52 protein-coding genes (2 of these 52 cut by a window edge) are annotated in these 57671 nt (G+C 68.6%); 23 read left to right on the top strand and 29 right to left on the bottom strand.

Annotated features, from left to right (window positions below):
• The 6 genes from secA to D5S18_RS01465 form a co-directional block, all read left to right on the top strand.
• Window positions 1-1774, top strand: the 3' portion of a protein-coding gene (gene secA, locus D5S18_RS01440) for a preprotein translocase subunit SecA (RefSeq protein WP_120037103.1). The gene continues 1049 nt to the left of window position 1, outside the view; only the last 1774 of its 2823 coding nucleotides appear in the window; its start codon lies beyond the left edge, outside the window; its stop codon occupies window positions 1772-1774.
• A 95-nt stretch (window positions 1775-1869) separates the two neighbouring features.
• Window positions 1870-2148: a type II toxin-antitoxin system Phd/YefM family antitoxin gene (locus D5S18_RS01445; protein WP_147403809.1), complete on the top strand. Its 279-nt coding sequence runs from the start codon at window positions 1870-1872 to the stop codon at window positions 2146-2148.
• Entirely contained in the window at window positions 2145-2417 is a 273-nt protein-coding gene (locus tag D5S18_RS01450; protein WP_120037107.1) for a type II toxin-antitoxin system RelE family toxin, read from the top strand. Before D5S18_RS01445 ends, D5S18_RS01450 begins: the two co-directional genes overlap by 4 nt.
• Before the next feature lie 202 nt (window positions 2418-2619).
• Window positions 2620-3306: a helix-turn-helix domain-containing protein gene (locus D5S18_RS01455; RefSeq protein WP_120037109.1), complete on the top strand. Its 687-nt coding sequence runs from the start codon at window positions 2620-2622 to the stop codon at window positions 3304-3306.
• A gap of 52 nt (window positions 3307-3358) precedes the next feature.
• A complete protein-coding gene (locus tag D5S18_RS01460; protein ID WP_120037111.1) occupies window positions 3359-3775 on the top strand; it encodes a hypothetical protein in 417 nt (138 codons plus the stop codon).
• Between the two features lie 35 nt (window positions 3776-3810).
• Complete coding sequence (locus tag D5S18_RS01465) at window positions 3811-4335, top strand: hypothetical protein (RefSeq protein ID WP_120037113.1); 525 nt, start codon at window positions 3811-3813, stop codon at window positions 4333-4335.
• A 20-nt stretch (window positions 4336-4355) separates the two neighbouring features.
• Here the strand turns inward: D5S18_RS01465 and hpf are convergent, their stop codons facing one another.
• The 15 genes from hpf to cofD form a co-directional block, all read right to left on the bottom strand.
• A complete protein-coding gene (gene hpf / locus D5S18_RS01470; RefSeq protein ID WP_120037351.1) occupies window positions 4356-5009 on the bottom strand; it encodes a ribosome hibernation-promoting factor, HPF/YfiA family in 654 nt (217 codons plus the stop codon).
• A 249-nt stretch (window positions 5010-5258) separates the two neighbouring features.
• Window positions 5259-5903, bottom strand: coding sequence for a ComF family protein (locus D5S18_RS01475; protein WP_120037115.1), 645 nt, complete (start codon window positions 5901-5903; stop codon window positions 5259-5261).
• Between the two features lie 203 nt (window positions 5904-6106).
• Complete coding sequence (gene lpqB / locus D5S18_RS01480) at window positions 6107-7915, bottom strand: MtrAB system accessory lipoprotein LpqB (protein WP_120037117.1); 1809 nt, start codon at window positions 7913-7915, stop codon at window positions 6107-6109.
• The gene (mtrB, locus tag D5S18_RS01485; protein WP_439651065.1) at window positions 7912-9987 is read right to left on the bottom strand and encodes an MtrAB system histidine kinase MtrB; all 2076 of its coding nucleotides are present in this window, start codon (window positions 9985-9987) and stop codon (window positions 7912-7914) included. Before mtrB ends, lpqB begins: the two co-directional genes overlap by 4 nt.
• Window positions 9988-10087: 100 nt before the next feature.
• Window positions 10088-10765, bottom strand: a complete 678-nt coding sequence (gene mtrA, locus D5S18_RS01490) for an MtrAB system response regulator MtrA (RefSeq protein WP_062984230.1) — start codon at window positions 10763-10765, stop codon at window positions 10088-10090.
• A gap of 78 nt (window positions 10766-10843) precedes the next feature.
• On the bottom strand, window positions 10844-11491 hold the full coding sequence (locus D5S18_RS01495) for a dTMP kinase (RefSeq protein ID WP_120037353.1): 648 nt from the start codon (window positions 11489-11491) through the stop codon (window positions 10844-10846).
• Between the two features lie 104 nt (window positions 11492-11595).
• The gene (ahcY, locus tag D5S18_RS01500) at window positions 11596-13074 is read right to left on the bottom strand and encodes an adenosylhomocysteinase (protein ID WP_120037119.1); all 1479 of its coding nucleotides are present in this window, start codon (window positions 13072-13074) and stop codon (window positions 11596-11598) included.
• A gap of 102 nt (window positions 13075-13176) precedes the next feature.
• Entirely contained in the window at window positions 13177-14286 is a 1110-nt protein-coding gene (locus D5S18_RS01505) for an alkane 1-monooxygenase (protein ID WP_239003474.1), read from the bottom strand.
• A gap of 272 nt (window positions 14287-14558) precedes the next feature.
• A complete protein-coding gene (locus tag D5S18_RS01510; protein ID WP_120037121.1) occupies window positions 14559-15182 on the bottom strand; it encodes a TetR/AcrR family transcriptional regulator in 624 nt (207 codons plus the stop codon).
• 66 nt (window positions 15183-15248) lie between these two features.
• The gene (locus D5S18_RS01515; protein WP_120037123.1) at window positions 15249-15431 is read right to left on the bottom strand and encodes a rubredoxin; all 183 of its coding nucleotides are present in this window, start codon (window positions 15429-15431) and stop codon (window positions 15249-15251) included.
• Window positions 15428-15601 carry a rubredoxin gene (locus tag D5S18_RS01520; protein ID WP_120037125.1) on the bottom strand — a complete coding sequence of 58 codons (174 nt, stop codon included), beginning with the start codon at window positions 15599-15601 and terminating at the stop codon, window positions 15428-15430. The genes D5S18_RS01515 and D5S18_RS01520 overlap by 4 nt, the downstream gene beginning before the upstream one ends.
• 148 nt (window positions 15602-15749) lie before the next feature.
• Window positions 15750-16982: an alkane 1-monooxygenase gene (locus D5S18_RS01525; RefSeq protein WP_239003460.1), complete on the bottom strand. Its 1233-nt coding sequence runs from the start codon at window positions 16980-16982 to the stop codon at window positions 15750-15752.
• 196 nt (window positions 16983-17178) lie between these two features.
• Window positions 17179-17697 (bottom strand): NUDIX hydrolase, encoded by a 519-nt coding sequence (locus D5S18_RS01530; RefSeq protein WP_120037131.1) that lies wholly within the window; start codon window positions 17695-17697, stop codon window positions 17179-17181.
• Window positions 17694-19031, bottom strand: a complete 1338-nt coding sequence (locus tag D5S18_RS01535; RefSeq protein ID WP_120037357.1) for a coenzyme F420-0:L-glutamate ligase — start codon at window positions 19029-19031, stop codon at window positions 17694-17696. Before D5S18_RS01535 ends, D5S18_RS01530 begins: the two co-directional genes overlap by 4 nt.
• A gap of 83 nt (window positions 19032-19114) precedes the next feature.
• On the bottom strand, window positions 19115-20113 hold the full coding sequence (gene cofD, locus D5S18_RS01540) for a 2-phospho-L-lactate transferase (protein WP_239003462.1): 999 nt from the start codon (window positions 20111-20113) through the stop codon (window positions 19115-19117).
• A 490-nt stretch (window positions 20114-20603) separates the two neighbouring features.
• Here cofD and D5S18_RS01545 point away from each other — a divergent pair, with 490 nt between their 5' ends.
• The 6 genes from D5S18_RS01545 (at window position 20604) to manA (ending at window position 26068) form a co-directional block, all read left to right on the top strand.
• Window positions 20604-20837 (top strand): WhiB family transcriptional regulator, encoded by a 234-nt coding sequence (locus tag D5S18_RS01545; protein ID WP_120037135.1) that lies wholly within the window; start codon window positions 20604-20606, stop codon window positions 20835-20837.
• A gap of 64 nt (window positions 20838-20901) precedes the next feature.
• Window positions 20902-21381 (top strand): metallopeptidase family protein, encoded by a 480-nt coding sequence (locus D5S18_RS01550; protein WP_203236530.1) that lies wholly within the window; start codon window positions 20902-20904, stop codon window positions 21379-21381.
• Between the two features lie 208 nt (window positions 21382-21589).
• Window positions 21590-21979 (top strand): DUF3499 domain-containing protein, encoded by a 390-nt coding sequence (locus tag D5S18_RS01555; protein WP_439651069.1) that lies wholly within the window; start codon window positions 21590-21592, stop codon window positions 21977-21979.
• Between the two features lie 141 nt (window positions 21980-22120).
• Window positions 22121-23497, top strand: coding sequence for a phosphomannomutase/phosphoglucomutase (locus D5S18_RS01560; protein ID WP_120037139.1), 1377 nt, complete (start codon window positions 22121-22123; stop codon window positions 23495-23497).
• 160 nt (window positions 23498-23657) lie between these two features.
• Window positions 23658-24845, top strand: a complete 1188-nt coding sequence (locus tag D5S18_RS01565; RefSeq protein ID WP_120037141.1) for a tobH protein — start codon at window positions 23658-23660, stop codon at window positions 24843-24845.
• Entirely contained in the window at window positions 24845-26068 is a 1224-nt protein-coding gene (gene manA / locus D5S18_RS01570; RefSeq protein ID WP_120037143.1) for a mannose-6-phosphate isomerase, class I, read from the top strand. The genes D5S18_RS01565 and manA overlap by 1 nt, the downstream gene beginning before the upstream one ends.
• On the opposite strand, the gene D5S18_RS01575 is transcribed toward manA, so the two are convergent.
• Complete coding sequence (locus tag D5S18_RS01575; protein ID WP_120037145.1) at window positions 26061-27521, bottom strand: phytoene desaturase family protein; 1461 nt, start codon at window positions 27519-27521, stop codon at window positions 26061-26063. The genes manA and D5S18_RS01575 overlap by 8 nt on opposite strands.
• A gap of 193 nt (window positions 27522-27714) precedes the next feature.
• Complete coding sequence (locus D5S18_RS01580) at window positions 27715-29058, bottom strand: cation:dicarboxylate symporter family transporter (protein ID WP_120037147.1); 1344 nt, start codon at window positions 29056-29058, stop codon at window positions 27715-27717.
• A gap of 125 nt (window positions 29059-29183) precedes the next feature.
• On the opposite strand from D5S18_RS01580, the gene D5S18_RS01585 reads away from it, so the two are divergent.
• From D5S18_RS01585 to D5S18_RS01600, 4 genes are all read left to right on the top strand, one after another.
• The gene (locus D5S18_RS01585) at window positions 29184-30734 is read left to right on the top strand and encodes a sensor histidine kinase (RefSeq protein WP_120037149.1); all 1551 of its coding nucleotides are present in this window, start codon (window positions 29184-29186) and stop codon (window positions 30732-30734) included.
• Window positions 30731-31441: a response regulator gene (locus tag D5S18_RS01590; RefSeq protein WP_120037152.1), complete on the top strand. Its 711-nt coding sequence runs from the start codon at window positions 30731-30733 to the stop codon at window positions 31439-31441. Before D5S18_RS01585 ends, D5S18_RS01590 begins: the two co-directional genes overlap by 4 nt.
• Window positions 31442-31502: 61 nt before the next feature.
• Entirely contained in the window at window positions 31503-31823 is a 321-nt protein-coding gene (locus D5S18_RS01595) for an antitoxin VbhA family protein (protein ID WP_147403810.1), read from the top strand.
• Window positions 31820-32395, top strand: coding sequence for a Fic/DOC family protein (locus tag D5S18_RS01600; protein ID WP_120037156.1), 576 nt, complete (start codon window positions 31820-31822; stop codon window positions 32393-32395). The genes D5S18_RS01595 and D5S18_RS01600 overlap by 4 nt, the downstream gene beginning before the upstream one ends.
• Before the next feature lie 7 nt (window positions 32396-32402).
• Here D5S18_RS01600 and D5S18_RS01605 read toward each other — a convergent pair whose 3' ends face one another.
• The 3 genes from D5S18_RS01605 to D5S18_RS01615 form a co-directional block, all read right to left on the bottom strand.
• Complete coding sequence (locus tag D5S18_RS01605; protein WP_120037158.1) at window positions 32403-33704, bottom strand: cytochrome P450; 1302 nt, start codon at window positions 33702-33704, stop codon at window positions 32403-32405.
• A gap of 78 nt (window positions 33705-33782) precedes the next feature.
• The gene (locus tag D5S18_RS01610) at window positions 33783-34502 is read right to left on the bottom strand and encodes a TIGR03089 family protein (protein ID WP_120037160.1); all 720 of its coding nucleotides are present in this window, start codon (window positions 34500-34502) and stop codon (window positions 33783-33785) included.
• A 20-nt stretch (window positions 34503-34522) separates the two neighbouring features.
• Window positions 34523-36016, bottom strand: coding sequence for an LCP family protein (locus D5S18_RS01615; RefSeq protein ID WP_439651066.1), 1494 nt, complete (start codon window positions 36014-36016; stop codon window positions 34523-34525).
• 154 nt (window positions 36017-36170) lie between these two features.
• On the opposite strand from D5S18_RS01615, the gene rfbD reads away from it, so the two are divergent.
• The 3 genes from rfbD to manB all read left to right on the top strand — a co-directional run bounded on the left by rfbD (window position 36171) and on the right by manB (window position 39117).
• The gene (rfbD, locus tag D5S18_RS01620; RefSeq protein ID WP_439651070.1) at window positions 36171-37049 is read left to right on the top strand and encodes a dTDP-4-dehydrorhamnose reductase; all 879 of its coding nucleotides are present in this window, start codon (window positions 36171-36173) and stop codon (window positions 37047-37049) included.
• 11 nt (window positions 37050-37060) lie between these two features.
• Window positions 37061-37948: a glycosyltransferase family 2 protein gene (locus tag D5S18_RS01625; protein ID WP_239003463.1), complete on the top strand. Its 888-nt coding sequence runs from the start codon at window positions 37061-37063 to the stop codon at window positions 37946-37948.
• Between the two features lie 89 nt (window positions 37949-38037).
• Entirely contained in the window at window positions 38038-39117 is a 1080-nt protein-coding gene (manB, locus tag D5S18_RS01630; RefSeq protein WP_120037164.1) for a mannose-1-phosphate guanylyltransferase, read from the top strand.
• A 72-nt stretch (window positions 39118-39189) separates the two neighbouring features.
• Here the strand turns inward: manB and D5S18_RS01635 are convergent, their stop codons facing one another.
• From D5S18_RS01635 to D5S18_RS01655, 5 genes are all read right to left on the bottom strand, one after another.
• Entirely contained in the window at window positions 39190-40764 is a 1575-nt protein-coding gene (locus tag D5S18_RS01635; RefSeq protein ID WP_120037166.1) for a carboxylesterase/lipase family protein, read from the bottom strand.
• Between the two features lie 225 nt (window positions 40765-40989).
• Window positions 40990-41283, bottom strand: coding sequence for an Rdx family protein (locus tag D5S18_RS01640; protein WP_120037363.1), 294 nt, complete (start codon window positions 41281-41283; stop codon window positions 40990-40992).
• An 11-nt stretch (window positions 41284-41294) separates the two neighbouring features.
• A complete protein-coding gene (locus tag D5S18_RS01645) occupies window positions 41295-41684 on the bottom strand; it encodes a YchJ family protein (RefSeq protein WP_439651067.1) in 390 nt (129 codons plus the stop codon).
• Window positions 41685-41870: 186 nt separating this feature from the next.
• Window positions 41871-42347, bottom strand: a complete 477-nt coding sequence (locus D5S18_RS01650) for a hypothetical protein (protein WP_239003464.1) — start codon at window positions 42345-42347, stop codon at window positions 41871-41873.
• A complete protein-coding gene (locus D5S18_RS01655) occupies window positions 42347-44785 on the bottom strand; it encodes an AAA family ATPase (RefSeq protein ID WP_120037168.1) in 2439 nt (812 codons plus the stop codon). The genes D5S18_RS01650 and D5S18_RS01655 overlap by 1 nt, the downstream gene beginning before the upstream one ends.
• A gap of 414 nt (window positions 44786-45199) precedes the next feature.
• On the opposite strand from D5S18_RS01655, the gene D5S18_RS01660 reads away from it, so the two are divergent.
• From D5S18_RS01660 to D5S18_RS01675, 4 genes are all read left to right on the top strand, one after another.
• Complete coding sequence (locus D5S18_RS01660) at window positions 45200-47797, top strand: DUF5691 domain-containing protein (protein WP_120037170.1); 2598 nt, start codon at window positions 45200-45202, stop codon at window positions 47795-47797.
• Window positions 47794-48879, top strand: a complete 1086-nt coding sequence (locus tag D5S18_RS01665; protein WP_120037173.1) for an ATP-binding protein — start codon at window positions 47794-47796, stop codon at window positions 48877-48879. The genes D5S18_RS01660 and D5S18_RS01665 overlap by 4 nt, the downstream gene beginning before the upstream one ends.
• Before the next feature lie 108 nt (window positions 48880-48987).
• Complete coding sequence (locus D5S18_RS01670; protein ID WP_120037369.1) at window positions 48988-51411, top strand: DUF5682 family protein; 2424 nt, start codon at window positions 48988-48990, stop codon at window positions 51409-51411.
• 117 nt (window positions 51412-51528) lie between these two features.
• Window positions 51529-52695, top strand: a complete 1167-nt coding sequence (locus D5S18_RS01675) for a VWA domain-containing protein (protein ID WP_120037174.1) — start codon at window positions 51529-51531, stop codon at window positions 52693-52695.
• Between the two features lie 3 nt (window positions 52696-52698).
• Here D5S18_RS01675 and D5S18_RS01680 read toward each other — a convergent pair whose 3' ends face one another.
• The 4 genes from D5S18_RS01680 to D5S18_RS01695 form a co-directional block, all read right to left on the bottom strand.
• Window positions 52699-54135, bottom strand: a complete 1437-nt coding sequence (locus tag D5S18_RS01680; protein WP_120037176.1) for an SPFH domain-containing protein — start codon at window positions 54133-54135, stop codon at window positions 52699-52701.
• Between the two features lie 14 nt (window positions 54136-54149).
• The gene (locus tag D5S18_RS01685; RefSeq protein ID WP_239003465.1) at window positions 54150-54353 is read right to left on the bottom strand and encodes an NfeD C-terminal domain-containing protein; all 204 of its coding nucleotides are present in this window, start codon (window positions 54351-54353) and stop codon (window positions 54150-54152) included.
• 122 nt (window positions 54354-54475) lie between these two features.
• On the bottom strand, window positions 54476-57004 hold the full coding sequence (locus D5S18_RS01690; protein ID WP_239003466.1) for an ABC transporter permease: 2529 nt from the start codon (window positions 57002-57004) through the stop codon (window positions 54476-54478).
• Window positions 57004-57671, bottom strand: the 3' portion of a protein-coding gene (locus D5S18_RS01695) for an ABC transporter ATP-binding protein (protein ID WP_120037178.1). It continues 109 nt past the right edge of the window; 668 of the gene's 777 nt are visible here — the last part of the coding sequence; its start codon lies off the right edge, out of view; its stop codon occupies window positions 57004-57006. Before D5S18_RS01695 ends, D5S18_RS01690 begins: the two co-directional genes overlap by 1 nt.

Genomic DNA, 57671 nt, shown 5'->3' on the forward strand with positions numbered 1-57671 from the left:
GAATCAGACCCTGGCCACCATCACGCTGCAGAACTACTTCCGCCTCTACGACAAGCTGTCCGGGATGACCGGCACCGCCGAGACCGAGGCCGCCGAACTGCACCAGATCTACGCGCTCGGCGTGGTGCCGATCCCCACCAACAAGCCGATGGTCCGCCAGGACCAGTCGGACCTGATCTACAAGACCGAAGAGGCCAAGTTCTCCGCCGTCGTCGACGATGTCACCGAGCGGCACGAGAAGGGTCAGCCGGTGCTGATCGGCACCACCAGCGTGGAGCGCTCGGAGTATCTGTCCAAGCAGTTCACCAAGCGCGGTATCCCGCACAACGTGCTCAACGCCAAATTCCACGAGCAGGAGGCGGAGATCATCGCCGAGGCCGGGCGGCCCGGCGCGGTCACCGTCGCCACCAATATGGCCGGGCGCGGCACCGATATCGTGCTCGGCGGCAACCCGGACATCATCGCCGACATCCTGCTGCGCAAGCAGGGCCTGGACCCGGTGTTCACCCCCGAGGACTACCAGGGCGCCTGGTTGCCCACCCTCGAGCAGGTCAAGGCGCAGACCGAGGCGGATGCCGACGCGGTGCGCGACGCGGGCGGACTCTACGTGCTCGGCACCGAGCGCCACGAGTCGCGACGCATCGACAACCAGTTGCGCGGCCGCTCCGGACGCCAGGGCGACCCTGGCGAATCCCGCTTCTACCTGTCGCTGGGTGACGAGTTGATGCGCCGCTTCAACGGCGCGGCGCTCGAGGCCATCATGACCAGGCTGAATCTGCCCGATGACGTGCCGATCGAGGCCAAGATGGTGTCCAAGGCGATCAAGAGCGCCCAGACCCAGGTCGAGCAGCAGAACTTCGAGATCCGCAAGAACGTCCTCAAGTACGACGAGGTGATGAATCAGCAGCGCACCGTCATCTACGGCGAGCGCAATCGGATTCTGCGCGGCGAGGATATGGAGGGCCAGGTCCAGGAGATGATCACCGATGTGATCACCGCCTACGTCGATGGCGCGACCGGCGAGGGTTACGTCGAGGACTGGGATCTGGACAAGCTCTGGACCGCGTTGAAGACGCTGTACCCGGTGCAGGTCGACTATCACAACCTGGTCGGCGACGAGGGCGCCAACGACCTGACGCGCGAGGAGCTGACCGAGGCGCTGCTCGATGATTCGCACGACGCCTACGAGCAGCGCGAGCAGAATATCGACGGTATGGCGGGCGAGGGTTCGATGCGCACGCTGGAACGCCAGGTGCTGCTGTCGGTGCTGGATCGCAAGTGGCGCGAACATCTCTACGAGATGGACTACCTCAAGGAGGGTATCGGCCTGCGCGCGATGGCCCAGCGCGATCCGCTGGTCGAGTATCAGCGCGAGGGTTTCGATATGTTCGCCGCGATGCTCGAGGGGTTGAAAGAGGAGTCGGTCGGCTTCCTGTTCAACCTTCAGGTCGAGGTGCAGCAGCCCCAGCCCGAGGGTGTCGCGATCGATCCCGGCCTGCGCTCCCCCGTCGGCGCCATGCCGAGCCGCCCGGCGCTCCCCACCGACGCCATCCCCAACGGCAGCGCGGCCCCCGCCGCGCTGCGCGCCAGGGGTATCGACGAGACGGACCCGCACGGCCTGCGCTACTCCGGCCCCGACGAGGGCGGCCACGCCGCCGTCCACGATGACGCCGACGAATACGGCGACGGCACCACCCGCCGCGAACGCCGCGAGGCCGCCCGAGCCCAAACCCGCACCCCCCGCCAACCCAAAACCCCCCGCCGCCACCGCTGACCTCGAACACCGAAGGCACCCACGGTTTTCCGTGGGTGCCTTCGGCGTTCAATGCCGACATCCCCTGTGTACACATCAGCGTGTACACTTCCTTCATGGACGACACACTCACCATTCGCGAATTCCGCGCGAGCCTAGCCAGGGTCGTCGACGCGGCGGTCGAGGACGGACACGTCACCGTGGTAACCAGGGGCGGTATACCGGTCGGCGCATTCGTACCGACCTACATGCTGGACAAACTCGAGGATTGGGAAGATGAGCAGCTCGGCCGCATCGCGGCGCAGGCCATCGCCGACGACAGGACCGACCCCGGCAAGAGCCTGACCGACATGTACGCCGAGATCCTCCAGGAGCCCACCTCGGGTGCCGCATGAAGTATGCCTTCGAATTTCGCCCTGCCGCCCAACGCAGCCTGCGCGCGATTCCCCAGGCCGATGCGATCGCACTGCTCAATGCCCTGACCTCCCTCGGCAATGACCCGTACGCGCCGAACGCCGCGGTCAAGCCGCTGACCGGCCAATCGGGGCTCTACCGACTGCGCTGCGGCAACTTTCGAGCGGTGTACCGCATCGATGACGGCCGACTGGTGATCCTGGTGATCGATGTGGGCCACCGCCGGGAGATCTACCGCAAACTGGACTGATAGCCCCAAACCGAAGGCACCCACGGTTTTCCGTGGGTGCCTTCGGTGTTTTGCGGGCCGGGCGGCTCAGCGATCCCCTCCTGATCCGTTGAGCCGGGGTGGTTGGGCGCGCTACTCGACAGTAGCAATATTTCTGAGAAGTTCCCAAAAATTTTCTATCAAGTTGTCTGATATGCGCGCATGACAGTAGGATTCGGGCACTATGCAGCGCACTTCCGAGCCGGAGCGGCAGCGGCGTTTCGGACGCATGCTCCGGGAACGACGCGATGAACTCGGGCTCACCCAACTCCAGATCGGCGAACTCGGCGGGCCGTCCGCGCCGACGATTCGCAAGATCGAGGACGGGATCGCCGTCATCAGCGCGGGCACTCTGAACAAACTCGACGCGCCGCTGCGCTGGCGGGCGGGCAGCGCGGCGCGCACCTACGCGGGCGGGGATCCCACACCCGAGGAGCCGGTCGCGCACGAGCGGCCGGGCGAATCGGTGGTCGCCGGACCGGACTCCATCCGCTTCGATATCGCCGACCTGACCGGGCTGCTCGCCGCCTCGGGCAGGCTCAATGATGCGGTGGAACGCGGCGCCACCGCCGAACCCGCCGTGATGTCGGCGATCGCGGAACTCAACCGGGTGGTGTCGCGCCTGTCCGCCCGCTACGCCACCACCATACTGGAACGCAATGGCGGCCCCGGCCGCCCACTGCATCCACTGGTCGAAATGGCCTTCGCCCACCTGCTCGAACGACCCGTCGACACCGAATCCGATGCCGCCACCGAGATCGAGGAACGCCGCTACCGGCGCTGGTTGGCCGGACGCGCCGAGGATGCGGACGCCGCGACCGAGACCCGCTTCCGACTGCGCTGGCAAACGGCCAATGGCGGGCAGCGTTGACACGCGACCGCCGGCCTGCTGTGTTGACAGGCGACCAAGGACAGAGGATCGCATGAGCGAGGCACCGCTGCCGCTGAGCAGCAAGGTCAATCGCCTCTTCGCGGTGCTGCACCCGCGCTCGGCTCCGGAACGCGACAACGCGGCGGTCGCCGAACAGGTCAGTGCCCTATTGGCGCGCACTGGGGCGCCGATATATCTCGAGCGGCTGCGCCGCGGCGAGCGCGACACCGAAACCCATTGGTCCACAGCGGATGTCGAAATCCTCGCGGCCATCGCCACCGCGTTCGGCGTGGCGCCGGACTACCTGAGGACCTCGGGCGCGGCGGCCGCCGCGATCGATCGCGAACTCGAACTGCTCGCCACCATGCGCGATGCGAATATCGCCAGCGTCGCACTGCGCGGGTCGGCCGTCGATCGCGCGGCACTGGCCCGCATCCTCGACGAGGTGATCGATCCGCCCACTGGGTAGCATCGTCTCCCGACGCGGACTAGGGAGATGGGCGCATGGCCGGTATCGAGGAACGCTTCGCCGCCCTCGCGCACACCGTGTCGATTCCGCACCCGTGGCGGCTGAGCGACTATGTCGAGCGGGTCGCCGCCCATCGCGGCAGGCCGATCACCCTGCATCCGGTCGACGCGGGCCTGCTCGCCGGCGACGGCTGCGGCACCGGCAGCGGGTTGTGGATCGCCCGGCGCGACGCCGATCTGATCGTCTACGGCGCGGACACCACCCAGTGGCACGCCGAACACATTGTCGTGCACGAACTGGGGCATATGCTGCTCGGTCACGGCGCGGAGCCGGAACCGTCGGCGCCCGCGGTACCCGAGCAGACCTTGGCCGCGGTCGCCGAACTACTGCCATCGATCTCGCTGGAGTCGATCGCGCAGGTGCTCGGCCGCACCGATTACGGCACCGCCCGCGAACGTGACGCGGAGAGTTTCGCGGATCTGGTGATGCTGCGGGCTTTGCGCCCACCGCGGCGAAATTCCTTGTTGCACAAGACCTTTTTCCGCGATGGGCGATCCTAGGAACCTACGGCGGGAACTCGCTACGCGAGCCGGATGAGGCCGTAGTCGAAGGCGTGCCGCCGATAGACAACCGACGGTCGGTCGGTGGCCTGATCGTGGAAGAGGAAGAAATCGTGTCCAACGAGCTCCATCTGGTAGAGGGCGTCGTCGACGGACATCGGACTCGCGGAGTGGATCTTGGTGCGCACGATATGGCCGGGGCCTTCCTGCGCGCCATGCTCGCCGTGCTCGTGGGCGGCGGCGGAATCCGGCCGCTCGAACAGTGCGTCGTCGATCAGTTCCGCGGTGGCCTCGGCGACCGAGACCGGAGTCTTCTCGCCGTAGTGCACCCGCCGCCTATCTTTGGTGCGGCGCAGGCGGCTCTCCAGCTTGGCCGTCACCGACTCCAGGGCGGCGTAGAAGCTGTCGGCGCACGCCTCGGCGCGCACGACCGGCCCCTTACCGCGCGCGGTGATCTCCACACGCTGACATGCCTTGCGCTGGCGGCGATTTCGCTCGTGGAACAGTTCGACGTCGAACAGGAAGATCGACGGATCGAAGCGCTCGAGCCTGGACAATTTCTCCGCGACATAGATTCGGAAATGATCGGGAACCTCGACGTTGCGTCCTTTGACGACGACGTCGGCGCGCGGTGCGCGCATCTGTTCCGCTACGGGTATCTCTGCCGCGTCCATCGGGCTGACATCCAGCACCGAGGTTTCGGCGTCTTTCACTGAAGGTCGTGAAGAAGTCGTCACGCGCGTACCTCCCGAATATGGCCGCACAGACCGATTCGCGTGCGGCGGGGCTTGCCGTGCCGAGAGACGGAATTCGCCCGGCACTCAGAGTCCGGGGCACCACCTCCAAACTTCCCGTTCGGTGTGTGATCGCGACGCTAGTACGCCATCGAGCGGACCGCCAGTGTTCACGGGAATTTCTCGACGTTAGGCTCCGCACACCACCAGCACCGCGCGGGTGCGCAGGCCCACTCGACTCAGCGCGCGCACGGTCTCCGTGGCGGTCGCGCCGGTGGTCAGCACGTCGTCGACCAGCACGACCTCGACATTTTCGGGAATCTGGGCGGAGTTCACAGCGGCGGGGGCGACAATAATTCGCCCGTGTAGGTTGTGATGGCGTTCACGTGTTGTCAACCCCACAGAATCACGCACATACCATCGGGTTCGCGCAAGCGGGACCACCTGGCAATCGTGCAGCCAACCGGTGGCGGCGCGGGCCGCGCGCAGGACCGGATCGCCGCCGCGCCGCCGGGCGGCGGCCCGCCTGCTCGGCGCCGGAACCACCATCAGTGGACGATCTTTCGCGCGCAGCGTGGATAGCGCACGGGCCAGCGCTACGCCCAGCGGTGCGGCCAGATCCCGGCGACCGCGCTCCTTGGCGGCGAGCACCGCGCGCCGGGCCGCGCCGCGATACGGGCCGAGCGCCCAGCACGGGACGCCGGGATCCGAGCGCGGACGCAACCGGATCGGGTCGCGGCTCAGTTCCGCCGCGCAGTCCGTGCACCAGTCGACGCCTGGCGTGTCGCAGCCGCCGCAGGATGCAGGCAGCACCAGGTCCAGAAGCGTTCGCATCCGGCGAGTTTAGGCGTACCTCCGCCTTCGCTCCGGCCATGCGCAAGTCTAAAGACGGCTACGCCGACAGCGTCCATTGGCGTACCCCGCATTCGCCTCCGGCCGTGCGCGGGTCTTCGCCTGCAGCGCCGATCAGGCGCGAGAGAGGCTCAGCGCACAACCGACAGCAACAATCCACAGCGCACCGCCGAAGGCGACAATCCTCAACCGGGCAGCACCGGAATCGCGTTCTCCCCCAACCCCGGTTCCTCACGCCAGTATGGTTCGCCGCCGTCCGGATTGCTGGTCAACTGGAGCACCGCGCGGAAGTCGGCGACGTATTCGCGGTCGGAGGACGCACTGATCGCGCGGACCGGCGCGGTCAGATTGCGCGTGGTCTGCGGCATCGGTTGCGAACCGTCGATGGACACCGTGGACACCGGATCGACATTGCCCTCCCTGGCGATGGCGATGGTGTCCGCCCCGAGCCAGCTCAGCGAGATGGCGCGGGTGCTCAGCGTGATCCCGATGGGCAGCGGGGCGGTCAGCGCGTAGCCGCCGTCGGCGTGCCGCTCGATGACCGCGACGTAGACCTTGCCGTCGGCGATGACCGCCGCGCGCACCCCGGTGCGCGAGACCCGGATCTCGGTGATCGGCAGGCGGGCGCCGGAATTGGCGGCGATCAGCGCCGAGATGTCCACCTCCTGCCTGGAGACGGTGCCGGTGGCGCGGTCGTTGACCACCCGGATGATGTGTTCGCCGTCGATCACCGCCCAGGCGGCGGCGCCATCCGCATTCCAGGACGGCCTGCTGATGGTGGCGCCCTCGGCGACGGGGAAGGCATTGCCGCCGTAGCTGCCGATCATCAGTGTCTGTGCCGGATCGGGTGCGGGCCGCCCGGTGGCGGCGACGGCGGCGACCAGTTGACCGTCGGGTGAGATGGCCGCCGACTGCAGGTTGTTGACCGCGCCGAAGTAGCCGGGGGTGGCGGTGACGCCCGCGCTGTCCACCTGCACCAGGCCGCCGCCGCGCAGGGCGTGCAGACCGACGCGGTTCTGCGCGTAGGCGTTCGGGCTGAACGCCTCCACGTCGGCCACCGACCAGCCGCCGGCGGCGTAGCGGTCGTCGAGGGGTTTGCCCTCGGCCAGTAGCTGGTACGGGCCGAGGATATCCGCGCCGGACAGGGTCAATACCACCTGCGCGGCGAGCAGTTCCCGGTCGCGGGCGGCGAGGGGGGACACGCCGGAGAAGTCGATGTGCACGCCGCCGAGGCCGATGCCGACATCCTCGGGATCGCCATTGGCCTTGGTGATGGGGCCGCGCAGCGCGACCGGCGCGGCGAGTTCATTGCGCAGCACGGGTGCGAGCGCGGGCTGCGGACCCTGGTTCAGCAGGCCGAGCAGCCGCTGGGTGAGTTGCACTTTGGGTGCGGCGATCCAGCGCAGATCGGGGACCAGAGCGGTGCCGGTGGGGTCGATGAAGTAGAGCACGTAGCGGCGGTAGGACTTGCCGAAGGCGATGGAGTCCATGATCACGCCGTCGGGCAGGTCGTCGATGCGCCATTCCCCGTCGACCTTGCTCATCTCGATCTTGTCTTCGCGCGGATCGTTGGGCAGCGCCTTGTACGCGCCGTCGGCGGAGAGTTCGCCGACTTTGCGCGCGCGGATCACATAGGTGGCCTTGTCGCCGGAGCGGGATTCGCGCAGGGTGTCGGGGCGCTCCACGATGACGGTGCCCGCGGTGTCGTCCCAGTGGGTGGCGGCCTGCGGTGTCATGTATTGGCGGGCGGCCAGGTGCCGATTGGCGGGATCGGCGGTGGCTTGCAGGAAGTCGCGCAGCAGCAGATCCGGGTCGCGGCCGGACAGGGGCAGCGGCGGGCCGTCGGAGGTGGGCTGACGGTTGAGGGTGCCCAGCGCCTGCGGGGCGGAGGATTCCGGCAGGCTCGCGCAGCCGCCGAGCAGCAGCAGCGACAACAGCGCCGCGCCGAGCGCGGACGCCCGGCGCGGACCCGCGAGTCGGTGGCGCACGGTCATGACTGTACGTCCCCGCGATCAGCGGATCGGGGCGCACCCGACGGCGGGTGGGCCGTGTCACCGGCGGCGGTATCGCCGCCCGAGTCGGCTCCGCTTGCTGTCGATGAATCCTGTTGCGATTCGGTCGAATTCGACCCCGAAGTCGAATCGTTCGCGGCCCCTGTCGAATTCGGTTTCGGAGCCGAATTCGCTTCACCGCCAATAGAATCGGACCATACGGACGAATCATGGAGTGCCGACGTGGATTCCGCTGCCGCCGACCCCGAGTCCGCATCGGATTCGGTTCGATCCGACCGACCTGCCCCCTGCTTGGATTCGGCTCCCGCCGAATCGGATTCGGTTTCGGTTCGATCGAATTCGGCTCCCGAAGGATCGCCCGGCGTGCCCGCCGGATCCACCAGCACCACCGTGTCGCCGCCGGGCGATTCGGCACCGCCCGCACCGGGTTCGTCCGCCTCGGTCTGCTTGCGCAGCGGCGGTTCCAGCGACAGCGGGCTGGCGCCGAGCTTCTTCCCGCGCACCAGCGGCAGCGTCAGCCGGAAACTCGCGCCGAGACCGACCTCGCCCCACGCCTCGAGCCTGCCCTCGTGCAGATTGGCGTCCTCGACGCTGATGGACAACCCGAGTCCGGTGCCGCCGGAACGCCGCATCCGGGACGGATCCGAACGCCAGAACCGGTTGAAGACCAGCTTCTCCTCCCCCGGTCGCAGTCCGACACCCTGATCGCGCACCACCACCGCGACCGCGTTGGCCTCGATATCCCCGCGCATCCGGATGAGGACGGGTTTGCCCTCGCTGTGGTCGATGGCATTGGCGAGCAGATTGCGCAGCACCCGTTCGACGCGGCGCGGATCCACCTCGGCGACCAAGGGATCCTCTGGCAGGTCGGCGATCACCTCGACGCCCGCGTCCTTGGCCAGATGCCGCACGGTGGAGATGGCCGCCCGCGCACACATGCGCACATCCAGCGATTCCACCTGCAATTCGGCCACACCCGCGTCGTGGCGGCTGATCTCGAGCAGATCGTTGAGCAGACCCTCGAATCGGTCCAGCTCGTTGACGAGCAGTTCGGCGCTGCGCGCGAGGGCGGGTTCGAGATCGTCGCTGCTGCCGTGGATCAGGTCGGCGGCCATGCGCACCGTGGTGAGCGGGGTCCGCAGTTCGTGGCTGACATCGGAGGTGAAGCGGCGCTGGAGATTTCCGAATTCCTCCAACTGGCTGATCTGTTTGGACAGGCTCTCGGCCATCTCGTTGAACGCCTGCGCCAGCCGCGCCATATCGTCCTCGCCGCGCACCAGCATGCGCTCTTTGAGGCGACCGTCGGCGAAGCGGCCCGCGATGCGGGCGGCCGAGCGGATGGGCAGCACCACCTGTCGGGTGACCAGGGCGGTGATGGCGGCCAGCAGGATCAGCAGGACACCACCGCCGACCAGCATGGTGGAGCGCATGAGCGAGAGGCTGCGCTCCTCATTGGCCAGCGGGAAGATCAGGTAGATCTCCAGGGTCGGGATCTCGGCGCTCGGGCTGCCGATGATCAGCGCCCGCCCGTGGTAGCCGTCCGGGTCCGAGACCGTGGCGAACTGATAGCTGACCTGGTTGCGCTGGACGAACCGGCGCAGCTCGTCGGGCACCTCCTGCACCTGGCCCTTGGAGATCTCCTGCTGCGGATTGCCGCCGACAATACTGAGCGCGGAATCGAAACTGCCTGCCGCGCCGGTGGATTGGCCGGTGCCGCCGCGGTTGGACAGCGCGTTGCGGGCATCGGCGAGCCGGGACTGCTGGGTGCCGATATCGTGCACGCCCGCCAGTTGGCTCTGCACCGTATTGCGGGCGCGATCCATCTCCTCGACCGCGGCGTTGATCTTCGCGTCGAGCAGCCGATCGGTGATCTGGCTGGTGAGCACGACACCGAGAATCGTGATGACGATCAGCGAGAGGGTGACCGTCGAGACGATCACCCTCAGCTGCAACGATCGTCGCCACAGGTGCCCCAGGGCGATACCGACCGCCTGGAACCAGGCCGTGACCGGTGCCAGCGCCCGCTCGGATTTGAGCAGCACCTCACCGGTCACAGCCGCGCCTCAGCGGCGATCGAGCCGCTCGGCGACACAGCGGCGATCGAGCCGCTCGGCGACTCAGCGGCGATGAAGCCGCTCGGCGAAAAGCTGCCGATCACGGGGGTCCGGCCTTGTAACCGACTCCGCGTACGGTCAAGACGATCTCCGGATTCTCGGGATCCTTCTCCACCTTGGCGCGCAGCCGCTGCACGTGCACATTCACCAGGCGGGTATCGGCGGCGTGCCGGTAGCCCCACACCTGCTCGAGCAGCACCTCGCGGGTGAATACCTGACGCGGTTTGCGGGCCAGCGCGACCAGCAGGTCGAACTCCAGCGGGGTGAGCGAGATCTGCGCACCGCCGCGAGTCACCTTGTGCGCGGGCACATCGATGACGATATCGGCGATGGACAGCAGCTCCGCCGGCTCCTCCTCGGTGCGGCGCAGGCGGGCGCGCACCCTGGCGACGAGTTCCTTGGGCTTGAACGGTTTGACGATGTAATCGTCCGCGCCGGATTCGAGTCCGAGCACGACGTCGACGGTATCCGTCTTCGCCGTGAGCATGACGATCGGAACACCGGAATCGGCCCGCAGCACGCGGCATACGTCGATGCCGTTCATGCCGGGCAGCATCAGGTCCAGCAACACCAGATCGGGGCGGATCTCGCGGACCGCCGCCAGTGCCTGCGTGCCGTCGCCGACCACATGCGGGTCGAACCCTTCCCCGCGCAAGACGATCGTCAGCATCTCCGCGAGTGCCATATCGTCGTCGACGACCAGAATCTTCGGCTTCATAAGTACTATGTTGTCATCTCCCAGGCCAGGATCGGGCCGCCACGCCTACACTGGTGCGAACCCGCCGCACATCTAACCCTATCGGGTAATCAATTCCCGCAAACGGTGGGTCAGCGTGGCCGGATCGTCACCGGATCGGAATATCCACCACGGCCCGTACCAGTTTCGTTGAGCCAGCTCACGGTACACCGCCAGGGTGCGCCGCTGCAGACCGCCATCGCGTTCGTAGGCGTCCAATGCGCGCGCCTCGTCGAGTTCGCCGCGCCGCCAGGCCCGTTCGGCCGCCACCTCCGGCGCCACATCCAGCAGCACCTGCAGTGCGGGCACCGGCAGGTCGAACCGATCGAACTCCAAATTCCCCACCCAGCCGACGATTTCGCCGTCGATGGACTGGGCGAGCCGGGCCGCGCTGTAGGCCGCGTTGGAGGCCACGTAGCGATCGAGCAGCACAATATCGTTGTCCGCCAAGAGCTTCGCCAGCTCCGAGGCGCCCTCGGCGCGGTCGAGCGCGAACATCAGCGCCATCGCGTGCACCGAATCCACCAGATCCCCGTGGCCGCCGCGCAGCGCCTCGGCCGCCAGATCCGCGTGCACCGAGCGCCCGTAGCGCGGAAACGCCAAGGTTCCCACGCGAATCCCGTTCGCGCGCAGCTGCGCGGTCACCGCGTCGGTGAGCGTCCGCTTGCCCGCGCCGTCGAGGCCCTCGACCGCTATCAGCACTCCCATGACCAGGCAGAATACCCGCCTCGGTCGCAGCGCGGCCGAGGCGGCGGGAAAAGCGGAGGCCGCCCGCACCTTTCGATGCGGGCGGCCTCCCGGAGATCGGCGACTCAGTAGCGGTAGTGCTCGGGCTTGTAGGGACCTTCGACATCGACGCCGATGTATTCGGCCTGGTCCTTGGTGAGCTTGGTCAGCTCGCCGCCGAGGGCCTCGACGTGGATGCGGGCCACCTTCTCGTCGAGGTACTTGGGCAGGCGGTAGACCTCGTTGTCGTACTCCTGCGGCTTGGTCCACAGCTCGATCTGCGCGATGACCTGGTTGGAGAAGCTGTTGGACATGACGAAGGACGGGTGGCCGGTGGCATTGCCCAGGTTGAGCAGGCGGCCCTCGGACAGCACGATGATCGACCGGCCCGTCTCCGGGAAGGTCCACTGGTCGACCTGCGGCTTGATATTCAAACGCGTCGCGCTGGAGCGCTCGAGCGCCGCCATATCGATCTCGTTGTCGAAGTGGCCGATATTGCCGAGGATGGCCTGGTCCTTCATGGCCTTCATGTGGTCGAGGCCGATGAGGTCCTTGTTGCCGGTGGCGGTGATGACGATATCGGCCGCGCCGATGGCCTTCTCGACGGTGACCACGTCGTAGCCGTCCATCAGCGCCTGCAGCGCGTTGATGGGGTCGATCTCGGTGACCTGCACCCGAGCGCCCTGTCCGGCAAGCGATTCCGCGCAGCCCTTGCCGACATCGCCGTAGCCGCAGATGAGCACCTTCTTGCCGCCGATGAGCACATCGGTGCCGCGGTTGATGCCGTCGATGAGCGAGTGGCGGGTGCCGTACTTGTTGTCGAACTTGGACTTGGTGACCGAGTCGTTGACATTGATGGCCGGGAAGACCAGCTCACCCGCGGCGGCGAACTGGTAGAGCCGCAGCACGCCGGTGGTGGTCTCCTCGGTGACGCCCCGGACCGATTCGGCGATCCGGCCCCACTTGCCCTTGTCGGTCTCGAAGCGCTGACGGAGCAGGTTCAGGAATACCTTGTACTCGGCCGAGTGGTCGTCGTCCTCCGGCGGGACGACACCGGCCTTCTCGAACTGCGCGCCGCGCAGCACCAGCATGGTGGCGTCGCCGCCGTCGTCGAGGATCATATTGGCGGGTTCGCCCGGCCAGGTGAGCATCTGCTCGGCCGCCCACCAGTACTCCTCCAGCGTCTCGCCCTTCCAGGCGAAGACCGAAACGCCGCTGGGCTCATCGACGGTGCCGTGCGGGCCGACGACGACCGCGGCGGCCGCGTGGTCCTGGGTGGAGAAGATATTGCAGGAGGCCCAGCGCACCTGCGCCCCGAGGGCGACCAGGGTCTCGATGAGCACCGCGGTCTGCACCGTCATGTGCAGCGAGCCGGAGATGCGCGCACCCTTCAGCGGCAGCACCTCCGCGTACTCGCGACGCAGCGACATCAGGCCGGGCATCTCGTGCTCGGCCAGGCGAATCTCCTTGCGGCCGAAGTCGGCCAGCGCCAGGTCGGCCACCTTGAAGTCGATGCCGTTGCGGGTGTCTGCGGTGGTGGGCGCGGAAACTGCTGAGGTCGTCATATGCCTCTCCTGGTTTCGTCAGTATCGGAGCAAGGCTAGTCGCCGACCGGCGGCAGCATCGCAGCCGGCACCCCCCGCGGGCGCGGCAGTGACCCGGTGAGTTCAGGCAGTGACCCCGTGCGCCGCGAGGATGCGACGTCGCTTGCGCGGCAGGATATTGGCCATGGTGACATCGCCCGCGTAGTGGGCGAGCACCCGCTGATCCATGACGTACCGCCACAGGGGCGGCACGACCGCGAACACAATCATGCTCGCGTATCCGGCCGGGAGTTGGGGAGCCTGCTGCGAGCTGCGCAGCGTCTGGTAGCGCCTGCCCGGATTGGCGTGATGGTCGCTGTGGCGCTGCAAATGGAACAGGAAGATATTGGTGACCAGTCGATCGCTGTTCCAGCTATCGCGTGGCGAGCAGCGCTCCCAGTTGCCATTGGGCCGCTTGCCGCGCAGCAGCCCGTAGTGCTCGACATAGTTCACCGTCTCCAGCAGCGCGAAGCCGATGACGGCCTGCAGCAGTAGCCAGGGCAGTGCCGCGACTCCGAAGATCGCGACCAATGTCGCGAACAGGACAATGGTCATCGACCAGGCCTGCAAAATGTGATTGTGGATGGTCCACCAGCCGTGCTTCTTGCGGGCCAGCCGCTCGCGCTCGAGGGTGATGGCCGAGCGGAAGCCGCCGATCACGCTGCGCGGCAGGAATTCCCACAGCGATTCGCCGAGCCGGGCGCTGGCCGGATCGTGCGGGGTGGCCACCCGAACGTGGTGGCCGCGATTGTGCTCGACGAAGAAGTGGCCGTAACCCGATTGCGCGAGCGCGATTTTCGCCAACCAGCGCTCCAGATGTTCGACCCGGTGGCCCAATTCGTGCGCGGCGTTGATGCCGATCCCGCTGACGAAGCCGAGGGTGGCGGCCAGGCCGAGTTTGTCCAGGAAGCTCAGCTCGTTACCGGCCCACATGGCGCAGGCGATGATGAGCCCGATCAACTGGACCGGGAGGAACATGTAGGTGCACCACCGGTAGTACCGGTCGTTGGACAGCACCTCGTAGTCCTCGTCCCTGGGGTTGGTGCCGTCCTCGCCGACCACCCAGTCCAGGACCGGGATCACGATGAGCACGATGATCGGTCCGATCCACCAAAACACCGGCGCGCCCGTGTGATACACAAGCTGGGAAGGCAATAACGCCGACGCCGGGGCGATCAGGCCGAGTACCCACAGGTACCGCTTCGGGTCGGGTGACCCCGTCGGTTTGCCAACCGATTGCACTTGTGTCCACCTAAATATGTACCCTAATTCCGTCGAATGACAATACTTCCAGACTGTACGTCTGTTACGACCGGATTGGATTCCCAAATGTGGGGTGACTTACATCCCATCCAGTTGGTTTTTAAGGTCCCTCATATGTAACGTGGATCACCGCATACCCCTCGCAAACGACAAATCGGGCAGGTCGACCCGCACTGCGGAGACCACGGACCCTCTTCGCGAACTCAATCCTCGGATTCGCGCGCCGCGAGAATGGCCTCCACATAGGGGCTCAATAGCAGGCTCAACTCGGAAGGGGCGTCGCGCCCCGCCGAGGGCGGCGTGGGAATGTAGCTCAGGGCGATTCGGGTCAGCGCGTGCGCGATGACATCCGCCTCGGCCGCCGACGCCCCCACCCAGCTGTGCTGAAACGCACTGGACAACCGCTCGGTGGCATGTCCGAGCAGCGGACCCGCGTCCAGGGTGATCAGGCGCAGCAGATCCAATTTGACCTCGCCCGCGACCAGTGATCGCACCAGCGGATCGCCCGCGGCATCGAGGAAGAACCCTTCCAGACCCTCGCGGAACGCGGCCCGCACATCACCGACATTGCCGTTGATCGCGGTCTTGACATGGTCGACCAGATCGTCGGCCAGGCGCAGCGCGTAGGACTGCGCCAACCCGGCGCGGGAACCGAATTCGTTGTACAGGGTCTGCCTGCTCACCCCGGCGCGCGCGGCCACATCGCCGAGGGTGATCTTGGACCAGTCCCGCTCGGTGAGCAGCTCCCGCATCGCGTCGAGAACCGAGGTGCGCAGTAGTTCCCGCGCCGCCTCCTGATACGGAATCCTGGCTCCGTTGCGCGACATAGCTGCGACCCTGGCACGGGGGGCGGACCTAGTCAAAACCGACGCTCCGATGGTCCGCCACCGCGCTCACGAACGCTCGATCTCGACCATGAAGAAATCGGATTTGGCCGCGCCGCAGTCCGGGCAGCTCCAGTCGTCGGGGATATCGTCCCAGCGGGTCCCAGGCGCGATACCGTCCTCGGGCCAGCCCTCGGCCTCGTCGTATTCGAAGCCGCACTGAACGCACTGGTAGATCTTGTACTCGGTCACAGGTTCGCTCCCTCCGGTTCGAAATCGATCTTCTCGCGCACGCCGCAGTCCGGACAGCACCAGTCCTGCGGAAGCACCGACCAGGGAGTGCCGGGCGGAAAGCCCTCGTGCGGCGCGCCTTTCGCCTCGTCGTAGATGAAATCGCAGACGGGGCAACGATACGAACTCACTGGGCACTCCTTAATGGCATGAACGGGGGCGCTCCATGGTCACGCTTCGCTACTGCCTCCGCGCCTGACCCGTTCATGCTGTATTCCATCGGCATGAACGGGGACGCTCCATGGTCACGCTTCGCTACCGCCTCCGCGCCTGACCCGTTCATGCCGCCGCCGCCCCATACCGCGCCACGACCCGATTACGTTTGGCCGGCGCGATATTCGCGCGGGTGATATCGCCCTCGTAGTGGGCCAGCACCCGCTTGTCCATCACCCGTCGCCACAGCGGCGGGAAGTAGGCGAGCAGGATCATGCTGGCGTAGCCCGCAGGCAGATTCGGCGCGCCGTCCCAACTGCGCAGCGTCTGGTAGCGGCGAGTCGGGTAGGCGTGGTGATCGCTGTGCCGCTGCAGGTGGTACAGGAAGATATTGGTGACGATGTGATCGCTGTTCCAGCTGTGTGCGGGCGCGGGGCGCTCATAGCGACCGGAGGCCGTGCGCTGCCGGGACAGCCCGTAGTGCTCCAGATAGTTGACCGACTCCAGCAGGCTGAAGCCGACGACCGCCTGCAACACCAGATACGGCAGCACGCCGATTCCGAAGATCGCGACCAGTGCGGCCCACAGCACCACCGACATCAGCCAGGCGCTGAGCACCTCGTTCTTCATGCTGAACGGCTTCTTGCCCAGCCGCTTGAGCCGGGTCGTCTCCAGCCGCCACGCCGAGCGCAGACTGCCGAGGACGGTGCGCGGCCAGAAGCCCCAGAAGGTCTCGCCCACACGGGAACTGGCGGGATCCTCCGCCGTCGCGACGCGAACGTGGTGACCGCGATTGTGCTCGATGTAGAAGTGTCCGTAGAACGACTGCGCCAGCGCGATTCGCGACAGCCAGCGCTCCAGATCGACCTTCTTGTGGCCCAATTCGTGTGCGGTGTTGATGCCGATGCCGCCGACCATGCCCGCGGTGATGGCCAGACCGATCTTGTCCACGAGGTGCAGTCCACCGTCGGTACCCAACCAGTTCAGGTTGTGCGCCGAGATCAGGTAGCAGGTCATGATCAGCGTCGCGTACTGGAATGGCAGGTAGAGGTAGGTCAGGTAGCGGTAGTACTTGTCGTTCTCCAGGTACTGCATCACCTCGTCGGGCGGGTTTGCCCCGTCGGGTCCGAAGAAGATGTCCGCCAGCGGGATGACGATGTAGATCAGGATCGGTCCGAGCCAGAAGGGGACCTGCGCGAGCCGGTGCCATCCCAGTTCGTTCAGCGCCCAGATCAGCGGTAGCCCGATGGTGAACAGTCCGGTCGGCGCGAACAGGCCCCACAACCAGAGATAGCGCTTGCGATCACGCCAGGCGGGCGGCGCCACCGCAGGCTCGGTGCGCTCGGTATCCGTGGACATCGTCGTCTCCATTCCAGAGGCGCGCTCAATGTGACGCGCGGTACAACTGCCAAAGACGATAGGGACAATGATGTCGTTCGTCTATACAAATCAGCGATTTTGTAAAGCACAGTTTGGATAATCAAGATCAAGAAAGCGGGCACCCGATGGATGCCCGCTTCCCATAGCCATGATCAACCGCTGCTCAGCGACTACCTCAGAGCAGCATCACCTCCGCGTCGCGCGGTAGCGCCGACACCGGCCACCAGCGCAGATCATCGGATTCCGCGCTGCGCACCGGCACCGCGCCCTGCGGCGCGCGCAACCGGAACAGCAGATCGAGGTGGCGGGTCGGCAGACCCAGCGAGCACGTGATCTCATGCGCCTGCGCCCCGTACAGTCCCGGCGTCAACTCCAGATCCGCGATTCCGGACTCCTCCACGGCCTCGCGCAGCGCCGCCCCCGGCACCGATTCGTCGGACTCCTCGCAGTGCCCGCCCAACTGGATCCACCGACCCACCCTCGGATGCAGGGTGAGCAGCACCTCGCTCGCGTCGTGGGAGAAGACCACGGCCGAGGCGGTGATATGGCCGGGGACCGATTCGCGCAGGCAGCCGCGCGGGGACGCGGCCAGGAAGGCCAGCAGCGCATTGCGCAGCGAGCGATCGGCGTGCGCCGCCGGACGCCAGGTCTGCAACAGGTCGGTGGCGGAGCGGTGCAGTGACTCCGCGCTCACAACTCGACCAGGCCGAAACCGGGTTCGGGCGCCGGACGCGGCGCCAGTTCCTCGCGCGGATGACCGACGGCGATGGCCCCCAGCGGCTGCCAGTCCGGCTCGAGCCCGAGCACATCCCTGGTGACCTCCGGCGCGAAGATCGTCGACCCGATCCAACAACTGCCGATCCCCTCGGTGGCCAGCGCCACCAGCAGACCCTGCACGGCCGCGCCCACCGCGACGGTGAACATGGTGCGCTCGGCGGCGCGCCTGCGCTCGTCGGGATAGTCGTGCGCGCCGTCGGGCACCAGGAACGGGATGATCATCTCCGGCGCGTCGAAAAGGATGCGGCCGCGCGCGATTCGGCGATCGACACTGTCCGGGGTGCGACCGTCGGCGGTGAGGTCGACACGCCACCGCTCGGCCATCGACTCCAGCAGTCGGGTGCGCAGCGCGGCATCGCGCACCCAGACGAAACGGACCGGGCGGGTGTGATGCGGTGCGGGCGCGGTGAGCGCCACCGCGACGGCGGACCGGATCCGCTCGGGATCGACCGGCGTATCGGCGAATTCGCGAATCGAGCGGCGCAGCAGCACCGCCTCGCGGCGACCCTTGTCGATGGATTCGGCGGTGCCGAGCCAGAACAGGTCGTCCGAGCCGCGGCGGATGAGGTCCGCGGCCGAGGAACCGTCGTCGTCGATGGGCAAGCCGCGCACCACCGCGACCGGCACCCCGCCGAGTTTGCCCTTCACCAGGTCGGCGGCGGCGGCCAACTCGTCGGCGATGGCGACCAGCGTCACGTGAAGTTCATTGCCCTGCTTGTCGATCGCGCCGTTGTAGTCGTGCAGCACCCGCAGGCCCGAGGATCCGATGGCGGCATCGATCTGGCCGCTGCGCCAGGCCCGGCCCATGGTGTCGGTGATGACGACCGCGACATTCACCCCGAGGCGTTCGGCCAGCGCGGACCGCAGCGCCTTGGCGCTGGCATCGGGATCGGTGGGCAGCAGCACCAGTTCGCCGCGCTCGACATTGGACCCGTCCACCCCGGAGGCGGCCTGCACGATGCCGAGGCGGTTCTCGGTGATGAGGGTGCGGCCCTTGCGGGCCAGCACCCGCACCGCCTCCTGGTCGACCAGTTTCCGGCGCGCGGTGTCGCGCTGCTCGGGATCGGTTGGCGCGGTGACGATTCGGTCCTCGACCTTGGCCACGATCTTGCTGGTGACCACCAGCACGTCGCCGTCCTCGAGCCAGGGTGCGCAGGCGGCCAGGTGCGCGGCCAGATCGTCGCCGGGCCGGAATTCCGGTAGGCCGTTGATCGGGATGATGCGCAGTTCGGCGGCGGCGTGATCGGGCAGGACTGTCTTTCGAGTCTGCTCGGGCGTGGTTGCCCCGGACAGAGTTGCCTCGGGCAGTGCGGTCGTCTCCGATGGTGCGGACGTCACGGGTTCACTCCTGCCAATTCCAGTGCCTCGCGGGCCATTTCGGCGGTCGTCTTCGGATCTGTCATGAGCAGCGGCACACTGCGCACCTCGACACCGGGCACCTCGGCGGTATCGGTGCTGTGCACCAGCCAACCATCGAGGATGCCGGTGTCGGCGCGCGCGCCATAGTAGCGGCCGACCGCTTCGGCCGAGGTCTCGACACCGATGACCGACAGACATTCATCGGCCATGCCGCGCAACGGCTTTCCGTCGATGACCGGTGAGAGGCCGATCACCTTGGCCTCGGTGGTGCGCAGCGCGCCGCGAATACCCGGTACCGCGAGGATCGCGCCGATGCTGACAACGGGGTTGGAGGGGGCCAGTAGCACCGCGTCGGCGGCGGCTATGATATCGGTCACATTTGGGCCGGGTTTGGCTTGTTCGGCGCCGATTGTGGCGAATCCATGGGTCTCGATGGCCGCGCGGTAGCGAACCCACCACTCCTGAAAATGGATCGCTTTACGTTCGCCAGGGTTCTCGGGGTCGGTCACGACAACATGCGTTTCGCATCGATCATCGGTTGCCGGGAGCAGTTTCACGCCCGGCTGCCACCTGTTGCACAGCGCCTCGGTAACCGCGCTCAGCGGATACCCGGCGCGCAGCATTTCGCTGCGAATCAGATGGGTGGCCATATCACGGTCGCCCAATCCGAACCAATCCGGTTGCGCGTGATAGTTGGCCAGTTCCTCTTTGGCGTGCCAACTCTCCGCGACCCGACCCCAGCCGCGCTCGGTATCGATTCCACCGCCGAGGGTGTACATGCAGGTATCGAGGTCGGGGCAGATGCGAAGGCCGTGCATCCAGATGTCGTCGCCGACATTGACCACGGCGGAGATATCGGCCTGCGGCAGCAGTTCTCGTACACCCTGCAGGAAACGCGCGCCGCCCACTCCGCCGACCAGAACGGCGATCCGGGGGGCGCGGGCCTGGGTCGAGCCCGCGTGTTGTCCACTCACATCCGCACAGCCTATGCGGTGGTCCCGACGGCGCGATTCCTCCCTATATTTGCTGGTCATTTGCCATATGCCGATTCAAGATCGACTCGGAATGCGGTCGCGGATAGTAACGGAATAGCTTCATCGGCTTGACCAGCGACACGTCCGGCGTGTCTAATCACAGTCATGTCATTCCGGGTTCGCGCGAGAGTCCAAGGCGCGGACGGTATTTCGAACAGGTGTTCGCAACCGGGTGATGTGCTCGGGGATGTCCGCGGGACTACGTCGCGGGGTAGTGCCGTCGGTGTGCGTGTTGGTCCGACGGAAATAATCATTCTGCGCTAACACACAGTGAGGAGGCGGAGCGATGGCCCATGAGCTGGTCTCGCCGACCGATTCCACCGCAGGCGCAGCACGTGGCGTCTGTGCAGACAACGACCGAACGGAACGAGAGGGGGGTGGCGAGTCCGCGACACCCCGGCTCAGCCTGGTCGTCACGGGCTTCGACGAGATGTTCGAGTCCATCGAGGAGCAGTGGCAGGAGCGCGCCCTGTGCGCGCAGACCGATCCCGAGGCGTTCTTCCCGGAGAAGGGCGGTTCCACGCGCGAGGCCAAGCGCATCTGCCTTGGCTGCGAGGTGCGCGACGAATGCCTGGAGTACGCGCTGGCCCACGATGAGCGCTTCGGTATCTGGGGCGGTCTGTCCGAGCGCGAACGCCGCCGCCTCAAGCGCGGCATCAGCTAGTCGATCTCGCCGCGGACCCGCCCTGGATGCGCGCCGCCGGGGCGGGCCGGCCTAAGTTCGTCATATGGCTCGTTCACGGAAGCGTCGTCCGCCGACCGCCCGGTCGGTGATCCGGCGCGGGCGCGGGGTGCGCGGTCCGATGCTGCCGCCCACCGTGCCCGCCTGGCGCACCAGGGGCCAGAAGTTCGACCGGCTGGTGCTCGAGGCATTCGCCCCGCTGGACACCCGCTGGCACGACCGACTCACCAAACTCGATATCGCCGTCGATGACGTGCCGAAAATTCGTCCGCTGCACCCGGATTCGGTCACCTGGCCGGATGAGGTGGTGGCCGACGGACCGGTGCCGCTGTCACGGCTGATTCCGGCGGGGGTCGATCGACACGGCGCGGCCACCAGGGCGCGGGTGGTCCTGTTCCGCAAACCGTTGGAGTTGCGGGCCAGCGACCCCGACGATCTGGTTGACCTACTGCGCGAGGTGCTCGTCCAACAGGTCGCCACCTACCTCGGCGTCGATCCGGATGTCATCGACCCGGAATCCGACTGATCCCCGCCGAAACAAACCGGTCGGTCCGGGAAATCGTCGGCGCGCCAACCGAATTCACGCCCGAGAGCAAAGCCGCAGGCCACGCGCCCGCACACCCCGCGCGACACGCCCGACCGGTGGGCGAGCGCGGCAAGTCGCGGCACCGGCGATGAGCGTGTCCTGTCCCCATACGGTCGCTAGGGGGGTTACTCTCATCGGCGTGATCCCCATGCGTCGTTGCTGCCGACCCGGCTGCAAGAATCCGGCCGTCGCGACGCTCACCTACGTGTACTCGGATTCGACCGCGGTGGTGGGCCCCCTCGCCACGGTCGCCGAACCCCATTCGTGGGATCTATGCGAAACCCACGCTTCCAGGATCACCGCCCCCAAGGGGTGGGATATGGTCCGCCACGAGGGCGGGTTCTCCTCCAGCACACCCGATGACGACGACCTGACCGCATTGGCCGAGGCCGTTCGCGAGGCCGGATTCCGCCGCCGCCCCCCCGAACCGGAGCGCCCGCAGCGCGGCTACACCGCCGGATATCCGCCGCCCGCCCAGCGTGCGCCCCGCACCGGACGCCGCGGCCACCTACGGGTGCTGCCCGATCCGCCCGGTTGAGCAGGCCCCGCCGCGCCGAAGTCGAATTCCCTTGCCGCCGAAGGCAAGAGCCGATGGATGATAGCCGATCCGCCGAAACCCTCCCCCGGCGCGGGGTGCGCGGAATTCGTCTGCGCGCCCGCGCCCACTAGTCTGTCTGCCATGACAGTCGCCCGCTCTGCCGAATTCGTGAACGCGGTGATCAAGGCCTACGACGTCCGTGGCGTGGTCGGCGAACAGATCGACGGTGACTTCGTCCGGGATGTGGGTGCGTCCTTCGCGCGGCTCATGCGCGGCGAGGGCGCGCACCGCGTGGTCATCGGGCACGATATGCGGGAATCCTCCCCCGCGCTGGCCGCCGCCTTCGCCGAGGGCGTGCGCGCGCAAGGACTCGACGTGGTCCATATCGGCCTGGCGTCCACCGATCAGCTCTACTTCGCCTCGGGCAGTTTGAGCTGTCCCGGCGCGATGTTCACCGCCAGCCACAATCCGGCCCGCTACAACGGCATCAAGCTGTGCCGGGCCAACGCCCTGCCGGTCGGGCAGGACACGGGCCTGACCGAGATCCGCGCCGAGTTGGTGGCGGGCGTGCCCGAGTACGCGGGTCCGCGCGGCACCGAGTCCACCGTCGACCTGCTGCCCGATTACGCGCGATTCCTGCACGAACTGGTGCCGCTGGACAAGATCCGCCCCCTCACCGTCGCCGTCGACGCGGGCAATGGCATGGGCGGCTACACCGTCCCCGCCGTACTGGGCACGCTGTCCAAGCTGACAGTCGTCCCACTGTATTTCGAGCTCGACGGCTCGTTCCCGAATCACGAGGCCAATCCGCTGGACCCGAAGAACCTGGTCGACCTGCAGCGGCTGGTGGTGGAGTCGGGGGCCGATATCGGTCTGGCCTTCGACGGCGACGCGGACCGCTGCTTCGTGGTGGACGAGAAGGGCGCTCCGGTCTCCCCGTCGGCGGTCACCGCGCTGGTGGCCGAGCGCGAACTCGCCAAGGAGCCCGGCGCGACCATCATCCACAACCTGATCACCTCGCGCGCGGTGCCGCAGCTGGTGGCCGAACTGGGCGGCACCGCCGTGCGCACCAGGGTCGGGCATTCGTTCATCAAGCAGGAGATGGCCACCACGGGCGCGGTCTTCGGCGGCGAGCACTCCGCGCACTACTACTTCCGCGCCTTCTGGGGTGCGGATTCGGGCATGCTCGCCGCGCTGCACGTGCTGGCCGCGCTCGGCGAGCGGGACAGGTCCATGTCGGAGCTGGCCGCCACCTACGGCCGCTTCGCGAGCTCCGGTGAGATCAACTCCACGGTCGCCGACGCGGCGGGCCGCACCGCCGCGGTCCTCGACGCCTTCGCCGATCGGGCCGCCTCGGTGGACCGACTCGACGGGGTGACGGTGCACCTGCCCGAGGACGCCTGGTTCAACCTGCGCGCCTCGAATACCGAACCGCTGCTTCGCCTCAACGTCGAAGCCAGGACGTCCGCCGATGTAGACGCACTCGTGACCGAGATTCTGAGCATCGTGCGCTCCTGACTGGAATAGTGGAATCACAGACATTGGATTCGCTCGATTCCGGCCCGGTGCGGACAACGGCACGGCGGCTCGACGATCGGGTGCCGAGGCGGGGACGGCGCGCAACCACGCGAGCTACCGCGAATCGGACACAGCGCGATGAGGGGAGGTGGGACACCCGATGATCGCTGGAACGCCGGTGCTCGACCTTGACGACGCCGTATCGCTGGAGGCCGCCGATTCCGGTGGCGCCCTGCGCTCTGCCGCCTCGGGCGGCGCTCAGGTCAGGGCCACCGCGGCGGCGGTCGGGGAGGACGCGCTCGCTCGCCTCGCCGGCCTGCGCCCGCGCAGTGTGGTGTTGATCTGCGGATCCGGTCGGGCCGCCCGCGCGGCGGCCCTGCTGGTGGCCGCGCTCGGCGAGCACACCGGACTGCCGCTGGTCCCGTCGGTGGCACTGCCGCCGTGGGTCGGCGCGCTGGACGTGGTGCTGGTCTGCGGGGACGACGCAGGCGACCCGCGCCTCATCGATGCCGTGGACCGCGCGCTGCGCCGCGGCGCGGAGGTGGTGGTGGCCGCCCCGCACGAGGGGCCGCTGCGGGCCGCCGCGGCCGGTCGGGCGGCGCTGCTGGAGCCCAGAGTCCCGGTGGCCGACCACAATCGGCTGCTGCGCTTCCTCGCGGCCGGGATCGCGGTGCTCGCCGCGGTCGACCCGGCCAGGTCGGGCGCGGTCCTGCCGGACCTGACCGAATTGGCCGATGTGCTCGACGCCGAGGCCATGCGCGACGGACCGCACAACGAGGTCTTCCACAATCCGGCCAAAACACTGGCGGCCCGCATGCAGCGGCGCGCCCTGGTGCTGTCCGGCGATTCCCCCGCCAGCACCGTCCTGGCCGAACACGGCGCGGAGGTGCTGCTCGCGGCGGCGGGCAAGCCTGCGGGCGCCGTGGGTTTGGCCGAGGCGGTCGCCGCGCACCCGCGCATGATCGAGGCGGCGGGCGAATCCGCGCCCGGCTTCGACCCGATGTTCCACGACGAGCAACTCGACGGTCCGGCCCCGGTGGAACGGCTGCGGGTGTTCGTGCTCAGCACCGATCCGGATCGAGTGGCCGCGCGGCGCAGGCTGGCCGTATTCGGCGGCGGCGGTTCGACTCCGGTCGACGCGGACCTGGTCGGCGCGGAGGTGGACCTGCTGCACACCGAACTGGCCGACCCCAATGCCCCTGCCCCGCAGGCGCCACCGCGACGCGGCGGCGAGGTGGAGCAATTGGCGGTGCTGGCGCTGCGGCTGGAAATGGCGGCAGCCTACCTGCGTTTGATCGGCGCGCGCGCGACGGCGGATACCGGCGAATTCGACGGAGGTCGCTACTAGTGCGCGAACTGGTTGGCGCACTGCGCAATTACGCATGGGGTTCGCGCACCGCCCTGGCCCGGCTCCGCGGCAACGCGGTGCCATCGGCCCATCCGGAGGCCGAGCTGTGGTTCGGCGCGCATCCGGCCGATCCGGCGCGGGTGCGGGGCGCGGGCGGCGAATGTTCGCTGCTGGATCTGGTGGCCGAGGATCCGGATCGCGAACTCGGCGCGGCCGCCCCCGAATTCGGCGGCAAACTGCCGTTCCTGCTGAAGGTCCTCGCGGCCGAGGAACCACTGTCGCTGCAGGCGCATCCCAGCGCGGCACAGGCGTTGGACGGCTACGCCCGCGAGGATCGCGCGCGGGTTCCGGTGGATTCGCCGCTGCGCAACTACCGCGACGAGAACCACAAGCCGGAACTGGTGGTGGCGCTGGACAGGTTCGAGGCGCTGGCCGGTTTCCGGGACCCGCTGCGCACCGTCGAACTGTTGCGCGCGCTCGCCGTGCCCGGTCTCGCCTCGTACGCGGATCTGCTCGCGGCGGCACCGGATTCCTCCGGGCTGCGCACCCTGTTCACCACCTGGATCACCCTGCCGCAGCAGGCGCTGGCCCAACTGCTGCCCGCCGTGCTCGACGGCTGTGTGCGCTACCTGTCCGGCAAGGGCAAGCGCGCCTTCGCCGCCGAGGCGCGCACCGCGCTGGAACTGGCCGAGGCGTATCCGGGCGACGCGGGGGTGCTGGCCGCGCTGCTGCTCAACCGGATCACGCTGGAACCGGGCCAGGGCCTCTACCTCGCCGCCGGGAATCTGCACGCCTACCTGCGCGGCGTCGGTGTGGAGATCATGGCCAACTCCGACAATGTGCTGCGCGGCGGCCTCACTCCCAAACATGTCGATGTGCCGGAGTTGCTGCGGGTCCTGGATTTCGAACCGATCGACGTGCCTTTCGTCCTGCCCGAGCCCGCGGGCGACGGTTCGGTCCGCTATCGCACGCCCGCACCGGAATTCGAGCTGCGCCGCTTCGACCTCACCGCCGGATCCGGGCAGGTGCCGCTCACCTCGGCCGGACCGGGCATCGTGCTGTGCACGGCCGGGCGGGTGCGGCTGCTGCAGGACGACGCGGAACTCACCGTGGAACGCGGCGGCGCCGCGTGGATCTCGGCCGCCGACAGCGATATTCGCGCCCAGGCACGCGATGGTGGCGCGCAACTGTTCAGCGCCAGCGTCGGCGGCAACGCTAGCTAGCCTGCGAGGCGAGCAGTCTGAGCGGATCCGCGCGAATGCCGAAGCGGTCGCGCAGGACGTGGCGGGCGGCGTGCAGGCCGCTCATACCGTGCACGCCGGGACCGGGTGGGGTGGCGGCCGAGCACAGGTAGACACCGGGTAGCGGTGTGGCGTAAGGATTCCAGCGCGGGGCGGGGCGGAAGACCAACTGGCGCAGGGTCATCGCGCCCGCCGAGATATCGCCGCCGACGTAGTTGGCATTGTGGGCGGGCAGGTCGGCGGCGGTGTAGACGTGGTGCGCCAGAATCAGGTCGCGGAAACCCGGTGCGAAGCGCTCGATTTGGGCGATGACATCGGCGCTCACATCGCGGGACGAGCCATTGGGCACGTGGGTGTAGGCGTAGAGGGTGTGGCCACCGGCAGGGGCGCGACTGTCGTCGACGACGCCCGGCTGAATGGCCAGGACGTAGGGTCGCTGCGCATGTCGCCCCGCCGCGACAGCGCGTTCGGCGGCCATGGCTTCGGCGCGGGTGCCCACCAAGTGCAGGGTGCCCGCCAGCTCGCAGCCCTCGGCCTGCCACGGCACCGGACCGGACAGTGCGAAATCCACCTTGCAGGCCGCGCCGCCGTAGTGGAATCGGCGCAGCCGCCCGGCATATCGCGCGGGCAGCCGCGCACCCGCGATGCGCAGCAGGTCGGCGGGGGCGGTATCCAGGACGATGGCGCGGGCGGGCGCCAACTCGTCCAGCGTGTTCACCCGATGCCCGGTGTGCACCCGACCGCCGAGCCGTTCGAGTTCCGCGCGCAACGCGTCCGCGATGGCCTGGCTGCCGCCGCGCGGAATGACCCAGCCGCCCGCGTGCGCGAGGGTGCCGAGCAGCAGGCCCGCGCCCGCGGCGGGTAGGGCGCGCGGCGGGGTGATGGCGTGCGTGGCGACACCGGTCAGCAGGGCGGGGGCGATCTCGTCGCGGAATCGGTTGTTCCACAGCGGAGTTCCCTGCTCGAGAACGCGCAGGCCGAAACGGACCGCCGTGAGCGGGTCGGACGGGACCCGCCGCAGATCCGACATCGCCGCGGCCACCACCTCCGGCCAGTGCCGCACCAGCGGGCCGAACAGCGTTCGCCACGCGGGACCGTCAGGGCCGAGACCCGCGACGGTGCGGTCCAGATCGCGCCACGCCAACCCGGCCCGACCGCCGTCGAGGGGATGCGCGTAGGAGACCTGCGGTGCGAGCAGTTCCACCCCGTGCGCGGCCAAGTCGAAGGCGCGAAAGACCGGTGACGCCAGCGCCATTGGGTGCGCGCCCGCGCAGATGTCGTGCCGGTAGCCGGGCAGGGTGAGTTCGGTGGTGCGCGATCCGCCCCCTGCGACATCCTGTGCCTCGAATACCTCGACCGAGAGCCCGGCCCGCGCCAGGATCACCGCGGCCACCAGACCATTGGGGCCGGAGCCGACCACCGCAACATCGCGCATGCCTCCACGCTACCGATGAATTCCGCACGGCCTGCCCGTCAACAGAGCTGCAGGCGTCACATCGAAAAAGTGATCCGTCATGGCGCCCCGGAGAAGTGGGCCGCGTGAACCGCGAAGGGCTCGCGCGGTACGCGAGCCCCTCGGCCCGAGCCTGCGCGTCCCAGTCGCGCGGGCTCGGGTAGTGAAACAGGTCCTATTTTGCCGGCGCGGGTTCCGACGCGCCCGCCGGGGTCGCGTGCTCGTCCACCATGGTGGCTTCGTCGAACGGGATCTCCCGGTCCAGCACCGCGCGCGCCCGGTCCACATCCAGGGTGCGGGTCCAGGTGCCGATGAGCAGCGTGGCCACCGAATTGCCCGCGAAATTGGTCAGCGCCCGCGCCTCGGACATGAAGCGATCGATGCCGACGATAAGACCGACACCGTCGAGCAGATCCGGCCGGTGACTCTGCAATCCACCCGCCAGCGTCGCCAGACCCGCGCCGGTCACCCCGGCCGCGCCCTTCGAGGCCACGATCATGAACACCAGCAACCCGACCTGCTCGCCCAGGTTCAGCGGTTTGCCCATGGCCTCCGCGATGAACAGCGAGGCCATGGTCAGGTAGATGGCCGTACCGTCCAGGTTGAACGAGTACCCGGTCGGCACCACGACACCCACGGTGCTGCGATCGACACCCAGATGATCCATCTTCGCGATCAGCCGGGGCAGCGCCGACTCCGAGGACGAGGTGGCCACGATCAGCAGGAATTCACGCGCCAGATACCGCACCAGCTTGAACACCGACACCCGCGACACCGCCCACAGCAGCGAACCGAGCACACCGAAGACGAAGATCAGACAGGTCAGATAGAACGCGACCATGAGCATGGCCAGTTTGACCACGGCATCCAGGCCGGTCTTGGCCACCACATTCGCCATCGCGCCGAACGCGCCGATCGGTGCCAGCCACAGGATCATCACCAGGATCCGGAAGACCACCTTCTGGATGGCCGCCACCCCGCGCACCAGCGGTTCGCCGGCCGACCCCATCGCCTGCAGCGCGAATCCGACGAGCAGCGCCACGAACAGCGCCTGCAGCACGCTGCCCGCCGTCAGCGCCGACACCAGCGAAGTGGGGATGATGCTCTGCAGGAAATCCCAGGTGCCGCCCGCGCTGTGCGCGGTCTTGGCGTACTCCGCGCCCGCCTTCGCGGTCTTGGCGATATTCATGCCCGTACCGGGATGCAGCAGATTGCCCACCACGAGCCCGATACCGAGCGCGACGGTCGACATGATCATGAAGTAGCCGATCGCCAACCCGCCGACCTTGCCGACGGTGGCCGCTTTCCGAATGGACCCGATGCCGAGCACAATCGTGCAGAAGATGACCGGGGCGATCATCATCTTGATCAGGTTGACGAACATGGTGCCCAGCGGGGCCACCGCCGCACCGAATCCCGGTGCCAGCCAACCGACCAGCACACCCGCGACAACCGCGACAATGACGGCCAAATACAGCCAATGGGTGCGGTCGCGCCGCTTGGTTTGGGTCGTATCCATATCGGGTTGGTCATCCTCACGCCTGGTACCGAATCAGGCGCGATACACCTGACCATGCAGAATGGTGGCCGCGAAGGTGACAGCGGTCACGGTTTCGTTCATTACGTTCAGCCGGAAGGGCATCGATGAGACATGGGCGGTTATCGCTGGCCGCACAGACCTTCCTGCTGCAACTGGTGGTGCTCGCACTTGTCGTGATCGCGGGGGTAGGGCTCGCGGTTGTGGAAGAACGACACAACCGCGACGAAGCCACCCGCCAGCAGGTGACCGCGGTGGCGGTGAGCCTGGCGCAGGCGCCGTCCACCGTCGCCGCGCTGGACACACCCGATCCGAGCCCGCGACTGCAACCGGTCACCGAGCGGATCCGCCACGCGACCGGACTGGATTTCATCGTGGTGATGGCCCCGGACCGGACCCGATACACCCACACCAATCCCGCGCTGATCGGGGCGCTGTTCAGCGGCAATATCGACCGGGCGCTGGACGGAGCGACCTTCACCGAGCTGTATCCCGGCTCGCTGGGACCCTCGATTCGGGCAGTCACCCCGATCCGCGACGGCGACCGGATCATCGGATTGGTCGCGGCGGGCGTCACCCGCGCCAAGATCGGCGACCAGGTCGGCGCGCAGTTGCCGCTGATCCTCGGCGTCAGCGCCATCGCACTGGTGCTCGCCGCGCTCGGCTCCCTGCTGCTCAGTCGCCGATTGCGCAGGCAGACCCGCGGCTTGGCCCCGGACGAGCTGCGCACGATGTACGAGCACCACGACGCGGTGCTGCACTCCATGCACGAGGGGCTGCTGGTCTTCGAACCCGGCGGGACGCGCGCACGGGTCGTCAACGACGAGGCGCGGCGGCTGCTGGACCTGTCCGCGGGCACGGTCGATCGAGTCGACCTGCCGGTGTCGTTGCAGCGGATGGGCGCCGGGCTGGTGCGCGACGAGATGCACGTCACCGATTCGCGCATCCTGCTGGTCAACCAGGACACGGTGGCCTGGGGCGGACGCGACACGGGCAGCGTGCTGACCATTCGCGACCACACCGAATTGCGGGAGGTGCTCGGCGAACTCGATTCGGTGCGCGGTTTCGCCGAATCGCTGCGCGCGCAGGCCCACGAATCGGCCAACCGCCTGCACACCGTGGTCACCATGGTCGAGTTGGGCCGCTACCGGGAGGCCGTCGACTTCGCCACCGCCGAACTGCGACTCTCGCAGGCACTCATCGACCGGTTGCTGACCTCGGTCGGCGATCCGGCGCTCGCCGCGTTGCTGCTCGGCAAGGTGAATCAGGCGGGTGAGCGCGGTATCGAATTGACCATCACCGCGGACACCGCGCTCGATTCGACCGCGCCGCTCTCGGCGCACGAGGCGGTGACGCTGGTCGGCAACCTGATCGACAACGCGTTGGATGCGACCGGGGGCGGTCCGGTGAGCTGGGTCGAGGTGACGGTGCGCCATGATGATTCGATGCTTTTCGTGCGAGTCGCCGACAGTGGTCCCGGTATGTCGGGCGAGACCTTCGCCCGCGCCGCCGAGCGCGGCTACTCCACCAAGGTCGACCATCAGGGACTGGGTCTGGCCCTGGTGCATCGGGTGGTGTCCCGATACGGCGGCGAGATCGGCACCGACGAATATCCGGAGAGCGCGGTGACCGTGCGGATCCCACGGGTGGACCGATGATCCGGGTGCTGATCGTCGAGGACGAACCGCTGATCGCCGAGGCGCATCGCGCCTATGTGGATCGGATCCCCGGATTCGTGCCGGTCGCCGTGGCCCATACCGGCCGCGAGGCGATGCGGGTGACCGCCGATGCCGCCGCGGCGGACGCGCCGATCGATCTGGTGCTCATGGATATCGGGCTGCCCGATGCCAGCGGGCTGGATGTGGCGGCCGCCATGAACGGGTTGGCGCCGCGCCCCGATGTCATCGCCATCACCTCCGCGCGGGATCTGGCGCTGGTGCGCACCGCGGTCTCCTACGGCATCGTCCTCTACCTGCTCAAACCCTTCACTTTCGCCGCCTTCCGCGACAAGTTGGACCGCTACCGAGAATTCCGCGCCGCCCTCCCCGCGGGCGAGGCCGCCCTCTCCCAACACGACATAGATCGCGCCCTGGGCGCACTGCGCACCACCGACCCCCGAGCCGCCGCCCCGAAGGGCATCGCCCCGCAAACCCTCGAGGAGATCTCCCGCGCCGTGCGCGCCGCCCCCGACGGCGTCACCGCCGCCGACACCGCCGCCACCGTGGGCGTCTCCCGCATCACCGCCTGGCGCTACTTGGAAAAGCTCGCCGAGGACAACCTCGTCACCCGCCGCTCCGACTACGGCCGAGCCGGCCGCCCCAAAACCCGCTACATCTGGCGCGCGGGCCTCGCTAAATCCCCGTGAGATCAGACTGGCGCGAAGTCACATGAGAGCGTTTGTGTACACATTTGCGTACACTTAAATCATGGTGATGATCGAAACACTGTCTGTGCGCGAGGCTCGAGAGCAACTATCGGGGATGCTCGAGCGGTTTCGTCGTGGCGACCGGACACCGGTCGGAGTCGGATCGCACCGCAAGACCGAGGCCGTGATGGTACCGCTGGCAGTCTTCGAGGAGCTCACCGCCGAACGAACCAGGGCGCTGACCTCGGCCACGGGATCGTTGCGCGCCGAAGGTCTCGAAGCCGGCCCGGAGGCCGAGGACATCTTCGACCGGTGGGCGCGCGGTGAGATCACCACCGCTCAAATGCGGCAACTCATTCGAGACCGCCACGGCGTGGAATGACCACAGACCCATACGTCGACCCCCAATCGGGTGTCTTGCGCAATCGGCTGCGCATCACCGAACCCGCACGGCTGCGCCGAGCCGAAGCGGAGTTGACCTTGGCCGCCCTCGTCGACCTGGAGACCAGGATTCTGCCCGGCGGGTACGACCTGGATCACCAGTGCGCCTTTCACCGGGAAATCTTCGGCGAGGTCTACCCGTGGGCCGGTGAAGTCCGAGTTGTCGGTATCGCCCGAACAGATCCGTTCTGTCTGCCGCAGCACATCACCGGCTATGCCAGAGACGTCTTCGATCGACTCGCCAAGGAACAACACCTGCGCGGCATGAAACAGCCCGAGTTCACCGACCGTTTGGCCTACTACTTTGCCGAGGTCAATGCGGTCCATCCCTTCCGCGAAGGCAACGGCCGGACTCAGCGGGCCTTCTTCCGCCAGCTCGCCGCCGAGGCGGGTTGGCGGCTCGACTGGTCCGCGCTCGATGCCACTCGGAACACGCATGCGTCGATGGCGTCGCTACGCGGCGACAACCAACCTCTTCGGGACCTGCTCCGGTCGCTCGTGCGGCCCGGGTGAGCGCGCGTCAGGCGGCGGCGGGGGTGTGGGTGGGTTGGCCGAGGTGGACGGGCATTTGGGAGTAGCCGTGGAGGGTGAAGAGGGGGCGGGGGCGGGGTGGGGAGGTAAGGCGGAGGTCGGGATAGCGGGTGAACAGGGCGCGCAGGGCGTAGGCGCCTTCCATGCGGGCCAGGCTGGCGCCGAGGCAGACGTGGATGCCGGAGCTGAAAGTCAGGTGGTCCTTGGCGTTTCGGCGGGTGATGTCGAAGGTGGCGGGTTCGGGGAAGACATTCGGATCGCGGTTCGCGCCCGCCAGTGAGACGACGATGGATTCGCCCGCCTTGATGCGGACGTCCGCAAGGTCGATATCGGTGAGCGCGGTGCGGGCGGTGGTCTGGACCGGGGGGTCGATGCGCAGGATCTCCTCGACGGCATTGGGCCACAGGTCGGGTTCGGCGCGCAGCCGGGCCAATTGGTCCGGGTGGGCCAGCAATTGGACGACGCCGTTGCCGATGAGATTGACCGTGGTCTCGAAGCCTGCGCCGATGATGAGGCTGGCATTGGCCTTCAATGCGAGATCGTCGAGTTCGCCGCCGCGGACCATCGCGCTGAAGATATCGTCGCCGGGTTCGCGACGCAGGCGCGCGATATGGGCCTCGAGGTATTCGTCCATCATTTCCATGGCCGCCATGGCGCGTCGATAGGACGACCAGGAGACACCGACATCGAGCAGCGGGGTCGTGGTGTCGCCCCAGTCCAGGAACATGTCCTGGTCGGCGTCGGGCAGTCCGAGCATGCCGGAGATGATGGCGATGGGCAGCCGCGAGGAGAAGGCCCGGACCAGATCGACGGATCCGTCGGCGGGCAGCGAATCGAGCAGGTCTCGGGTGACGGTCTCGACCCGGTCCCGCAGTTTGGCGATGGCGCGCGGGGTGAAGGCCGAGGTCACCGGTTTGCGCATGGCCGTGTGGTCCGGCGGGTTGATCACCAGCATGGATGGCGGTTCGACCGGCATGGGCGGCAGCGGGAAGCGGGCGGCGAAGCGCGCCAACGGCCGGGGCGGTTCGTAGGTTCCGATGGTGCGCACGCCGAATCGGTTGTCCCGCAGGATCGAACGGATCAGTTCGTGATCGCAGGACACCCAGGATATCGGGGTGCGCACCACCCGGCCCCGCGCGCGCAATTGCTCGACGAGCGGGTACGGGTCGGCGAATCCGCGCGGCCCGCCCATCAGTTCGGCGAAGACCTCGCCGCGCCGGGCCGCCGCGCGCAGCAGGCACCTCGGCACGCCCTGTGCAGGCAACCATCGGAACAAGTACTGCGGCTTCATATTTCACCACCGTACGGATTTCCGGCGAACCGGGGAACCTGCCCTGGTCGGAGCGCGGGGCAATACCCTGGTAGGAGCTCAGAGCCGCGCGGTGACCCGCTCGGTCTCCGCGCGCCGCGCCTGTAGCGCCGGATCGGGATTGGCGACCTGCACCAGCGAGGCGCCCGCCGCGAGTACGGCGACGAACCCGTCGATCAGTTCCTCGGCGGTATCCCACGGCCTGCTCGACAGCACCCGGTCGCTCAAGGAGATCCCTTGCCGCAGCGCGGATTTGCGTGCCCGCGCCAATACATCGGCGACGGGATGACCGTCGAGTGCGACGCCCGCGCCCGCGGGCAGGAATTGGTCGCCGTGCACGCGCACCGAGGTGGCGAAATCGGTGATGCCGATCGGCAGGTCCGGCACGGGCGCGCCGAGCGGGTCCAGCGAGAGGGCCGCGACCTCGGCGATGCCGTTGGTGTCGGCAATCCGCTGCGGGGTGGTCAACGCCAGGTCGGCGTCGGGGTCGGCGTGCAGCACCACCTCGGTCCCGGCCCACCAGCAGCCGAGCAGCACCGCGGCGGTCTGCCAGTGCGGGGGTAGCAGCACCGCGACCCTGGCTCCGGTGCCGATGCCGAATTCGTCGCGAATCAGGTTGGCTGTCTTGGCCGCCCAGTTGGCCAGGGTCAGACCGGACAGTTCGATGCGCGCGCCGGTGGCGTCGTCGTAGTAGGTGACGCGCGGCCCGGTGGGGTCGCGGGCCAGGATCGGGTCGAGTACGGCTTCGGTCAGGGTGTGGGTCGAATGGTCGTCGCGCATCGTCTATTTCACGCACTTCGCTAGTTCACGCATTTCGGTCCGTTCTGGCCTGCGTCGATCGGTGGGGCGGGCGGTACGGGCACGGCGCCGGAGGTGGATGTGCCGGAGAAATCGAACATGCCGCCCGCGGCCGAGCCCGGCCCAGAATAGTCGCCCGCCAGGACGACGCTCACCGTGTCCGGTCCCAAACCGGCGTCGCCGACGACGGTGAGTCCACCGAGCGCCTTGGCCACGGTCTTGCCTTTCGGATTCGCCGTGTCGGCGACGAGCACCCGGCTGGCGGTCACGGCCGGGCCGGTGTAGTTGCCGACCTGACCGGTGTGGAATCCCTTGCCCGCCAATGCCTGTGCCACCTGTGCGGCGAGTCCGCCGACGGATCCGGCATTGCGGACGTCGACGGTGATCGTGGCCGGGTCCACCGCCGCGGCGGTCTCGGCGGACCTGTCCCCCACCAGGGAGGCCACATACGATTTGATGGCTTTCGGATCGACCCGGACCACGGATTCGCCCGATGCGGTCTCACCGTTGAGATCGGTGACCGGCACGGTCTCGAATCTCACTTTGCCGCCGGCCAGATCCTTGAGTTGCTGGAGGAAGGCGATGACATCCCAGTCGTCGTCGAGGACGATGGTGCGGCCGACCGCGTCGCTGAGCTGTTTGAGCCGGACCGGGTTGGCGAGGGTCTTCCCGCTGAGCATCTGGTGCACCAGTTGAGCCATGTAGACCTGTTGGCGCACGATCCGGTCCAGGTCGCCGCGCGGCAGGTCGTGGCGCTGACGCACGAAGCTCAACGCCTGCGGGCCATCCAGCCGCTGGGGGCCTGCGGGAAAGTCCGCGCCGGACATCCATTCGTCGACCCGATTGTTGAGGCAGACATCGACACCGCCGACGGCGTCGGTCAGCAGCACGAAACCGAGCAGACCGACCTCGGCGTAGTGGTCGACGGTGATCCCGGTCAGGTTGGCGACGGTCTTGACCAGCGCTTGCCGACCCGCGAGGGTGGCGCGCTTATCGGCCTCGGCCGGGTCGATGCCCTGTTTGACGAGTTCGAGGCGCTTGTTCTCCTTGGTCGCGCCGTAGGCCGAGTTGATCTTGCCCATCCCCAGACCCGGAATGTCGACGTAGGAGTCGCGCGGGATGGAGATGGCCGTGGCCGAGCGCCCGTCATTGGGCACGCGGATGAGCACGATGGTGTCGGTATTGGTGCCGACCTCGTCGCCTGCGTGCAACATGGCGCGCTCGGCCAGGGTGAGCGGGTTGCCGTGGGCGTCGGTGCGGCTGTCCACGCCGACGAGCAGGATGTCGACCGCGCCGTCACCGCCGCCGCCGAGGCCGAGGTTGCCGATGCGTTCGATTCCGGAGATGAGGCTGTCGACGCCGTACCAGGAGGCCCCGGTGAGCAGCAGGACGAGCGCGGCGGCGACCGCGAGCGCGGTCTGCCTGCGACTCAGCCGGGGGCGGGCGCCGCCCGCAGGCGCGGACAGCGCCGAATATCTGCTGCGCTGCGGAACCACCCCGTATCCTCTCGACGAACTCCGCCGGAACCAACGAACATCGCCCTCGCGCGTCCGACGAACCGCCGCTCGGTGACCCCCGTCTACCGGTTCTCCCAGGCTAGCCAACGCGACCCCGCCCGGACCTGAACCGCAGGTGCCACGGCGTGCCAGACTGGCGGCCGTGATCGAGAAGACCTCCCCGGCCCGCCTCGTCGTCACTGGCGCGGGCGGCCAAGTCGGCCAGGAATTGCTGCGCCGCGCCGAGACCGCTGCCCTGCCCGAGCCGGTGGCCTTGCACCGCGCCGAACTCGATATCACCGATCCCGCTGCCGTGCACGCCGTCCTGAAGCCGGGCGACACGGTGCTCAATTGCGCCGCGTTCACCGCCGTGGATCGGGCCGAATCCGATCCGGAGTCCGCGTTCGCGGTCAATGCGACCGGTGCGGCCGTGCTGGCCGCCGCGTGTGCGCGGGTGGGCGCGCGGCTCATCCATCTCTCCACCGACTACGTCTTTCCCGGCACCAGCGACCGCCCGTATGAACCCGATGACCCGACCGGTCCGGCCACCGTGTACGGCCGATCCAAGCTGGAGGGCGAGCGGGCGGTGCTCGACCTCGCCCCCGACGCCACCGTGGTCCGCACGTCCTGGGTGTATGCCTGGTCGGGCTCCGGATTCGTGGACACCATGCTGCGGTTGGAACGCGAACGCGACACCCTGCGGGTGGTCAACGACCAACTCGGCTCGCCCACCTACGCCGCCGATCTGGCGGCCGCCCTGCTCGAGCTCGCGGCCCGTCCTGCGGGACCACGCGTCCTGCACGCCACCAACGCGGGCGAGACCACCTGGTACGACCTGGCCCGCACCATCTTCGCGGAGGTCGGCGCGGATCCGGCGCGGGTGCTGCCCTGCGATTCGGCGGCCTATCCGAGTCCGGCGCGGCGGCCCGCCTACTCGGTGCTGTCCGGTCGCTGCTGGCGCGCGGCCGGGCTGACGCCGCTGCGGCCCTGGCGGGAGGCACTGCGCGCGGCATTGGCCCGCCGATCCCACTAAGCTAGCCGGTCGTGAACCCCGATTCCGCGGCCGACGGTGGCCTGGTCGTCGTGACCGTGACCTACTCCCCAGGTGAGCACCTGGACCACTTCCTCACCTCCCTCGTCGCGGCTACCGATGAGAAGCCGCAGGTGATCCTGGCCGACAATGGCTCGGTCGACGGCGCGCCGGAAGCCGCAGCCGAGGCCAACTCCCATGTGCGGTTGCTGCGCACCGGCGGCAATATCGGCTATGGCGGTGCGATCAATCGCGCGGTCGCCGAGATCGATCCCGAGGTGGAGTTCGTCGTCATCGCCAATCCGGATATCCGCTGGGCGGAGGGTTCGATCGATAAGCTGGTCGCCGCCGCCAGGCGCTGGCCGAGGGCGGGCGCACTCGGCCCGATGGTGCGCGAGCCGGATGGCAGCGTCTACCCTTCGGCCCGCTCGGTGCCCGGTCTGCTCGACGGCGCGGGCCACGCCCTGCTCGGCACCGTCTGGCCGGGCAATCCGTGGACGCTGCGCTACCGCCAGGACAACGAGCGGATCGCCGAGCGCGCGGTCGGCTGGTTGTCGGGTTCGTGTCTGTTGGTGCGCCGCAGCGCCTTCGATGCCATCGACGGTTTCGATTCGCGCTACTTCATGTACATGGAGGATGTGGATTTCGGCGACCGGATGGGCCGGGCGGGCTGGCACAACGTCTTCGTGCCCGATGCCGAGGTGACCCACGCGCGCGGTCACGCGGCCTCCCGCAATCCGGAGGTTATGCTGCCCGCGCATCATGCCAGCGCGTACCGTTTCCAGGCAGATAGGCATCCGCATTGGTGGCAGGCACCGCTGCGGCTGGCACTGCGCATCGGTCTGGCCCTGCGCGCACGCATCGCCGTTCGATCCGCCCTGCGGGAGCAGGCGCGAGGGTAGACGGCAACCGCGCCCCGCTGGGGCGGCGGTTTCGGTGAGGACGCACGATCGCGCGTCCATGGACAACTCCACCTGAACAGGGGATCCCTATGGCAGGAAACGCAGGCACCGACGCGGTCATTCTGGTCGGCGGCCAGGGCACGCGGCTGCGACCGTTGACGCTCTCGGCGCCCAAGCCGATGCTGCCCACGGCTGGGCTGCCGTTCCTGACCCATCTGCTGGCCCGTATCGCCGCGGCGGGCATCAGCCACGTGGTGCTCGGCACCTCCTACAAGGCCGAGATCTTCGCGGAGCATTTCGGCGACGGCGCCGAGTTGGGGCTGGAGTTGGAGTACGTCACCGAGACCACCCCGATGGGGACCGGCGGCGGTATTCGCAATGTGCTGCCCCGACTGCGCGCGGACAATGTGCTGGTCTTCAATGGCGATGTGCTCGGCGGCACCGATCTGGGCGCGGTGTTGCAGACGCATGCCGACACCGCCGCCGATGTCACGCTGCACCTGGTCCGGGTGAGCGATCCGCGCGCCTACGGCTGTGTGCCGACCGATGCGAACGGTCGCGTCACGGCCTTCCTCGAGAAAACCCCGGATCCGCCGACCGATCAGATCAACGCGGGCTGCTATGTCTTCCGCCGCGAGTACATCGAGAAGATCCCGGCGGGCCGCCCGGTTTCGGTGGAGCACGAGGTGTTTCCGGCGCTGCTCACCGAGGGCGCGCGGGTGCAGGGCCATGTGGATACGGCCTATTGGCGGGATATGGGCACGCCGGAGGATTTCGTGCGCGGTTCGGCGGATCTGGTGCGCGGGATCGCGCCCTCGCCCGCGCTGCAGGGTCAGCGGGGCGAATCGCTGGTGCATCCGGGGGCGGGGATCGCGCCGGGCGCGCTGCTCATCGGCGGCACCTGTGTGGGGCGCGGGGCCGAGGTCGGCGCGGGCGCGCGCCTGGACAGCACCGTCGTCTTCGATGGCGCGCATATCGAGGCCGGTGCGGTGGTGGAGCGTTCGATCATCGGATTCGGGGCCAGGATCGGGCCGCGGGCGCTGGTGCGCGACGCGGTGATCGGTGACGGCGCGCAGATCGGCGCACGCTGCGAATTGCTGCGCGGGGCGCGGATCTGGCCGGGAGTGGATATTCCCGATGGCGGTATCCGCTTCTCCACCGACGTGTGAAGCGGCCGGTATCAACACGATTCGAGTCCCCGCCGTGGCGGGGACTCGAATCGTCTTGCCGGGAACTCGAACTCAGCTGAAGCCTACCGCTCGCTCGCCCCACGCGATGTGCATTTCGTGATCCGGATCGTCGACGATTCGGTCGACGGTATCGATGAGCAGGGTGCTGCGCGTCTCGACGCGGTAGGGCGGCCAATGTTTCGAGCCGTCGAGGGCGGCGGGCACGCCGTGGGCGGCGAAGGCCAGCCAGCGCCGCATCATGCGCCCGGAGATCTCGGTCGCCGGTTTGCGGCCGCCGAGCCAGAAGGTGGGGTCGTGGTTGAGCGTGCCGAAGTTGCCGAATACGTAAGGTAATTCGGTCGCGTGCCCGGCCCCGACCAGTGCGGCGCGCAGCATCGGCGTCGCGTGATCGAAGCGGTACATCCAGGTGGGCGAGTGCTGCGCGTGCGCGTCGGCCACCCAGATCGCGGGCATCCGGAAGGCCGCGTCGGTCGACATGGCCAGCGCGCCACGGGTTTTCGCGAGATCCGGATAGGCGGAGCTGATCTCGGCGATCCGTTCGGGCGGCAGGTCGGGATGGTTGGCCTGGATATCGCGCAGCATCATGGTCACCGCCTCCGGGGTCACCGGCATGATCGGCGAGCGGAGCAGCCGGAACAGCGAGGCCTCGTCCCGGTTGGTGCCGATGATCAGCGGGACCCGGTGCGAGCGACCATTCTGGAAGCGCTCGATCGGGTAGGTGGGCACCAGGTCGCCGTCGACCACCGGAGCGGCGGCCAGGCGACCCGGCTCGCGCGCGGGGATCTCGTCGAGCAGGATGCCCGCCGCGCCGACGATTCGGTCGATGGGGCAGGTGAGTAGGTCCTCGGCCCGCTGCGCGGGCAACTCCATCAGCTCCAGGAAGCGCTGCGCCACGCCTGCGGCCCGCTCTGGTCCGAAAACCGTGGTGGCGGGCGGGCTTTGCGCGATGGCCCGGTGAAAGAGCCCGGCGGCGTGCGGTGAGGTGAGCAGGGTGGTGACGCAGCCGCCGCCCGAGGATTCGCCGAACAGGGTGACATTGCCGGGGTCGCCACCGAACGCGGCGATATTGTCGCGCACCCAGGACAGTGCGGCGATTTGATCGCGCAGGCCCAGATTGGGGGTGAAGTCCGCGCCCAGGGAGGACAGATCGAGGAAGCCGAGCGCGCCGAGTCGATAGTTGACCGTGACCACCACGACCTCGCCCGCCTCGGCCAGCGCGCGCCCGTCGTAGATGCCCTGCGCGGCGGTGCCCAGGCAGTAGGCCCCGCCGTGCAGCCACACCAGCACCGGGCGTGGTTCGCCGTCGGCGGGCGCTTCGGGTGACCAGATATTGAGCCACAGGCAGTCCTCGCCCATGCGCAGCGCCGAATCGAGCGGCACCATCGCGCCCATGGTCTGCGGGGCGATCTGCCCGAATTCGAGGCAGTCGCGAATGCCATCCCATTCGGCGGGCGGCTCCGGCGGACGGAACCGCAGTGGTCCGGCGGGCGGGGCGGCGTAGGGGATGCTGCGCCAGACGGCGACCTTTCCCTCCCATGCGCCGCGGACCCTGCCGTATTTGGTGCGAACGACCGGCGCGACCGCGCGCGCCTCCCAACCCGGATCGATCTCGACCTGCGCACTCATTACCGCAACCCTCCTACCGGAGATCGTCCGTTGGCTGCAGATTAGCTAGTTCGGGCTGAGGCCACCGGCGATCCGTGCTTCGAGGGTACGTCGGGCCGTGCCGACCGGTCAGCTCGACCGACCGAATTGATCATGACCGGTGACGCTGAGCGGATGCCGGATCCGGGGCCGTCGGTCCGGAATTCCGGGTGAGAGCAGGGGGTCGTCGCGGGTGATTCCCAGTGGTCAATCGTCCGATTGGGCGGCGCCCGCGCGCTCGGAGTGGCCGAGATCACGCCCCGGCGCGACCAGATCCCGCACCCGCCGCTTGAGCAGCGCGATATCGGGAAAGCCGCCGTCCGCCTTGCGTTCCCACACCTGGGCGCCGTCGACGGTGATCCGGAACACCCCGCCGGTGCCGGGAAGCAGCGCGACCTCGCCGAGGTCGGTGCCGAAGGTGCTCAGCAACTCCTGCGCCATCCAGCTCGCGCGCAGCAGCCACCGGCACTGGGTGCAGTATTCGATCGCGACGCGGGACACGGCGGTCAACGCTACCCGCCCAGCTTTCCATCGAGGTAGACCCACGCACCGCTCTCTTTGCCGAAGCTGCTGGTCTCGTGCAGCGTGTCGCGGCCGCTTGCCGTCCGGTAGTGGGCGCGGAACTCGACAATGCCGGTGTCGTCGAAGGGGCCGCCGCGCTCGGTGCGCACGATCTCCAGGAACAGCCAGCGCAACTCGGGATCGAAATCGACCTCGGCGGGTCTGGTGCTCGAATGCCAGGTGCGGCGCAGGTATTCGGCGTCAAGCACGGCGAAAGCCGTGTAGCGCGACCGCATCAGCGCCTCGGCGGTGGGCGCGGACCGTGCACCCGACAGCAGCGGTCCGCAGCAGTCCGCGAATTTCTCACCGCGTCCGCACGGACATGGCCGATCGACATTCACCAGGCACCGACTCCTTCCCGCGGCCGATCCCGGCCGCCCTTCGCATCGAATCACATAGCGGGTCTCGTCCCGTCGAACCCCAACGATTCGGTGCCCCAACCGACAAGGAGCCAAATATGCAGGCACTCAATGTCCTCGCCTCCGGCTCGGCCATCGCGGCGAACAGTATCTACCTGCTCACCAGCATCATCTCGCTACTGGGTCTGCTCTGAGGGCGTCCAGATCCCCTGCCAGACGGGCGGTCTGCTCGCGCCAGCGGCGCAATTCGGTGACGCTGGGGGCCAATTCGTAATCGTGATGGTGGGCGGCGCGGGACAGGGCCGACCATATGGTGGCCACCTGCGCGGCGGTCTGTCGCCCGGCGAAGAAGCGCAGCGCCAACAATTGCGCCCGCATGGGGCAGCGCACCAACTCCGGCGCGACCCGCAACCACAGCTCGTCCACGGATTGCTCCAGCGCCAACCGCAGAATCCAGGCGGTGGCACGCGACCACAGGCCGCCCGCATCGCTCACCGAACCATCGAGCAGACCGTCGGCCGCGCTGAACCGCTCCTGCACCGAGGGGCGGTCGGCCAGGTCGCGCTCGAGTTCGCGGCGGGCCGAGAATCGTTGCGCCCGGCCCTTTTTCGGCCTCCTGCCGGAGCCGCGTCGCTCCCCGGCCATCAGTCGGCCAGCCAGGCGACGAATTTCTCGGTCTCGGCGATGAGTTCGCGCATTCCGCGCCCAATGGGCACGTGCGCGCCCGCAGTCGCGTCGCGCAGCGCATCCACTACCCAGCGACCCTCCCGGACGGTCAGGAACTTGTTGAGATCGTCCACCTTCGCACCGACACCCATCACCGCGAGGGCGACCATGGCGCGGGTGGTCTGCGCGGATTCGATATGACGTTCCACCTCGCGGTGATTCATCCCGTCCGACAGCAGATTTCGGCGCGCCCTGGCCAGACTGGCCGCCTCCACCGCCGACCGGCAGCAGGTGGCCACCAGCTCGTCGGCGATGCGCGCGGGCAGTTGCGGGGTGCGGATCAGCGAACGGGCGTCGTCGAGGTAGCGGCGCACCGGATCGCTGGCGACCCGCACCTCCACCACCGAGCGCTCGCGCCGCTGCACCTCTAGCACCGTGGCGTCCAACTGCATGCGGCGCACGGCCTCGGCCAGCCGCTCGTCGTGGGTGAACACCACCACCTGTCTGGTCCATGCCACGGCGGCCAGCACCGTGGCCAGGCCGTCCACCTTGGCCGGATCCATGGCCTGCACCGGATCATCGATCATGACGAAGCGGAACGGACTGTCCTCCACGGTGGCCCGCGGCAGGAACAGCGACAGGCCGAGCGCGTGCAGTTCGCCCTGACTCATGACGCCCAGCGCCGCACCGTCCACCTCGTCGACGGTGACATCGAGCAGCACCCGACGCGCGGTTCCGGCATTGCCCTGCAGGCGAATCGAGCCGAGTTCCACATTGCTCTGCTGGCGCAGCGTCTGCCAGACCCAGCGGGCCGTGGTCTCCAGCGGGGCCATGCGCTCGCCGCGCAGTCCGGCGGTCGCGGTCTTGAGCCAGTCCTCGGCGCGGCGAATGGTGCGCAGTTCGGCCGCGTTCGCCGCGACCGCGCGGGCGCCGTCCAACCAGGTCAGCAGGCGCGGCACCAGCGGGGACCACACCTCGTCGAGCCGCTGCAACTCCTTGCGGGTGCCGTGCTGGAGCAGTTCGAGTTCGTCGACGAGGCGGGCGTGCGCCCGGCGCAGCCGCTCGGGCAGGTCGGCGCGGTAGTCGGCAACGGTGAGCGCGGCCCATTCGGTCCAGGCCGAGCGCACCGGGTCGGTGTCGACGGTCGGCGGGTTGGCCGGATCGAAATCCAGTTCCGGCGGAACGTGATTGGGCAGCGAGCGGGCCGCGCGCACCGCCAGGTCCAGTTCGTCGCGGGCCGCGCGCAAGGCCTCGACCTTCGCGCTCAGCGCGGCGATGGCGGCATCCGTCTCGACGCCCCAGGCGTGATCCATGGTGCGCGCCCCGCAGACCGGGCACGGGCAATCCCCCACCAGTGCGACGTGTTCGCGGGCGCGGCGCAGCAGGTCGAGCACCCGCAGATCCGATTCCGCGCGCGCGGTGGAATCGCGGGCGATGACCTTGCCGTACTGCTCGATCCGCTCGGCCACCGCGTCCACCTCGGCGCCGCTGGGCAGCGCCAGGCGCACGATGGCGCGCAGACCCGACGAACCGGTGGGATCGTCGACACCGCCGTGTATCTCACGGTGGATCGCGGTGAGGTCCGGTTGGACGGGACCCAGCAGCGTGGCCATGCGCACCGCCCTGTCATCGGCGACGGATCCGAGCACGGCGATCAGCTCCAGCCGCTCCTGACGCGAATCGCGCTGCGCCCGTTCCAGTTCCAGGCGGCGCGCGCGAATCCGCTCCTGCGCCATGGTCAATTCGTCCAAGCCGAGCAGTTGATGCAGCGCGTCGAACAGATCGCTGGGTTTGCCGTCGACCAGCGCGCCCAGTTCGCTGTAGGAGAGGAAGGGGCGGTACAGGTCGAGCAGTCCGGACCAGCGGTCGGCCGGGAAGTCGGTGGGCGGGTCGGGATGATGGCGCTCGGTCCAGTGTGCCTCGGACAGATCCGCATCGGGCGCCCACTGTTTGGCGATGGTCAGGTGCGGTGAGCCGCCGGTGGCCAGCAGGTCGAGTTCGATCCGGGCCGCGCCACCCTCGTGCAGGTTGCGCCAACCCTCCCGCCAGGCCGCCGAGCGACCGTCCCAGCGGCGATTGCCGCCGGTGAGGGCCAATTCGGCGGCTTCGGCGAAACTGGATTTGCCGCTGCCGTTGCGGCCGACGACCAGGGTGAGTCCCGGACCCGGATTCAGCCGCAGGGTGGCCTGCGGACCGATGCCGCGGAATCCGCGCACGGTGATCGCCTTCAGGAAGATTCCGGTGCCCGCGAATTCCGCTGCCGGATCGCCGGATTCGACACCGCCGAGGGCGCGCAGCACGGCCTTGCCGACCTCGGCGCCCACGTGCGGATCGGCCGCGAGCCGCCGCGACACCACCTCGGTCAGCCGCTGGGCCACCCCCTCGGGTCGGGCCTCGGGCCTTGCGTCCGTGCGCATTCCGCGAACCCCCTACACCTGAGGACCGCGGCACGTCCGCCACCGGTCCGCGGTGCAACTTGTTGAAAGCTGTGCGAAACGCTACCCGATCGCCCCGAAGAAGCCCACTTGCCCTGGACTCGAGGCAGGACGAACCGGCCCGCGGGGATGGGTCTTGGCCATCGAGCGTTCTGGGGCCGCGCTCGATGTCCACCCCTCGCCAACCCCGGCGGGCGGTCCATTGTGTAACACCCGATCCGGGTGGCTCGGTCGAGCCGAACAGGTCAGGATGCCAGAAAATGCAACACTCGCGCAAGACGAATCCGGCGCGGCGACAGCGATTTCCGCCCGGCGCGCCGGAGATGGCGGGCGATTGTCGGTGGGCTGCGGTAGAAATCCGGTGGACATCTTGGGAAAACACCGGGCGGGAGCAGCATGACCGAACAGGGGATCGCGGTATCCGCCCGCGCCGCCGGGCAGCGGCGGGTGCGCGTCACGGCCGGGCTCGCCGAACTCGAGGTCTGGTTGGCGGATCAGGTGCGCACCGGACTCGCCCACACCGACCGCTCGGCTGCCGGATTCGCGGGGATCGCGGCCCGCATGGTCGATGCGCAGGCGCCCGCGATCGCGGCGGCGCTGCGGCGACTACCCGCATCGACGGCAGGGCGGACGGATTGGCCGGAGTTGGTGCTGCGCGAATACGCCGGGCTGCATCTGCTCGGCACGGCGCACCGACGGCTCGCGGAGTTGTCCCCCGAACTGCGCGACACCGTCCGCGCGCATATCGGGTATCCGATATCCAAGGACGCGGTGCGCGCGAACCCTCCCGTGCGCGACGAGTGGCAGGTGCTCGGGCGGCGAACAACCGAAGAGGATCGGATCCATACGCGGCGAATCTGGCTGTCCGGTCGCCGAACCCGGAGGTGGGCGGTCCTGATCGACCACGCCTTCGGCGCACCGGATTTCGCCGCCGCGCCCGATACGGGCCTGCTGTTCGACGCCGATCTGCACTTCTATCCCGGCGCGGCGCCGCTGCGGGCGCTCATCGGCACGGAATACGCCGCGCGCCAACCATTCACGACTGTTCCGATGGCCGATGCTTCGATCGCCGCCGCACTCACCGCCCAGGCGCGCGCGCTCGGCGCGGACCCGTGGCTGCGATCCTGGCCGATGCTGCTCGCGGCAGTGATTCCCTGCCGGCATGAAAATGGTTGGTATGTCGCCGAATCCGATGGGATGGGGCTGCCGCTGGCGGTGACCGACGAACCGTGGCGGCTATTGGGTGTCTCCGGCGGTCATACCGTGATGCTGTTGGGCGAGTGGACTTCGGAGGGGTTGCTCCCCTTGTCGGTCATGACCTCGGGGGAAGTCATCGAGTTGGCTCCCTGCGATCCGACCGGTCCTCCGGTGCCGAATCGTCCCGTGGCGCAGGGTCCGCACGGAGCCGAACTCGTCGCTACGGCGCTACTCGGCACGGCTCGTCGCTTTCGTGTCCCGGCAGCAACGCCCGGCCCGACATCCGTGTCCGCCCCGGCCTCCAACACGACACCCGCACCCGCCACCATGGAGGCGGCACCCGAGACGCTTGCGAGTTCGAATGGACCGGCCGGGCCGCACTGCATACCCGGCGGCGGCGATCCCGCGCGGCGCCTGCTCGAATCCGCCGCTTTGGACACCCTTTTCGCGCGCGGTGGCATCGCGGCCCGGCCGGTCCGTATACCGGATGCCGCCGAGCCGGACTCGCGCCGCAGGCTTCCCGAACCCGCCGCCGCTCGCCTCGCCGAGTTGCTTCGGCGGTGCTCCGGATTCCTGACCGAGTGGTTCGAAGCGGCCGCGCCGCAGGACTTTCGCGCCCCCGACGTGCTCTGCGCCGACCTGCTCGACTACGCGACCGGCGACCAGGAACTGCGCGAGCCGCTGCTGCGTTTGGCGGGCGCGCGCGGGCGCTGGCTGGCACGACAGCATCCCGAGTGGCGGGAAATGCTGCGCGAGAGCAGTTTCGCCGATCTGTCCGAGCAGCGCTGGCGCATCGGTGGACCGCGCGAACGCCGCGCCTGGCTGGCCGAACTGCGGGCGACCGATCCCGAAGGCGCGCTCGCCGCACTCACTGCCGCGTGGCCGCGGGAATCCGGCCCGCACAAGGCCGAACTGCTCGCAGTCCTGGCCCACCGGCTGGCCGCCGCCGACGAACCGCTGCTGGAATCCGCGCTGGACGACCGCCGCGCCGATGTCCGCCGCACCGCGGCGGAACTGCTGGCCCTGCTGCCGGATTCGGCTCTGGCTCGGCGCATGGTCGAGCGGGCGCGCACCTGGCTGCGCGTCGGCCACCGGATCGGAATCGAACTGCCCGAACGCCTCGACGACGCGGCCCGGCGCGACGGAATCCGCGACCGCGCCGTCGAATTCGCCTACCGCTGGGACGGCGCGCCCGATCCGGCCGCGGGGTGGGTGCGTCAACTCGTCGCCGCCACCGGGCTCGACCATTGGACCGAGCGGTTCGGAACACCGCGGGCGGCGGTGACGGCCAAGCTGCCCAACCGTTTCCGCCAACCCGTCCTCGACGGCTGGGTGGCCGCCGCGCTAGCCCACCGCGACCAGGCCTGGGCGGGTGCGCTGTTCGACTCCGGTATCCCCTCCGAGGTGGCCATGCTGCGCAGGCGTGAACTGTTCGCGCTGCTACCCGCCGAGGAGCGGGTCCGCAGGCTGCTGCGACTCGACGGTTCCTGGCTCTCGGAACTGGAATCCCTGCTGCCCGCCATGGGTCATCCGTGGCCGGAACCGCTGGCCCGCCACCTGATCCTGCTGCTGTTCGAGCGGGCGCGGGCCGCCGAGCGCCGCCCCGACGCCTACGGCGCGGGTCCGGACGCGCACCGGTCGCTGCTCGCCGCCGCCTCGGCGCATCTGCCGTTCGGCGCCGCCGCCGCGCTGGATTCGGTCGTCCGGCGCTGCGGGGATCCGCGGTGGCAGTCCGCCTTCGACCGCCTCGCCACCGACCTCGCCCACCGCTCGACCATGCTCGAGGAGTTGCTGTGACCCCGAACCTGCTGCGCCCCCATGCCGAACAGTCCGGCGCCGCCGAATTGGCCGCACTGGCCGCCGTCGACGACCGTCCGCGCCCGCCCTCGTGGCGACTCTCGCCGTGGGCGGTGCTCACCTACCTGCTCGGCGGCACCCTGGACGACGGCACCGTGATCATCCCGAAGTACATCGGCCCGCGCAGATTGATGGAGGTCGCGGTGGCCACCCTGGCCACCGATCGCGCGCTGCTGCTGCTCGGTGTGCCGGGCACCGCGAAAACCCGAGTGTCCGAACATCTCTCGGCCGCCATCTGCGGGCGCTCCACCCTGCTGGTCCAGGGCACGTCGGGCACCGCCGAGGAGGCCATCCGCTACGGCTGGAACTACGCCCGGCTGCTGGCCGAGGGACCGAGCGAAGGGGCGCTGGTGCCCTCACCGATCCTGACCGCCATGCGCGCCGGGGCCGTGGCGCGCATCGAGGAACTGACCCGCATCCCCTCCGATGTGCAGGACGCGCTCATCACCCTGCTGTCGGAGAAGACGCTGCCCATACCGGAACTCGGCACCGAGGTGCAGGCCGCCAAGGGTTTCACGGTGATCGCCACGGCCAATGACCGCGACCGAGGCGTCAACGAACTGTCCTCCGCGCTGCGCCGCCGCTTCAATACCGTGGTGCTGCCGCTGCCCGCCTCCGAGGACGCGGAGGTCGCCATCGTCACCCGCCGGGTCGCCGAACTCGGTGCGGCCCTGGAACTTCCGGAGCTGCCCTCGGCCGCCGACGAGGTGCGCCGGGTGGTCCGCGTCTTCCGCGAACTGCGTTCGGGCCGGACCGCCGACGGCCGCACCAAACTCAAATCCCCGTCCGGCACCCTGTCCACCGCAGAGGCCATCTCCGTACTCACCAGCGGTATCGCACTGGCCGCGCACTTCGGCGACGGCGTGCTGCGCGCGCACGATATCGCGGGCGCGGTACTCGGCGCGGTCGTCAAAGACCCGGTCGCCGATGCCGTGGTGTGGACCGAATACCTCGAGGCCGTGGTCCGCGAACGCCCCGACTGGTCCGACTTCTATCGCGCCTGCCGCGAACTTGCGGGCTGACCCGCCGTGCCGAACTTCCACCTGCCCAATGGATTCCACATCGCAGCGCACGAACAGGCGCCGAGTATCCGCCCCGACTCCACCGATGACGCCCGCACCGGTCGGGTCGTGGCGCCGGAGGGCACCCTGGTCACACGGGTATTCGGCATCCGGCACCACGGTCCCGGCACGGCTCGGGCACTGCGCCGAGCCTTGGCCGACTTCCAGCCGGACAAGATACTCATCGAAGGCCCTTCCGACGCCGATCCTTTGGTCGCCTACGTAGCCGCCGCCGACATGACACCTCCCGTCGCACTGCTCGCCTACGCGCCCGATACCCCCACCCGCGCCGCCTTTTGGCCGTTCGCCGTCTTTTCCCCGGAGTGGCAGGCCCTTCGCTACGCCACCGAACACGGTGTCCCCGTTCGCTTCTGCGACCTGCCCGCCGCTACCGCCCTCGCCTTGGAAGACGAATCCGGCGATACTGTCGACCCGCTGACCGAACTCGCCGCAGCGGCGGGCTACGACGATGCCGAGCGCTGGTGGGACGCCGTGGTCGAATCCGTCCCCGACTCGGCGGTCTTCGATGCCATTCTCGAGGCCATGACCGCCCTGCGCGCGGCGGCCGAACGCGATCCCGTGCCTATTGCGTCCAACACCGCCGGTGCCGAGCCCGAACTCGCCGGGACTGCACCCGATCTTCTTGGGGGCAGGGCCGAATACGCCGGGAACCCGCTCGATGCGGCTGGCCTCGAGCCCGGCTCCGCGGAGTGCGGCAGTATCCGTTCCGGCTCGGATTCCATTGGGGTTGCACCTGATTCGGTTGCCGAGGCGACCGATCCGGCACCGGATGTCATGCGCCGACGGCTGCGCGTCGACGCGCACACCCTGCGGCGCGAAGCGTACATGCGGCAGTGTCTGCGCAAAGCGCTGAAAGATGGGGCGCGGCGGGTAGCCGTGGTGTGCGGCGCGTGGCATGCGCCTGCCCTGGCGGGCACACTCGGGCCTGCCGCCCCGGATGCCCGACTGCTCAAGGGATTGCCGAAGACGCGGGTCGCGCTGAGTTGGACGCCATGGACGCATTCGCGACTGGCCACCGCGTCCGGATACGGTGCGGGAGTCGACGCGCCGGGGTGGTACCACCATCTGTTCACCGAGACGGAGCGGCCGATCGTCCGGTGGATGACCAGGGTCGCGGGTGTGCTGCGCGCTCGCGATCTTCCGGTGTCCAGTGCCGATGTCATCGAATCCGTCCGGCTGGCCGAGGCTTTGGCCGGGCTGCGGGGTAGGCCCCTGGCGGGGCTGTCGGAGGTCACCGACGCGACGCTGGCGGTCCTGTGCGGCGGCGATGAGACGGTGGTGCGGTGGGTGGCCGCCGATCTGGTGGTCGGTGAGGCACTGGGGACCGTGCCCGCCGATGCGCCGACCGTCCCGTTGGCGGCCGATCTGCGGGCGCTCGGCCGCACGCTGCGGCTCAAACCCGATCCGGAACCACGAGCGCTGGAACTGGATCTGCGGCGCGAGCGCGATGTCGAGCGCTCCCGGCTGCTGCATCGGCTGCGCCTGCTCGATATCGGTTGGGGGCGACCGAGATCCGGCGCGGTCCGCGCCACCGGCACATTCCGGGAGACCTGGTCGCTGTGCTGGAAGCCGGAATTCGCGGTGGCGGTCGTTGAGGCGTCCCGTTGGGGCACCACCGTAAGGTCGGCGGCCCAGACCAGACTTCTCGAGCTGATCGGCGGCCCGTCGATCACGGTCGCCGAACTCGCCGAAGCGCTGGAACTGGCGCTACTGGCGGATCTGGACGGCGCGCTGGGTCCTCTGCTGGCCCGGCTGGAATCGGTCGCGGCGCTCGATCACGATGTGACGCACCTGTTGGCCGCCCTGCCCGATCTCATTCGCACCCTGCGTTACGGCGATGTGCGCGGCACCGATCGCGCGGCACTGGCGCGAGTCGCGGATGGTCTGCTCGTTCGCGTCTGCGCGGGCTTGCCGGGCGCGGTCACAGGGCTCGATACCGAAGCGGCCCTGGCATTGCGCGCCCAATTGGCTGCCGTGCACACCGCCATCCACATTCGCGAAGATTCCGCCGCGACCGAACGCTGGTTCGCCGCGCTGCACCGCCTCGCGGACCGCGACGACGCGCACGGCGCGCTGATCGGCCGCGCGGTGCGCCTGCTCGGCGATGCCGGTCTGATCGACGGAGCCGACTGTGTCCGAAGGCTTTCCGCTGCCCTTTCGGTCGGCGGTGCGCCTGCGGCGAAGGCCGCGTGGATCGACGGCTTCGTCGGCGGGCGCGGCCTGCTTCTGGTCCACGATCGAGAGCTGCTGCGCCGCATCGACTCCTGGCTACGCGACCTCACCGAGGACGAGTTCGTCGCGGTATTGCCCCTGCTGCGCCGCACGTTCGGCACCTTCGAATCCGGCGAACGCCGCGCCATCGGCCGAGCCGTCGGCGATAGTGCCTCAAAGGTCGTCCCGGCAGAATTCGACTCCGAGCGTGGCGCACTCGCCCTGACTGCCGCCAACCTCGTCCTCGGAGCTCGGCCATGACCACCGATCTCGGACACCCGCGCCCGCGCGGACAGTTGCCTGCGCGACGGTCGAATTCGAGCCGGCCCCAGCCGGAGCCCACTGTAGAAGCCCGATCGGAGAGCCGGGAGCACGTCCATGACCACCGATGACGATCACGCCCGCCGCTGGCGCCTACTACTCGGAGCGGCTGCCGAACCCGAGCTCGGCGGTTTGCGCGAGGCCACCGATCTCGGCATGGATCGCGCATTGGCGGCGGTATACAACGCGCCCGAGGCCCCGGCCGCGCGCGCGGGTGGACTGGGTGGGTCGGCGCCGAGAGTGGCCCGCTGGCTGGGCGATATCCGTACCTATTTCCCGGCCACCGTCGTGGAGGTGATGCAGCGCGATGCGATCGATCGGCTGGGATTGAGCGAATTGCTGCTGGAGCCCGAGCTTTTGGCGGCGATGCAACCGGATGTGCATCTCGTCGGCACACTGCTGAGTCTGAATCGGATCATGCCGGAGCAGACGAAGGCCACCGCCAGATCCGTGGTGGCACAGGTGGTGCGGGAGATCGAGCGCCGCATCGCCGACCACACGGTCAGTGCGGTTTCGGGCGCGCTGCGGCGCAGTGCCCGCACTACCCGCCCGCGACCGCGCGATATCGATTGGGATCGCACGATTCGCCGCAATCTGTCCCGCTATCTGCCCGAGCGGCGCACGGTGGTGCCGGAGCGGTTGGTCGGGCACGGTCGCGGGGCGTCCGCGGTGCGGCGCGATGTGGTGTTGGCGGTGGACCAGTCCGGGTCGATGGCGGCGAGTGTGGTGTACGCCGCGGTCTACGGCGCGGTGCTCGCCTCGCTGCGCGCACTGCGGACCTCGCTGTATGTCTTCGATACCGAGATCGTCGATCTGACCGAATATCTCGCCGATCCGGTGGAGGTGCTGTTCGGCACCCAACTCGGCGGCGGCACCGATATCAATCGCGCGCTCGCCTACGGACGCGGTCTGATCGATCGTCCCGCCGACGCCCTGTTCATCCTCATCTCCGATCTCTACGAGGGCGGTGTGCGCGAGGAGATGCTGCGCCGCTTGAATGCCATGCGCGCGGACGGAATTCAGGTGCTGGCGCTGTTGGCCCTGTCCGATGCGGGCGCGCCCGCCCACGACCACGAGAATGCCGCCGCGCTGGCCGCGCTCGGCATCCCGGCCTTCGCCTGCACCCCCGATGCCTTTCCCGATCTGTTGGCGGTCGCGGTCAATCGGGGCGATCTCGCGGCTTGGGCGAATTCCCATACCGCGAGTCGAAATCGATTGGGCTGATGGCTATTCCGCCGCAGCGCCGTCGGCCGCCTGCCGCACGGCGGGCAGCAGCGATTCGCGGGCCAGGCCGGTGAGCGCACCCGCCTGCTGAATGATCTCGGCCAGCGCCGAGGTGACCCCTTGCGCGCCATTGAGCACGGTGAACTGGCCGATGTGTTCGAAGGGTGCGGCCGCGGCGGCCACGATCTCGGGCAGTCGCTCGGCCACCTGCTGGGCGATCACCGCCTCCTGGTTCTGGCTCATGGCCTCGGCCCGCTGCCGGATGCCATCGGCCTCGGCCGCCATCCGCGCCCGCATCGACTCCGCCTCGGCCAGACCCCTGGCCTTGATCGCGTCGGCCTCGGCCTGTCCGGTGAGGCGGGTGGCCTCGGCCTGCGCGGCGGCCCGCACCCGAATGGCGGACGCCTCGGCCTCGGCGGCCAGTTTGGTGCGGGCCGCGGCGGCCTCCGCGCTGAGCCTGGTCTCCTGCGCCAAGGCCTCGGCCTGGTGGATGTGGGTGTCGCGGGCGGCGGTGGCCAGCGTGGTCTGCCGATACGCCTCGGCGTCGGCGGGTTTGCGAATCTCCACCTGGAGCCGCTGTTCCTTCTGCTGCGCCTCCAATTCCGCGACCTTGGTCTCCACCTCGACAACGGCTTGGCGTGCGGTGGCCTGGGCCAACGGTCCCTGCTGGGCCGCCTCCTCGGTGGCCTGGTCCACCTCGGCCTGATATCCGGCCTTCTTGATCTCGGTGTCGCGGCGGGCCAGCGCGATCTGCGCCTGCGCGGCCTGCTCCTGGGCGATGGCCTCGCGCTCGGCGATGGCCCGCGCCACCCTGGCCCGCTGTTCCACCTCGGCCTGATGCGGAATGGCCAGGTTGGCAATGTAATTGGATTCGCTGGCGATGGACTGGATCTGGAAGCTGTCGATGACGAGTCCGAAGGATTCCATCTCCTGCGAGCAGCGGTCGCGCACCTGCTCGGAGAATTTGTCCTGGTCGCTGATCATGTCCTCGACGGTCATGGAGCCCGCGATGGCGCGCAGATGTCCGACGAAGACGTTCTGCACCTTGGTTTCCAGTTCCTGGGCGGGACGGTCCAGGAAGCGGCGCGCCGCATTGGCGATGGACCGATAGTCGTCGCCGACCTTGTACATGACCACACCGGTCAGGGTGAGGTTGATCTTCTGCCGGCTCACGCACGGCACCATGATCTGACTTTCGTGCGCCTCCAACGAGATTCGGCGCACCTTCGTCAGACCGGGAGCGACCAGGCTGCCGCGGCCGGTGACAATGCGGAATCCCATGCTCTGCCCATCGATCGAGGCGCCGCGCCCGGCGCGGAATCCCGAGATGATCAGCGCCTCATCGGGTTCGGCGACCCGCCAGGCGCTGCGCAACAGCAGCAGCGCGGCGAGTGCGACGACGACGATCGCCCCGACAACGGCCCCGGTGAGGACGTCCACGGTCCACCTTCTGTTCAGACGGTTACGACTTCTACGGTGCGCCCGCCCAGACTCCCGACCACGAGCACCCTCGCGTGGCGCGGGATGACGGATTCGTCGGCGGCTCGGGCCAGGAATCGCTCTGTGCCCGCACGGATTTCGATGACGACCTCGCCGAGACGACCCGGTTTGATCGCCGCCGTCACCCTGGCGTACTTGCCGATCACCTCCGACGCCACCGCCACCTCCCCCACACCAACGCCGCTATTGACCCTGTCCAAGATAGACCCGGCCGTGCGCTGCGGCGATAGTCTTGATGGATCCGTAATCTCCGCGCGCACAACCGTTTAACGCACGGGCATCACAGGTCGGCGATGGCGGCCAACGGTGGGGTGCGCGCGGCACGCACACCGGGCCACAGGGCGGCGAGCACACCGACCACACCGGAGGCGACGAGCACCACGACCAGTTGGGTCCACGGCACCTCGATCTGGTCGAGACCGAGATCGCGCAGCGTGCGCAGGAATCCGGCGCCGAGTCCGAGTCCGAGCGCCATGCCGACGAGCGCGCCGAAGATGGCGATCAGCATGGATTCCAGGTAGATGGTGCGGCGCACCTGCGCGCGCTGCATGCCGACCGCGCGCAGCATGCCGATCTCCCTGCGCCGTTCGACCACCGACAGGGCCAGGGTGTTCACGATGCCCAGGATGGCGATGATCACCGCGAGCGCGAGCAGCCCGTACAGGATGGCGAGCAGCCTGTTGATCTGCTGGCCCTGAAAGCCCTTGAACTCCTCGTGATTCTGCACCTGGACGATGGTGAACTGCTCGGTGGACTTCTCCAGGTCCGCACGCAACTGGGTGGGGTCGGCGCCGGGTTTGGCGGTGACCAGCGCGAACAGTGTCTGCTGGAAGTTCTTCGGCACGATATCGAAGTACAGATCCGGCGGTAGCAGGAACGATCCGAGCATGGGCTGCTTTTTGTAGATGCCGGTGACGGTGAGCGAACGCGGCTTCCCGTCCATGCTGTTCAAGGTGATCTTCTCGCCTACGTGCCAACCGTATTGGGCCGCCTGCTCCTCGGCGACGAGCACATCGTTGGGGCCGAGCGCGCCGGACCCCGCGAGCAGGTCGTAGTTCAGCCCGCCCGCCAAGTCGCCGTCGGGTGAGATGCCGAAGAGTTGATCGTTGCCCGCCTTCATCGAGACTCCGCGCAAACCGACCACATCGGCCACGCCCGGCGTCTTGCGCGCCGCGTCGATCACACCGAGCGGAACGCCGATGAATTGCGGGCCGGTCAGCACATAGTCGGCCTTTACGCCCTTGTCGACGAGTACGCCGATGCTGGCTTTGGCCGATGCGCCGAGCATGGCGATGGCGGTAACCAGCATGAGGCCGAGGGTGAGGGCGAAGGCGGTGGCGGCGGTGCGGCGCGGATTGCGCACGGCATTGTTGCGCGCCATCAGTCCGATCGCGCCGAGCGGCCGGGTGAATACGCCGAGCACCCGCAGGACCGGGCGCGACACCCAGGGCGCGGCCAGCAGCACCGCGAGAATCAAGGCCAGCGCGCCGATTCCGACGATGATGGCGGCCGTCTTCCCCGTGCCGCGCGCGCCGAGCGCCACCACGAGCACACCCGCCGCGCCGAGTGCCGCGCCGATCAGCGTGCGCAGTCGCAGCGATTCGCCGAGCGCGGCGAATTCCTCGCGCATGGCCTGCACCGGCGGGATGAGCGCGGCGCGGCGCGCGGGGGCGTAGGCGCTGCCCACCGTCACCACCAGTCCGACGAGCAGTCCGATGACGATGGTGCGCGGGCGCACCGCGAGCGATCCGGTGGGCAGTCCGAGCTGGAAGGCGTTGAGCAGGGCCGAGACTCCGTAGGCCAGCCCGACGCCCGCCGCCAAACCTATCGCGCTGCCGAGTAATCCGATGACCAGCGCCTCGACCACCACCGAATTGCCCACCTGCCGCCTGCTCGCGCCGACCGCGCGCAGCAGCGCCAGTTCGCGCAGGCGCTGCGCCACGATCATGGAGAAGGTGTTGTAGATGATGAAGGTGCCGACGATGAGCGCGATCGCGCCGAAGGCGAGCAGGAAGTAGTTGATGAAGTTGAGCGAGGTGGAGATCTGGTCGCGCAGGTCGGCGCGCACCTGGGCGGCGTTCTGCACCTTGAAGTCCGGATACTTCTTGGCGATGGCATCGCGCAGCGTGTCGGCCTTGACGCCGTTGGCGGCCGCGATATCGACATAGGCGACGCGATAGCCGTCGGTGAACAGTTGGCGCGCCTGGGTATCGGTGAACTGGAGCTGAATGAATCCGCCGGTGTCACCCGGAATGTCGTAGATACCGGTGACGAGCAGATCGATGGGTTTATCGCCCTGAGTGGGCACCAGCACCTTGGTCCGGTCACCGAGGTGCAGGCCGGCCTTGTCCGCGCCGCCGGTATTGATCGCGACCTCACCGGGCCGGGCGGGCGGCACACCCTGGACGTATTTGTCCGGCTCGGCCACGGCCCGATCGGGCGGGATATAGGACTTGCCGCCGCTGGGCACACCACCGGTCTGGATGGCCTTCTTGCCATCGGGGGTGAGCAGGACGACCACACCGTTCACCCCTGGCGCGACCGCGCGCACCCCGTCGAGTTCGTTGAGCTGATCGACCACGGCATTGGGGATGCCCTGCGCCTGCCGGTCGCGCGGACTCACCCGGACATCGACGCCCTTGGCCTGATTGGCGAACAAGCCGTCGAAAGTCCGCTGAAGGGTGTCGGTGAAGACGAACGATCCCGCGATGAAGGCGGTGCCGAGAATGACCGACAGGACGGTCAGCGCCAGGCGCACCTTGTGCGCGGCCAGGTTGCGCAGGGCGACCTTGCGCATCGGATCAGCCATTACGCCTGCTCCAACGCTTTCATCCGGTCCAGCACCGAATCGGCGGTCGGATCGCGCATCTCATCGACGATCCTGCCGTCGGCGAGGAAGACCACGCGATCGGCGAAACCCGCCGCGTGCGGCTCGTGGGTGACGATCACGACCGTCTGCCCGAATTCGTCCACGGCGGCGCGCAGGATGGTGAGCACCTCCTCCGAGGCGCGCGAATCCAGGTTGCCGGTGGGCTCGTCGCCGAAGATGATCTCCGGTTTGCCCGCCAGCGCCCGCGCGCAGGCGACGCGCTGCTGCTGGCCGCCCGATAGCTCGCTGGGCCGGTGGGTGAGCCGGTCGATCAGGCCGAGACGTTTGAGCACCGTGTCGAGCCAGTCCTGATCGGGCTTGCGGCCCGCGATATCCAGCGGCAGCGTGATGTTCTCCAGCGCGGTCAGCGTCGGCACCAGGTTGAACGCCTGGAAGACAAAGCCGATCCGGTCCCGACGCAGCTTCGTCATCTGCTTGTCGGACAGGTCGGTGAGATCGGTCTCACCGATGCGCACCGTCCCCGAGGAGGCCGCGTCGAGTCCGGCCAGGCAGTGCATCAGCGTCGACTTGCCCGATCCCGAGGGACCCATGATCGCCGTGAACTCCCCTTTCGCGAATTCGACCGAGACGCCTGCCAGCGCCGCGA

Origin of the sequence: Nocardia panacis, assembly GCF_003598715.1 — a bacterium.
Lineage (GTDB): Bacteria > Actinomycetota > Actinomycetes > Mycobacteriales > Mycobacteriaceae > Nocardia > Nocardia panacis.

Bases quoted from the DNA above. Each gene is read 5' to 3' on its own strand.
- D5S18_RS01445 (WP_147403809.1), top strand. From the start codon at position 1,870: ATGGACGACACACTCACCATTCGCGAATTCCGCGCGAGCCTAGCCAGG.
- D5S18_RS01450 (WP_120037107.1), top strand. From the start codon at position 2,145: ATGAAGTATGCCTTCGAATTTCGCCCTGCCGCCCAACGCAGCCTGCGC.
- D5S18_RS01455 (WP_120037109.1), top strand. From the start codon at position 2,620: ATGCAGCGCACTTCCGAGCCGGAGCGGCAGCGGCGTTTCGGACGCATG.
- D5S18_RS01460 (WP_120037111.1), top strand. From the start codon at position 3,359: ATGAGCGAGGCACCGCTGCCGCTGAGCAGCAAGGTCAATCGCCTCTTC.
- D5S18_RS01465 (WP_120037113.1), top strand. From the start codon at position 3,811: ATGGCCGGTATCGAGGAACGCTTCGCCGCCCTCGCGCACACCGTGTCG.
- hpf (WP_120037351.1), bottom strand. From the start codon at position 5,009: ATGGACGCGGCAGAGATACCCGTAGCGGAACAGATGCGCGCACCGCGC.
- D5S18_RS01475 (WP_120037115.1), bottom strand. From the start codon at position 5,903: ATGCGAACGCTTCTGGACCTGGTGCTGCCTGCATCCTGCGGCGGCTGC.
- lpqB (WP_120037117.1), bottom strand. From the start codon at position 7,915: ATGACCGTGCGCCACCGACTCGCGGGTCCGCGCCGGGCGTCCGCGCTC.
- mtrA (WP_062984230.1), bottom strand. From the start codon at position 10,765: ATGAAGCCGAAGATTCTGGTCGTCGACGACGATATGGCACTCGCGGAG.
- D5S18_RS01495 (WP_120037353.1), bottom strand. From the start codon at position 11,491: ATGGGAGTGCTGATAGCGGTCGAGGGCCTCGACGGCGCGGGCAAGCGG.
- ahcY (WP_120037119.1), bottom strand. From the start codon at position 13,074: ATGACGACCTCAGCAGTTTCCGCGCCCACCACCGCAGACACCCGCAAC.
- D5S18_RS01510 (WP_120037121.1), bottom strand. From the start codon at position 15,182: ATGTCGCGCAACGGAGCCAGGATTCCGTATCAGGAGGCGGCGCGGGAA.
- D5S18_RS01525 (WP_239003460.1), bottom strand. From the start codon at position 16,982: ATGTCCACGGATACCGAGCGCACCGAGCCTGCGGTGGCGCCGCCCGCC.
- D5S18_RS01545 (WP_120037135.1), top strand. From the start codon at position 20,604: ATGTTCGAGTCCATCGAGGAGCAGTGGCAGGAGCGCGCCCTGTGCGCG.
- D5S18_RS01550 (WP_203236530.1), top strand. From the start codon at position 20,902: ATGGCTCGTTCACGGAAGCGTCGTCCGCCGACCGCCCGGTCGGTGATC.
- D5S18_RS01555 (WP_439651069.1), top strand. From the start codon at position 21,590: ATGCGTCGTTGCTGCCGACCCGGCTGCAAGAATCCGGCCGTCGCGACG.
- D5S18_RS01560 (WP_120037139.1), top strand. From the start codon at position 22,121: ATGACAGTCGCCCGCTCTGCCGAATTCGTGAACGCGGTGATCAAGGCC.
- D5S18_RS01565 (WP_120037141.1), top strand. From the start codon at position 23,658: ATGATCGCTGGAACGCCGGTGCTCGACCTTGACGACGCCGTATCGCTG.
- D5S18_RS01575 (WP_120037145.1), bottom strand. From the start codon at position 27,521: ATGCGCGATGTTGCGGTGGTCGGCTCCGGCCCCAATGGTCTGGTGGCC.
- D5S18_RS01580 (WP_120037147.1), bottom strand. From the start codon at position 29,058: ATGGATACGACCCAAACCAAGCGGCGCGACCGCACCCATTGGCTGTAT.
- D5S18_RS01585 (WP_120037149.1), top strand. From the start codon at position 29,184: ATGAGACATGGGCGGTTATCGCTGGCCGCACAGACCTTCCTGCTGCAA.
- D5S18_RS01590 (WP_120037152.1), top strand. From the start codon at position 30,731: ATGATCCGGGTGCTGATCGTCGAGGACGAACCGCTGATCGCCGAGGCG.
- D5S18_RS01595 (WP_147403810.1), top strand. From the start codon at position 31,503: ATGGTGATGATCGAAACACTGTCTGTGCGCGAGGCTCGAGAGCAACTA.
- D5S18_RS01600 (WP_120037156.1), top strand. From the start codon at position 31,820: ATGACCACAGACCCATACGTCGACCCCCAATCGGGTGTCTTGCGCAAT.
- D5S18_RS01605 (WP_120037158.1), bottom strand. From the start codon at position 33,704: ATGAAGCCGCAGTACTTGTTCCGATGGTTGCCTGCACAGGGCGTGCCG.
- D5S18_RS01610 (WP_120037160.1), bottom strand. From the start codon at position 34,502: ATGCGCGACGACCATTCGACCCACACCCTGACCGAAGCCGTACTCGAC.
- manB (WP_120037164.1), top strand. From the start codon at position 38,038: ATGGCAGGAAACGCAGGCACCGACGCGGTCATTCTGGTCGGCGGCCAG.
- D5S18_RS01635 (WP_120037166.1), bottom strand. From the start codon at position 40,764: ATGAGTGCGCAGGTCGAGATCGATCCGGGTTGGGAGGCGCGCGCGGTC.
- D5S18_RS01650 (WP_239003464.1), bottom strand. From the start codon at position 42,347: ATGGCCGGGGAGCGACGCGGCTCCGGCAGGAGGCCGAAAAAGGGCCGG.
- D5S18_RS01655 (WP_120037168.1), bottom strand. From the start codon at position 44,785: ATGCGCACGGACGCAAGGCCCGAGGCCCGACCCGAGGGGGTGGCCCAG.
- D5S18_RS01660 (WP_120037170.1), top strand. From the start codon at position 45,200: ATGACCGAACAGGGGATCGCGGTATCCGCCCGCGCCGCCGGGCAGCGG.
- D5S18_RS01675 (WP_120037174.1), top strand. From the start codon at position 51,529: ATGACCACCGATGACGATCACGCCCGCCGCTGGCGCCTACTACTCGGA.
- D5S18_RS01690 (WP_239003466.1), bottom strand. From the start codon at position 57,004: ATGGCTGATCCGATGCGCAAGGTCGCCCTGCGCAACCTGGCCGCGCAC.